The organism is Allobosea sp. P4_E12 (assembly GCF_056401655.1).
Map to the genome: position 1 here is coordinate 1 of NZ_JBFUIY010000043.1, position 46699 is coordinate 46699.

Here is a 46699-nt window from a genome sequence, read left to right on the forward strand (position 1 = left end):
CGACAGAGCCCATGGCACGGTGCTGTCGGGCCGGGAGGCGCTGGGCAGGCTCGCGGGAGACCATCTGCAGGCCCTGCTGAGGGCAGCGCAGGAGCTCGGCCCTCGCGAGGCACCCGGCCTTCTCAAGGCCAGCGCGAATCTCCTCGCAGCCTGCCTTGCGCCTTCGTTGATGCGCGACCAGGACGCTCCATCCACGCTGACGGCCACGCTGGCGACGATGTGCCGCTTCATCGACCGCCATATCGCTGACCCGGCGCTCGATGCGGCCATGCTTTGCTGCGCCTTCGGGCTGTCACGCTCGGCGCTGTACCGCCTGTTCGCGCCACTGGGCGGGGTTTCGGACTATATCCGCCGGCGCAGGCTGGAGCGCGCGCGTCTCGCGCTGAACGGAGCGTCGCTCGAACGAGGCGGCATCGGCAAACTCGCGCGCAGGTTCGGCTTTTCCAGCGACGATGCTTTTTCGCGCGCCTTCAAGGCCCGGTTCGGGGTCGCGCACCGCGAGGCCGCCCAGATCCGTGTCCTCGCACCGGCCGAGCCCGGCGACGACAGTCTGGAGGCCTGGCTACGACGCCTGGACTGGTAGTCACTGACGGTATTTGCGGCCCCGCCAGTGGTCGGTGCGAACGAGCTGATCTGCATCCGGAAGTCCTGAGCCGTCGCGAGGCGTGAGACCTTCGCAGGCGAGGTTGAGCCGCATTCGCCGGCTGAGCCACGAAACGATCTAGGGTCGCTCGCCCTCGACAATCCACAAAGCGGCCCGAAGGCCAATTGCCTGCCCTGAGCCCAAAGAAAATCTATCAGCTCGGCAGAGATTTGACCGTTTGTGAAGCGTCAGACGACGGCAGATGAAGAGGCGGTGAACCCTGAGATTTCGCAACCGATGAGGACACGATGCGCCGATCGCTCAATCTTGCCGCGACGCTGCTTGCGGCATTCACCATAGCCGGATCCGGGGCTCTAGGCGGCGAAATCAGGGAAGATCGGCGCATCTCCCAGCCATCGCCGGCGCAGTTGGCCGCGGTCGAGTCCCTCGTCAAAATGCCAATTGATCTATTCCAGCCGAGCGTCTTCGCCGCTCCCAACGGGCATAGCATTCCCTATCGTCTGCTTTCGCCGGCCGCTCAAAGCCAAGCGAAATTGCCGCTTGTCATCGCGCTGCATGCATCGGGCGGGGTGGGCACCGACAATGTCAGCCAGGTCGGGCCCTTCATCCGGAGCTGGGCCGCTCCCGCGATTGCCCGTGAATTTCCGGCATATGTCGTCGTGCCGCAATTTCCGACGCTCAGCGCGAACTATGCTGGCGACGGCAGTAATCGGGTTGCAAAACCGAGCGATCAGCTTGCTGACGTTCTGGCGTTGGTCGAGGATTTGAAACGGCGCCTGCCGGTTGATCCGCAGCGGGTCTACCTGGTCGGGTTCTCGATGGGGGCGTCGGCGGCGATCATTGCCGCGGCAACGAAGCCCAAGACGTTCGCGGGCGTTGTCGCATTCTCGGGAGTTCCGCCGCAGCGCAGCGTGGCGCAACAAGCGGCGAAGGTCCCGTTCCTGATCGTCCATGGAACGGCCGACCGCGAGAATCCGTATGCCGCATCGAGATCATGGGCCGATGCGTTGGCCAGGGCCGGCGGTTCGCCCATGTTCGTGACCTATGACGGGATGGACCATAAAGTCAGCCCGGACCAGTTCTTGGCGCCGGAATGGCGCACTTGGCTCTTCAGCCAGCGCGCGCCACGATAGCGTCGCGCCGCAAGTTGCTCCGGTGGAGCCTAGGGCAACTATGGGGCGGCATCCGGAAAGCCGACAGGGCCCGGCTTTATCCGTTGGCCTGCAGATAGCGCTCGACGAGACGGGCCCACAGCGCGGCGCCGACGGTCAGGCTGTCATCGGCAAAATCATACTGCGCACTGTGGAGGATCGGTGAGTTGAGGCCATTGCCGAGGCGCAGGAAACTTCCTGGCCTGTGCTCGAGGAAATAGGCGAAGTCCTCGCTGCCTGGGATGAGATGGCAGGTCGCTACCTTGTCGGCGCCGACCAGCTCCTCGGCGACCATGCGCGCGAAGGCCGTCTCGGCTTCGGCGTTGACCACGACAGGATAGCCGCGCTCGTAGTCGATCTCGATCGACGCGCCGTGGCCTTCCGCGACCGAGCGGGCGAGCCTGACGACGCGCTCTTCCAGCAGGTCGCGGATCTTCGGCTCGAAGGAGCGTACGCTGAGCGCCAGCCTGGCCTCTTCAGGGATGACGTTGACGGCCTGGCCCGCATGGATAGTGCCGACCGTGACGACAGCCGTCTGTGTCGGGTCGATATTGCGTGAGACGACAGTCTGCAGCGCGACCACGAGATGGCAGGCGACCACGACCGGGTCGATGGTCAGATGCGGGCGCGAGGCATGGCCGCCCTTGCCCCTGATCGTGATGGTGACCGTGTCGGCGGCGGCCATCATCGGGCCGGATCGCAGCAGGATCGTGCCCTCCGGCGCGCCGGGATGATTGTGCAATCCGAAGATCGCATCGAAGGGGAAGCGCTCGAACAGCCCGTCGGCAATCATCGCCTGGGCGCCGCTGATCTTGCCTGCCTCCTCGGCCGGCTGGAAGATCAGCGTCACCGTGCCGTCGAAGCGGCGCGTGCGGGCAAGGTATTCGGCCGTGCCGAGCAGGACGGCGGTGTGCCCGTCATGGCCGCAGGCATGCATCTTGCCGGGCTGGAGGCTGGCATAGGGAAGGCCGGTCTCTTCGGTGATCGGCAGCGCGTCCATGTCGGCGCGGATCGCGATGCTGCCCGCCCCGGTGCCGCTGCTGAGGCGCGCCACGACACCATGGCCGCCGACGTTGCGGGTCACCTCGTAACCCCAGGCCGTGAGCTTGTCGGCGACATAGCGCGCGGTTTCGGCCTCCTCGTGGGAGAGTTCCGGGTTGGCGTGAAGGTAACGGCGGGTCGCCCTGAGATCGGCCTCCATGGCCTCGAAATCGGAGACGCGGGCGAAGCTGTTGTCGAGCGCGGACATGATCTATCTCGGTCTTTGCGGATGCGACCCGGCACTGGCCGGACTACTGCGGCTACTGCACCGGCCCGAACAGTGGATCGGCGTCTTCGGGAATGCCGATGCGAGCACGGAAGGTCAGAGGAAGCGCGACAGGAAGGCCTGGGTGCGCGGATGGCGCGGATTGTCCATCACCTCCTCCGGCCGGCCCATTTCGACGATCTTGCCGCCATCCATGAACACGACCCGGTCGGCGGCCTCGCGCGCGAAGCCGATTTCGTGGGTCACCACGATCATGGTGAGGCCCTGCCGGGCGAGATCGCGCATCGTCGTCAGGACTTCGCCCACCAGTTCGGGGTCGAGCGCCGATGTCGGCTCGTCGAACAGCATCAATTTTGGCTTGATCGCCAGGGCGCGGGCGATGGCGACGCGCTGCTGCTGGCCGCCGGAGAGCTGGCGCGGATAGCTTGCCGCCTTGTCGGAGAGGCCGACCCGATCAAGCAGGTCGAGCGCCCCCGTCGTCGCGTCCCTGCGGTTCATGCCATGGACGCCGATCGGCGCCTCGATGACATTCTCCAGCGCCGTCATATGCGGGTAGAGATTGAACTGCTGGAAGACCATGCCGATCTTGCGGCGCTGGCGCGCGATGCCGTTGCCCGTGAGCTTCTGCAGCCGGCCGTTGCGCATCCGGTAGCCGATCTGCTCGCCATCCACCTCGATGAAGCCCCGGTTGATGGCTTCGAGATGGTTGATGCAGCGCAGGAAGGTCGACTTGCCCGAACCCGAAGGCCCGAGGATGACGACGACCTCGCCCGGCATCACGTCGAGGTCGATGCCTTTGAGCACCTCGAGATGGTCGAAGGACTTGTGGATGTCGCGCGCCCTGACGAGCGGCGTGGTCGCTGCAGCGGCGGTCAATGGCTTGCCTCCTGCACGGCTGGCAGCGGAGCAGCCGCGCCGTCGCGGCGTTCGCCGCGGCTGTAATAGGCCTCGATATAGCTCTGGCCGACATTGAGGATCGAGGTGATCAGCAGGTACCAGAGGACCGCAACCAGCAGCATCGGGATGATCTCGAAGGTGCGGTTGTAGATCGACTGAACCGAGTAGAGCAGATCGGCCATGGCGATGACGCTGACGAGCGAGGTCGCCTTGATCATGCTGATGAGCTGGTTTCCGGTCGGCGGTACGATCGAGCGCATGGCTTGGGGAATGATGATCCGCCGCAATGCCCGGCCCTTGGTCATGCCGAAGGCCTCGGCGGTCTCGGCCTGGCCGCGATCGACCGAAAGCAGGCCGCCACGGATGATCTCCGCCATATAGGCCGCTTCGTTCAGCGCGAGGCCGACGATGGCGGCGGTGACCGGGGTGATGACCGAGTTGGTTTCCCAACTCGCCAGGTTCGGCCCGAACGGGATTGCGAGCGAGATCTGGGGGAACAGCGTCGAGAGATTGTACCAGAAGATCAACTGCACGAGCAGCGGCGTGCCACGGAAGAACCAGATGAACAGCGACGCGGAGGAGCTCGCGAGAGTGTCCTTCGACAACCGCGCGATTGCGAGCACGAGCCCGAGCGCGGTGCCGATTACCATAGCGACGACCGTCAATCCGAGGCTGACCGAGAGGCCATTGAGCACGGTGCGGTCGAAGAAATAGGCGGCGACGACCGGCCAGCCGAAATTTTCGTTCCTCGCGACGATCAGGCCGAAATCGACGACGATTATGGCCGTGACCGCCCAGAGGATCAGGCGTGCGATCGGGAAGGGGGCGTGCGCATTGACCACGTCCCTCGGGTCGGCGCCGCCCGAGGGTGGCGCTGTCATCGCGGGCTCGCCGCTCATTTCGGCAGGGCCCCGCCCAGATTGAGGCCGGGCTCCTTGAGCATGTTATTCTCGAGCCCCCATTTCTTCATGATCGCGGCATAGGTGCCGTTATCGATCAGGATCTTGACGGCATCGCGCAGAACCGGGCCGAGCGGCGAGCCCTTGGGGACCACAGCGCCCTGATAGAGATCCTCAAACCCGTTGCGTGCACCGACGCCGGTGAGTTCAAGCTGGCCGTTGGCCTGCGCGACGAAATAGGTGAGGGGCGCCTGCGACGAGAAGAAGGCATCGGCGCGCTTGGAGCGGACCGACAGGATAGAGCTCGGCTGATCGGAATAGGACTGCACCTCGATGGGGCTCTTGCCGTCCGCCTTGCACTTCTCTGCCTGGACCTGGATGACGCGCTCGGCCGAGCCGCCGGCCATGACGGCGATGCGGTTGCCGCAGGCGGTGTCGAGCGAGGTGATGCCCTTGGGATTGCCCTTCTGCACCGCGAAGACGACGAATTCCTGGACCCAGTCGACGAAGTCGTTGGCTTCCTGCCGGCTCTTGAAATCACCGACCGGGCCAAAGGCGAACTGGTAGCGCCCGGCATTCACGCCGGCGAGCAGGGCAGGCAGGCCTCCCACCGTCGCATGCTCGATCGTGACGCCCAGGACCTGACCGATGGCATCGGTGAGGTCGGAGCTGGCGCCGCTCATCTCGGTGCCGGTGACGATCTCGTAGGGCGGGAAGGAGCCGTTATTGACCGAAATCATCTTGCCCTTGCTGCGCAGCGTCTCAGGCAGGCGCGCCCGCAGCTCCTCGTTGACCGTCTGCTTCGCGATCGTGCCCTGCTGGGCCAGCGCGGATCCGGCCAGCGTCAATCCGGCGAAGGCGACGGAGGCAATCAATCTGAAATACATGGTGCTACTCCCCATTCTTGTCTGAACTTGCAGGCCGGGCGGTGGCGCCGGCCTGTCGCAACGCTTCTCGGGCGTGTCAGCGGGTGCGCGCTTGCCGCGGGAAAAGCTCGGCCGGTGTCAGCAGGCGCGGCAGGATCTTCTGCTCATGGAGCTCGGTCGCGAAATCGGCGATCATGACTTCGTTCTCGGCGAAACCGCTCGCGCTCCACGAAGAGGGCAGATCGCGGGCGCAACGGCGCAGCTCGTCGAACATCCAGGGTGTCGTATCGGCATATTTCTCGCGCTTCTCGAGCCAGAGCCGCTGCGACTCGTCGATCAACGCACTGAGCTCGTCCATGATCCAGGGGTGGTCGCGGACGAATTCGGCTTTGAAGCCGATCAGGTGCATGCCCGGGATGTAGCCGACCTCGTGGAAATAGGTGGTCTCCGCCGCCCGGAAATCCTCGAGCACCTGACGGAACGGCGAGGCCGGATCGAAGAAGCCCTTGGGCATGAAGGGAGTGAAGACGGCATCGAGCCCGCCATCCCGCAGGAGATCCACCATCGGGCGCTCACCCGGAGCAGCCTCGATCCGACCGGGACGACCGAAGCCGTCGAGGCGGTCGGTGATCGGGTGAGCCTCGGTCAGGCGCCCGGCATACCACATAGCGTCCTCGACGCCGACGCCTTCGCGGCGCACGGCGGCGCGGGTCCAGGTGTTGCCGGAATCGCGCCAGCCTGTGACGCCGATCTTCTTGCCGGCAAGGTCGGCGAGCGTGCGGATCGAGCTGTCCTTGGTCGTCACGATGCAGCGATGACGAAAGCCGCGCATGATGAAGTTCGGCATGCCGACGATCGTGTCGTTGCCGTCATGGCGCAGCTGGGCATAGCGGCTGAATGACAGCTCTGCGGCATCGTAAGCTTCGTCGGTGGCCAGATCGCCGACCAGTGTGCCGACGCGATCGACCTGGATCTTCAGCCGGGGCGAGGAGACGTCGCCAAGAACGAGCGGGGTCATATAGTCCCAATCGCGGAGTGCAAGGCGCAGCGTCACAGCCATGTTGGCAACTCTGAAAAGCTCTCGACAGGCCAAGTGCTAAATGTTCAAAAATAACTGCGCAAATGTTATTATGTTATTGAACATTAAATGGCCGGCAGATGAACAGCTCGATCAGCGCCGACTGGCTCGCAAGAACGATCGTTGATCGCAGCATCCGGGGCATCGCCCTGGAGACCAGCGCGCTGATCAGGGCGGGGGCGCTGCCTGTCGGGGCGCGGCTGCCGGCGATCCGCGACATCGCCTACGAAATGAAGGTCAGTCCGGCGACGATCTCCGAGGCCTGGAGCGAATTGCGCCGCCAGAAGATCATTCGCGGCCGGGGGCGCAACGGCACCTGGGTCAGTGGGGACCGCTTCATCGCCCAGCCGGAACGGCTGGCGAGCTCCGGCGACTACGGTGCCGGCGTGCTGAACCTGTCGCTGGCAATTCCCGACACAGCCCTGCTGCCACCGCTCGCAGAGGCGCTGGCCCATGGCGCAACGGTCGACAAGCTCAACAGCTATGAACGGAGCCGGGTCGTACCGGAACTGCGCGAGGCGGCCGAAGCGCGCTGGCCCTATCGGCCGGAAGCATTCCTCGCCACCAATGGCGGCTACAATGCCGTCTACAATACCCTGCGGGCCCTTGTGGCGCCGGGCTCGGCCGTCGCGATCGAGCATCCGACGGCCATGCGGCTGCTCGACATCCTCGAGGATCTTGGCGTCAGGATCGTGCCTGTGGCCTGCGACGAGCACGGCCCCCTGCCGGCCTCGCTCCGCGCCGCGGCGCAGGAGCGGCTTGCTGCATTCGTGTTCCAGCCAAGACTGCACTCGGTTACGGGGCAGACGGTCAGTGCTGAACGGCTCGCGCTGATCGGCGACATCCTTGCTGAGAGCGATGCGCTGATCATCGAGGATGACGGCGTGGCCGACATCTCGGAGGCACCGCCCGCGTCACTCGGCGTGCGCTTTCCGGAGCGCACCATCCATATCGTCTCTTATTCGAAGACCCTCGGGCCCGATCTGCGGCTCGCGGTGCTGTCGAGTTCGGCTGCGATCGTCGAACAGGTCCAGTCCTATCGGGCCTTCAGCGCGGGCTGGACGAGCCGCCTGCTCCAGGGCGCAACCTCCTGGCTGCTGCGTGACGAGGCGAGTCGGGATATCGTGGCGAAGGCTCGCATCATCTACAAGCAGCGGCGCGACAGGCTCGCTGAAGCGCTAGCCGCGCGCGGCATCCACACCGCGCCCGGAAGCGGCCTTTGCCTGTGGGTTCCGATCATCTCGGAGCCCTTCGCCATGGTGACGCTCGCCGCGCGCAACATCGCGGTCAATCCCGGCAGCAAGTTCTCGGTCCTCCCCAGCGCCCATATCCGCGTCGCGACCGCGACCCTGACCGAGCGCTACGAGGAAGTGGCCGACGCGATCGCTCTCGCCCGGTCCCCCTGATCGCGGGAACGGGGCTGCGCGCCGGTACTGGCGGATGCCGGGGTTTGCGCTATAGCCGGAAGCATCGTCAGCCAGCCGGATTGCCGCCCATGCCTGCCCGCGCCCGTTCCCTTGGTTTGATCTGCGGCTCGCTGCCGCCCGGCCCGCTCAATGCGATTACCGATGTTGCCGGCGTCCGTGTCGGCCACAGGACCATTCGCGACGGGGATATCCAGACCGGGTTCACGGCCATCCTGCCCCATGGCGACGATCTGTTCCGCGAGAAGCTGCGCGCCGGTGTCGATGTCATCAACGGCTTTGGCAAGAGTGCCGGGCTGGTGCAGGTCTCCGAACTCGGCCAGATCGAAACCCCGCTTCTGCTGGGAAACACATTGTCGGTCGGAACTGGCTTCAATGCCCTCGTCACGCGCGCGCTCGCGGCCAATCCCGACATTGGCCGGACGACCGGAACGGTCAATCCGGTCGTGCTCGAGTGCAATGACGGTTTTCTCTCAGACATTCGGGCGCGCGTTCTGAGCGAGAGCGACGCCTTCGCGGCACTTGATGCTGCTATGGCAGGCCCGGTCGAGGAGGGCGCCGTCGGCGGCGGGACCGGCATGAGCGCCTTTGGTTTCAAGGGCGGCATCGGCACGGCCTCGCGCCTGCTCAGGCTGGACGGCAGGGATTATACGCTCGGCGTGCTGGTTCAGGCCAATTTTGGCAATGCGGGAGATCTGGTTCTGCCTGATGGCCGCCGGCCCGTTCCGCCCGCCATGCCGCACGCGGCCGCGCCCGAGCGTGGGTCCGTCATCATCGTGGTGGCGACCGATATCCCGATGGAATCGCGGCAGCTGACGCGCGTTGCCAGGCGGTGCGGTGCGGGGCTGGCGCGGCTCGGCGCATTCTGGGGCAATGGCAGCGGCGATATCGCGCTGGCCTTCAGCACGGCCGGCCGCATCAGCCATCATGAACGCGCCGATCTCGCGCCGATGGTCGTGCTCAACGAGAATCGAATCGATCTGCCGTTTCGCGCGGCCGCCGAGGCGACCCAGGAGGCCGTCCTCAACGCCATGCTCGCCGCGCCGGCGGTGGCGGGGCGAGACGGTCATGCGAGGCCTTCGCTCGCCGACGTTCTCGCCCGCTCCTGAGGGCTCGCTGTCGCCCGCCGCAATCAGGCCGGTTGGGGCGCGCCATCGGCTGGATCGCGGACGGCCTGAACCGTCAGACGCTTCACGTCGCCGCTGCGCGTCGTCCAGTTGATGGATTGGCCGACCGAGAGGCCGATCAGAGCGGTCCCGATCGGGGTCAGGATCGAGATCTTGCCCTGGGCGATGTCGGCCTCGGGCGGATAGACCAGGGTCACGGTGGTGGTCTTGCCCGTGACCTCGTCCTGGAACAGCACTTCGCTGCCCATGCGCACGGCGTCGGCGAGCTGGCGCCCCTTGGCGAGAACGCGGGCGCGCGCCACTTCGTCGGCGAGTTCCGCTGCGACATCGGGAAAGGTGTTGGTCGCGGCAATCGCGAGCTGGGTGAGCTTCTCGTGATCGATTGCGGTCAAGGTGATACGGGGCTTTGCCCCGCCGGAGGTCCGGTTGGTCATGTGAACGTCGTCCTGAATGATTGCGCCCCCGTGGGCAGCGCGTAGCAGTGGAAGATTGCGCGCAGGCGAGCTTGCACGATGCCGGACAATGGCGTCGGGGGGGCTCTCTGCCTTCGGCAGACGCTTTCGTCGCTTGCGCTGATGGTGGATGTGCGGGGCGTTGCCCGCGTCGACCTTAAGTCCGGAATGATGCCGATTCGGCGCCGGAAGGCCGACCGCCCCGAACCCGAGGCGCGCGGCGCGACGAATCCGGGGCTAGTTGCCCGCGATCAGGTTACCTGCCCGGTGCAGGCCGCGACGGAAATTGGAGAAGCGCGCCATCATGTCTCATGACTTAGGCTCGCTGCCCGAATTGTCAAATCACAAGCCTGCCGGAAGGCTGCGATCGCGGAGCGCAACGCTGGCCTGAAACGCGGGGCAAGGCTGGCGGTCCGACTTCCGTCCGGGCCCGATCATGACGCTCGATCATCAGACCGGATGGTATCCAGGCCGATGATCCAACGTGTTGTGTTTGCAGCGGCTTTCCCTAAAGCCGCGATCCACTGTTGGGACCGCTGCCTTAGGCCGCAGCGCTGTAGGGGCCGAGCTGCGCGGCGTGCCGCCGCACGAGTTCCAAACCGAATTCCGTCGGGCGCAGAGCGGGGGACCGGTCGTGAATGGCAAGACCGGCGCGCTCGCCGAAGAGGCGCTTGCCGTAGCAGAGCAGGCTCTCGATCGACTGCATGATGAAGACGATTGCAGGCGAGACGTCGCGATAGGCGGCCTCCGCGCTGGGCTCGTCTCCAGCCATGAAGTGGTTATAGGCGCGTAGCGCGTGATCGATCGTGTCGGGGGCCAGGATCATGCCCGCACAGCCGGCGCGCAGGTTGTCGACCAGTTCGAGGCCGCCGCGACCGTTGAAGACGGGAAGCCGCCCTTCCGTGGTCGTGATCAGCTGCCGAATGTCCACGGCTGGGCCTTCACCCTTGATCAGGCTGATATTCGGATGGCGCGACACCAGTTCGCGGATGTCTTCGGCCGAGAGGCCGCGCCCCATATAGGCTGGTGCATTCTGGATCGCGACGGGCAGGGAGGTCGCGTCAGCGACCCGGCCGAAGAAGCGGATATATTCAGCCGCTCCAAAACTGCCGACCATCGGCGGCTGCAGGATGACCCAGTCGGCCTTCGCAGTCTCGGCTGCCCTGACCTGCTCGATCTGTTCCGCGACGGACGAACCGTAGATCGTGAAGGCGAGCGGCACGCGTCCGGCAGTGTCCTCGGAAACCCATTCCATTAGCGCCAGGCGCTCGGACTGGGTCAGTTTGGACACTTCGGTGGCGAGGCCGAGCGCGGCAATGCCGTGCACGCCCAGCGCAAGGCAGAGCTCCGTCTGGCGGCGCATCGCTGCCCGGTCAAGCCTCTCCTGCTCGTCGAACAAGGCGTAGACCATGGCATGAATGCCGGCGAAAGGCGGCGCGAAGCCCATCTCATATCCTCACGGTAGCGTGTCGTTTCGAAGATCAGATGTTAAACATCAGATGAATGGTTGCAAGCGAAACCCGAGCGTGGCAATTTCATGAAAATGGAGGGTCGAATGTCCCAGGCTCATGGCATGCGGAAAGGCGCGAAGCCCGGAAAGATCGGCGCGATGGTCTCCGCGCTCGGCGCTGCGATCGTGCGCGGCGAGATCGCGCCGGGGGCGGTACTGCCTCCCGAGCACGAACTGGAGGCGCATTACCGGGTTGGCCGCAGCGTCGTCCGCGAGGCGATGAAGACGCTGACCGCGAAGGGGTTGGTGAGCGTCCGCCCGCGCCACGGCACGCATGTTCGTCCGGCCCAGGACTGGATGCTGCTCGACAGCGATGTCCTGGGATGGGTGCGGAACAGCGGGGGGCTCGACCGCAGCCTGTTGCTCGCATTGGAGGAAACCCGCGCGATCATCGAGCCGGCAGCGGCTGCCCTCGCGGCGCAGCGCGCAACGCCTGAGGATGTCTGGCGGATCAATGCCGCGCTTGCGGCGATGGACGACGGCCAGTTCGACCCGCAGGCAGCGATTGCGGCGGACAAGGCCTTTCACCTCGCGATTCTCGAGGCGACGCATAACCCGGTGCTGCGCAGCTTTCGCGGCGCAATCGATGCGATCCTGAGCGCCATCTTCGACATCACCGTGGGCGTCTTCACCGGCAACCTGCCGAACCATGCCGCCGTTGCGCGTGCGATCGAGGCCCGCGACGCAAAACAGGCGCGCGAAGCCATGGAAGTCCTGCTTGGTTACACCTACGGGCACCTGCTCTCGGACGGCGCAATAACGCCGCCGGATCTCAAGAAATCCACCCTTGGAGAAACGCCATGACATTCAAGAGCCTGATGCTCGCCGCAGCGATGACGGCGACGAGCCTTTCCGCGTCCGCCGCCTGGCCGGAGCGGCCAGTCACCCTGATCGTGCCCTGGGCCGCCGGCGGCGGCACCGATGCGGTTGCCCGCATCCTTGCGGCGGGGCTGGAGAAGGAGCTCGGCAAGCCGGTCAATGTCGTCAACCGCACCGGTGGCGGCGGCGTCGTCGGCCATACCGAGATCGTCAATGCCAAGCCGGACGGTTACACGATCGGTCTGGCCACCGCCGAGGTGACGACCTTCTACTGGTCGAACACCGCACCCTTCACCTATGAGAAGCTGACGCCGCTGGCGCTGGTGAACTTCGATTCCGCCGCGTTCAACGTCGCGTCCAACAGCCCCTGGGCCAATCTGCGCGCGGCGCTGGACGACATCCGCAAGCAGCCGGTCGGCCATTTCAAGATGTCGGGCATGGCGGCAGGAGCCGCCTATCACCTCGCTTTTGCCGGGCTGCTGCAGCTCGAGGGCATCGACCCGAAGAGCGTCGTCGTCGTGCCGAGCCAGGGTGCGGCGCCTGGTTTCCAGGAGCTGGCTTCCGGCGGCGTGCAGATCGTTCCGTCATCGCTGCCCGAGGGCAAGCCGATGATCGATGCCGGCCGCGTCAAGTCGCTGGCCGTGCTTTCGAAGGAGAAGATCTCGGCCTTCCCGTCGGTGCCGACGGTCAAGGACGCGATCGGCAAGGACTATGAGGGTGGTACCTGGCGCGGCCTTGCGGCTCCCGCCAATCTGCCGGCCGAAGTCACGGCACGTCTTGTCGAGGCGACCGACAAGGTGGCGAATTCCGACAGCTACAAGAGCTTCCTGGCCGAGCGCGGCTTTGGCTATGCCTTCGCCAAGGGGCCGGCCTTCGGCAGCTTCCTCGTCGAGCAGCACAAGCGCAATGGCGAGATCATGGGCGCGCTCGGCCTGCGCCTGCGCCAGTAGCGCCAGCCCAATCCAGCCCGGCCCCGCGCCGGAGCATGACGCGGCGCTGGCTTGCCCGCGCCGCGTCCACCCCATCGTGTCCTTCGCGCCGGGCAGGTCTCCATGAAATTCAACGATCTCTTCGCCGGGCTGGTGTTCCTCGGGCTGGCCGCGCTCGTCGCGACGGCGTCCTGGCATCTGCCGAACCCTTCGCAGCAACCGCTGGGCCCCTCGGCCTTCCCGCTGATCCTGTCCGGATTGCTGGCGCTTTGCGCTGCGATCCTCGGGGTCAATGGCGCTCGCGCGGTCGACCGCGGCCCGATGCTGGCCCTGGCCGACTGGGCACGCAGCCCTGCGGCGTTGATGAAGCTCGCGCTCGTGCCGGCTGTAGTGCTGTTCTACCTCTGGTTCTCGGAGGTATTGGGCTTCCTCATCACGGCACCGCTGATCCTCGTCGTGCTGTTCATGGCGGGTGGGGTCCGGCCGGGCCCGGCCCTCGCGCTCTCCCTGCTCGCGGCGCTTGCGATGCATTCGATCTTCTATCTCGGTCTCGGCGTGCAGCTGCCGTGGGGGCCCCTCGAACCGATCCGCTGGTGAGGCTGCCATGCTCGATGCCTATGTCACCGCGCTGGGGATGGTGCTCGATCCCTATGTGCTCGCTGTCATCACCGCCTCGGCCATTTACGGCCTCATTGTCGGATGCATTCCCGGCCTGTCCGCCACGATGGCGACAGCGCTTCTGGTGCCGCTGACCTTCTTCATGCCGCCCGTCCCGGCCATCGCCGCGATCGTCACGACCAGTACGATGGCAATCTTTTCCGGCGATATTCCGGGCTGCCTGCTGCGCATTCCCGGCACGCCGGCCTCGGCGGCCTATGTCGACGATTCCTACCAGATGACGCTGCGGGGCGAGCCTGAGCTGGCGCTCGGCATCGGGCTCTGGTTCTCGGTTCTCGGTGGCCTGTTCGGAACCGCGGTGATGATGGCGGCGTCCCCGGCCATCGCCGATTTCGCGCTTGGCTTCGGCTCGGTCGAGTTCTTCTGGATCGTCATGCTCGGTCTCGGCGGGGCAGTCTTCATTGGCTCTTCGACGCCGCTCAAGGCCTGCATCGCATTGCTGATCGGCCTGATGATCTCGCTTGTCGGCATGAACAATCCGGCCGGCCAGCCGCGCTTCACCTTCGACTCCACCGAGATGCTCGGCGGTGTCTCGCTGATCCCGATGATGGTCGGCATGTTCGCCTGCTCGGAGGTGATGCGCCACATGATCTCGGACGGAAGCGCGCCGCAGATCGTCATCAAGAAGATGGGGCCGATCTTCGCCAATATGTGGCGGCTGACCAAGCAGTACCCGTGGCAGCTTGTTCGCGGCAGTGCGCTCGGGACCGTCGTCGGCATCCAGCCCGGCAGCGGCGCCGACATGGCTGCCTGGATGTCCTATGCGATGAGCAAGCGCTTCTCGAAGACGCCCGAGAAATTCGGCACGGGTCACCCCGAAGGACTGATCGAGGCAGGAGCCTCCAATAACAGTTCGCTTGCCGGCGCCTGGATTCCGGCTCTCGTCTTCGGCATTCCCGGGGACTCGATCACCGCGATCGCCATCGGTGTCCTGATGATGAAGAACATGGCGCCGGGGCCGACGATCTTCGTCAACAATCCCGAGAACGTCTACGCGCTGTTCCTCGTCTTCGTCATCGCCAACCTCCTGATGCTGCCGCTCGGCTGGGCGATCATCAAGGTGGCCTCGCGGGTGCTGCAGGTGCCCCGCAAGATCCTGATGCCGATCATCCTGCTCTTCGCCATCGTCGGCTCCTATGCGATCAACAACTCGCTCTTCGATGTCGGGCTGATGCTGGCCTTCGGTGCGCTTGCCTTCGTGCTGGAGGAGAACGGCTTTCCGGTTGCGCCGGTCATTCTTGGCGTGGTGCTCGGCCCGCTGCTGGAGGAGTATTTCATCAACTCGATGATCAAGTCCGACGGCAGCCTGATCGGCCTGGTCAATCGACCGATCGCGGCGGTGCTTGCGGCGGTGACGGTCGGGATCATTGCCTGGACGATCGTCGCCTCGCTGCGGGCGCCGAAGCATCCCGCAAGGCCGATGCCGCAGGACCTGTGACGCCGCTTGAAGCCAAAAAGGAAGGCCGGCAGCGATGATTGCGCTGCCGGCCTTCTTTCCATTGTGCTCTTTCCCCTGAGCGGACTGTCGGCAAGGGGGTCATCGGCTACCTGTCCCGCTCGTCCTCCGATGAGGGGCTGCTCGCTGTGCAATGACCAGCGATGCAGACCAGTTCGATCACCTTGTGCTCGGTCCTGAGGCAGTTCGCCCGGTAGATGACGATCTTGCCCTGATCGGGCAGCCTGGTGACCTTGGCGTTGGCACAACCGGATTCGAGCAGGGCGCGTTGCAGGTCACCGTCGCTTGCGGCGCCAGGGGATGGAGCGGATATGACGAGGGCAGCGAGTGCCGCGAAGAACCGATCGCGCCCGCTGCCCGCCGAGTTGCGGGTCACCGCCGTGCTTACTTCGCCTTCTGCAGCGAGGTGACGGTGATCTGACCGTTGACGCGCTCGGCGGTGAACTTGACCTTTTCGCCGGCCTTCAACTCCTTGAGCATGGCCGGGTCGGCGGCCTTGAACACCATCGTCATGCCGTCCATGTCGAGGTTCTTGATCGGGCCGTGATCAAGCGTGATCTTGCCCTGAGCCATATCGACCTTCTTGACCGTCGCGCTCACCAGAGCTGCGTCCTGCGCCAGGGCCGCGCCAGCAAGGCTGCCGCTAACAAGCGCGATCGTGAGAAGTCTGCGCATCATGGTCTCCATCGTGATGTGAGGGTTGCCGCGGTCACTTGACGGTGATGGTGCCGGTCATTCCGGCTTCGCGGTGGCCGGGGATCAGGCACGAGAAATCGAACTGCCCGGCCTTGGTGAACTGCCAGACGATCTCCCCGGTCCTCTTGGGGGAGAGGCGCTTGGCGTTCGGATCGTCATGCTCCATGTCGGGGTTCTTCTGCATCTCGACGGCGTGCTTGAGGTTCTCCTCGAGCGTCGCCACGACCAGCTCGTGATCGAGCTCGCCATTGTTGCGCAGCTGGAAGCGGATCTGTTCACCGCGCCGGACCTCGATCCTGTCCGGGATGAACTGCATCTTGCCGTCACGCTCGGCCATGGCGATCTGGATCAGCCGGGCCGGCTTCTTGGGATCGCCCGGCTTGCCATAGGCGGTCTCGTCGCCATGGCCGTGCCCGGCTCCGCCAGGACCGGCCAGCGCTGCCGCGGCGGAGAACATGACGGCCACCGCCGCCAAGCCGAGTTTCGTGAACTGCTTTGACATGGTTCCTCTCCCGAAGGGGTGTCGATGGACGCTCAGTGGTTGGAATGGCCGCCGGCCTTGGCCGCGGGCAGCGGCTTGCCATCCGGGCCGAGTCGGGGTTTGCGCGGATCCTTCACGCGCCAGTCGGCTGATTGCCCGCCGCTGTCGGGCGCAGTCGCACGGGGTGCCTCGGTCAGCTTGGCGCCCTTGTATTCGTAGGCGACGGTACCTTCCGGGTGCTTGAACCAGCCGGGGTCCTTGTAGTCGTTCTTGGCGAGGCCCTCGCGGACCTTCACGACCGAGAACATGCCGCCCATTTCAACCGGGCCGAACTGCGCAAAACCCGTCATCATCGGCAGAGTGTTGTTCGGCAGGGGCATTTCCATCGCGCCCATCTCGCCCATGCCGTTGGAGCCCATCGGCATATAGCCCGGCGCGATCTTGGCGATCCGCTTGGCAATGTCCTTCTTGCCGACGCCGATATAGGTTTTCACCGAGTGGCCCATGGCATTCATGGTGTGGTGCGACTTGTGGCAATGGATCGCCCAGTCGCCGAGCTCGTCGGCGACGAAGTCGAAGGCGCGCATCTGGCCCACCGCGACATCGATCGAGACCTCGTCCCAGGCGGCCGCTGGATCGACCCAGCCGCCATCCGTGCAGGAGACCTTGAACTCGTAGCCGTGCATGTGGATCGGATGGTTCGTCATCGTCAGATTGCCGAAGCGGATGCGCACCTTGTCGTTCTTCGCCACGACGAAAGGATCGATCCCCGGGAAGACCCGGCTGTTCCAGCACCACAGGTTGAAGTCGAGCATCGTGTTGACCTTCGGCACATAGGAGCCGGCCTCGATGTCGAAGGCATTGAGCAGGAAGACGAAATCACGGGCGACGCGGCGGAAGGCCGGGTCCTTGGGATGAACGACGAAGAAGCCCATCATGCCCATCGCCATCTGGACCATTTCGTCCGAATGGGGGTGGTACATGTAGGTGCCGGAGCGCCGCAGCAGGAACTCGTAGACATAGGTCTTGCCGGGCGGGATATGCGGCTGGTTCAGCCCGCCGACGCCATCCATGCCGTTGGGCAGGCGCTGGCCATGCCAATGGATCGTCGTGTTCTCGGGCAGCTTGTTGGTGACGAAGATGCGGACCTTGTCGCCCTCCACCGCCTCGATGGTGGGGCCCGGCGACTGGCCGTTATAGCCCCAGAGATAGGCCTTCATGCCCGGCGCGAGCTCGCGCTCGACCGGTTCGGCGACGAGATGGAACTCCTTCCAGTCGCCGTTCATCCGCCAGGGCAGGGTCCAGCCGTTCAAAGTGGCGACCGGCTGGTAATCCGGCCCGCTGGTTGGAACCAGTGGTGCCTGGGTCGAGGCGTCCGTCATGGTCGGCGCCTCGGGGACCGAAGCGAAGGCGGTGCGGCCGGAGACGGCTGTCGCACCGGCAAGGACGAGGCCGGACGAGCCGATGAAGCCTCTGCGTGACATGGTCATGGTGTCGTTCCTTGCTCGCTAATGGCCTGCGCCGCCGCCGTCGCCACCGGTGCTCGCGGCGGCGGTCGCTCCACCGCCACCGGTGCCGCCACCGCCGATCACGACGTGCTTGAGGTCGGTATGGGCGATCCAGAAATCGCGGCGCGCATTGATCGCGGCGACATTCGACAGGATGCGCCCGCGCGCATCGGTGATGAGCTGCGTCACATCGACGAGCATGCCGTTATAGTGCAGCAGCGACTCGTCCTGGATGATCTTGCGCAGCGGCAGGACGTTGTTCTGGTATTGCCGGGCGATGTCATAGGTGGCGCGATAGCTGGTATAGGCTTCGCGCGCTTCCGAGCGGATATTGACGGCCTTCTCGGCAAGCTTGTTGGCGGCCTGCATATAGTTCTGCTCGGCCCGGACCACGCGCGACTGTCCGAAATCATAGATCGGGATCTCGATCTCGAGTTCGAGCGTGGTGCTGCGCTTCGACTCCCGCTCGACGTCACCATCGGCCAGGGCCCTGCGCCCACGGTCATAGGTGCGCCGGCCGAGCAGATCGACGTCGTTGACGAAGCGGGTTGCGTTGGTGAGGCCCAGCGACTTCGCCAGCGCGTCGAGATCGCCGCGGGCGATCTGCAGATCGATCCGCTTGCGCAAGGCCTCGGCTTCGATCGCCTTGGCACTCTGGATTTGCGGAAGGGGCGCAAGATTGGCGGGGATCTGGAACTTCAGCTCGTCGCCCCACAGGCCAAGCAGCCGCACGAGGCGTTCGCGCTCCTGGCGCTGCAGCAGGCGTGCCTGGCCGAGCTGGGCGCCGAGCTCGGCGTCGAAGGCGAATTCGCGGGCCTGATCGAGCTTGTTGATGCCGCCGGACTCGCCGAGCCGCTTGAACAGCTCGGAGGCGGCGTCGGTGGAGTTCTTGGCCTGCTCGAAGAAGCCGACCTGCGCATTGGCGGCGACGGCCCGGTAATACTGCCGGCGCGTTTCGGCTGCCAGCTTCAGCACGGATTCGGCGGCGCGCAACTGGGCGGTCTGGAATGTCTCGCGGGCGATTGCGGCGCGCGCCGGTAATGTCGCAAGCGCGAAGAGGCTGCCTGCGACCTGGCGCTCGATCTCCAGTTCAAATCGTCCTGAAAGCTTGGAGATGCCAAAGCGGGGATTGGGCGGCAGGCTCGCCGCGACCATCTGCGCCTCGGCAATGCCGAGATCATTGAAGGCGGCTTGCAGGCCGCGATTGTTAAGCAGCGCGATCTGCACCGCGGAATCGGCCGCCAGCGGTTTCCTCAGCAGCTGGTCGACGCGAGCCTTGGCGCTGATCGCCACCCCGGCATCATTGATCTTGACCACGTCCTTCTTCAGCTCGCTGAAGGCGAGATTCTGCGCCGGGCCGATGCCGCCATCGGCGGAGAAGGTCGCGCAACCGCCAAGGAGCGCGGCCATGCCGGCGACAAGGGCGAGGCGGGAAACAGACGGGAAGCGCATGATCGACCGGAAAGGGATGGACGCAGGCGTGGCCACAGTGATCGGTCCTTCGGTCATGGCTGCGGTCCAACGCGCCGATTGAGTTCACGCCAGTCCTTCGGCTCGGCCGGGCGCAGCACGGTGCTGCCGGCAGTGACGCTCTGATAGGCAGGGGCGGGGACGTTCACGTTCGGATCGGCCGGACGTGCGAGATAGTCAGGCAGCGGTTTGCCGGCGCAGGCGCCGAGCACGATCGCAAGGGTTGCGAGGAGGAGTGGTCTTGCAATCATTGCGATTCGGCGTCTCCAGCGGCGTGGTGACGTCTGACTAGCAACGGCGCTCCGGCCGCGTCCGTTACAAATTGTTGCGAAGCGATCCGCGCATTTGGCGCAAGCAGGCGTTATCTTGACCCTTGAGCCGCGTACCGATCACTCCTCGCCCGTCCAGTCGGAAGTCCGAAGTTGAACCCATTCCCTGCAAGCGTTCAGGCCGAGGATCACGGCCATGTGCTGGTGGTCGACGACGACCCGCAGATCCGCCTGCTGGTCGCGCGCTTCCTGCAGCGGCATAGCTATCAGGTCAGCGGCGCCGCCGATGGCGATGCGATGTTCGACATCCTCAAACGCAGCGAGATCGACCTCGTCATTCTCGACCTGATGCTGCCGGGCCGTTCGGGGATTGAACTCTGCCGCGATATCCGCGCGATCTCGCCGGTGCCGATCGTGATGCTGACGGCCCGCAGCGAGGAGAGCGACCGCATACAGGGGCTCGAGGTCGGCGCAGATGACTATGTGACCAAGCCGTTCAGTCCACGCGAGCTGCTGGCGCGGGTTCGGGCCGTGCTGCGGCGCACGCGCATCCGCCGGGGCGAGCCGAGTGATCGCGCCAGCGAGCAGATAGGCTTCGATGGCTGGACGATGGATCTGCGCCGCCGGGAATTGCTGTCGCCGTCGGGAACGCTGGTCGATCTTTCGACTGGCGAGTTCGACCTGCTGCTTGCCTTTGCCGAACACGCCAACAGGGTGCTCTCGCGAGAGGCGCTGATGCAGTTTGCCAAGACGCGCAGCAGTGACGACCCTTTCGACAGGACGATCGATGTCCAGATCAGCCGCCTGCGCCGCAAGCTCGAGGCGGATACGAATGGCAGCCAGCTGATCAAGACCATCCGAGGCTCGGGCTACATGTTCACGCCGACCGTGCAGGCGCGCGAGGGTGAGCCGGCATGAGCAGGTCCCTCCGTCCGCGCTGGCCCGACACGGTTGCGGGCCGCGCCATCCTGATCCTCGTCGCGGCGCTGCTCGCTTTCCATTTCGCCGGCTACTGGGCCTATCGCGTCAGTGTCGACAGCATGGCCAATGTGCAGCGCGACAAGGCGCTGGCGGAGCGCATTGTCACGATCAAGCGCGCGATCGCCGGCAACGTGCACGATGCAGAGCGCGATCGCGTCGCCCATGATCTGTCGAGCGCGAGCCTGGAGGTGCACTGGAGCAATGTCAGCCTCGTCCTCGGTACTGCGCCGAAAACCGAACGCACGCAGGCGATGGCGGCACGGCTGATGGAACTCGCGCCTGAGCTCGCATCGGAATCGTTTCGCCTGGGCTATGCCGATGGCGGGGCCCCAGGCGCCGGAGAGGGAGATGCCGATCGCCATATGATGCTGGTCTCGGTCAGGCTGGACGACGGCTCCTGGGTCAATTTCTCCTCGACGACGCTCGGGGCCGCGCAGCATGCCGACTGGAACGTGCTGGCGATCATGATCTGTTTCGGCGTGGCGATCATCGTCATCGGCGTGCTGCTGCTGCGCTGGGCGACGCGGCCGCTGCGCGACCTGGCGCTGGCAGCCGAGCGCTTCAGCCTCGACCAGGCCCCGACACCGCTCAGCGAGGTCGGCCCCGCTGAGGTGCGCCGGGCGGCGCGCGCCTTCAACACCATGGGCGAGCGCATCCAGCGCCTCGTCGCCGAGCGCATGCAGGCGCTGGCGGCGGTCTCGCATGACCTGCGCACGCCGATCACGCGTCTGCGGCTGCGCTCGGAGCTGATGGAGGACGATGCGACGCGCGATCTGGTCGATGCCGACCTCTCCGAAATGGAGGCGATGATCGATTCGACGCTCGAATTCCTGCGCGGCGGCGTCTCCAGCGAGGCGATCCGTCCACTCGATATCGTCTCGGTGATCGAAACCATCGTCGACGACCATATCGATCAGGGGCGAACGATCACGCTCAGCGGACTCGGTCATGGCCGCGTACTCGGGCGACTGCTCGCCTTGAAGCGCGCCTTCTGGAACCTGATCGGTAACGCGGTGAAATATGGCGATCAGGTCTCGATCGCCATATCGGAGACACCGACCGGCCTGAGCTTCATCATCGAGGATGACGGGCCGGGCATTCCCGAGCAGGAGGTCGAGCGTGCTTTCCAGCCATTCGTCCGGCTCGAGGAATCGCGCAGCCGGGAAACCGGCGGTACCGGACTCGGGCTGACGATCGCGCGCGCGGTCATTCATGCCCATGGCGGCGAGATCTTGCTCGCCAACCGGGCGGAAGGAGGCCTCCGGGTCACGGTGACGTTGCCGACGCTGGCTGCCAGCGAACAGCAATTCGCGGATGCGCTGAGGACGGGGCGCTTTCCCTTGCCGGCCGCGAACCCGGCCCGCTCATGATGTCTATCTGGAGAGAACGATGAAAACCCTTGCTACCGCGCTGACGCTCGCGCTCTTCGCTGCTCCGGCGGCGGCCCAGTCCATCCAGGTCCATCTCAGCCCGAGCTGCGGCTGCTGCAAGTCCTGGGTCAAGCATCTCGAACAGGCGGGGTTCTCGCCCAAGGTCGTCGAGAGCAAGGACATGGCAGCAAGCAAGCGCCTGGTCGGCGTGCCCGATAAGGTCCAGTCCTGCCATACCGCGATCATCGAGGGGTATTTCATCGAAGGCCATGTGCCGGCCCCGGACATCCGCAAGCTGCTGCAGGACAAGCCGGCTGCAATCGGCCTGGCTGTGCCCGACATGCCGGTCGGATCTCCCGGCATGGAGGTCGAGGGCGTGACGCCGGACCGGTATGAGACGCTTCTGGTCGGGGCAGATGGCGAGACGACGGTCTTCGCGAAGCACTGACCTAACCACCTGTGTTTGCAGCGGCCCGAGTAGCGCAATCCACCCTTCCGGCCGCTGCTTCAGCGCTGCAGCGAACCGTCGTTCCAGAGGAGCGCTGCCTGCAATCCCGGGCCGTCTGTGCGGTTGCTCAGGACGAGCAGCGCTCCGACGCGCCTGGCGGCGATGTCGACGATGGTCAGGCCGAGCCCTGTGCCTGTCGGGCTCTTGTGGCGACCGCGGTAGAAGCGTTGCTTGACCAGGCCGAGTTCCTCCTGGGGGATGCCGGGGCCCTGGTCGAATACCGCGACGCCGCGACCATCGGCCGTCGGACGCCAGGACACGACACCACCGCCCGGCATATGCTGGATCGCGTTTTCGTGCAGGTTGCGCAGCGCCAGGGCGAGGCTCTCGCGGTCGCCTGGCACATCCAGGGCTGCGAGCCCAGGGTCGATTTCGACGTCGATGCCGGCCGCCGGAGCCGCATTGTCGATGATCTCGGCGAGGAGCCCGCTGACCCGGACACGGCCCGAGGCCGGACCTTGCTGTTCCGTTTCGAGCTTGGCGAGCGTTAGCAGCTGCCGAACGAGGCGGGCCGTCCGGTCCACTGAGATCAGGATCTGGCGTAGCGCGCCTTCCCTGATCGATGCGTCGGTTGTGGCCAGTGCGATCTGCGCCTGCGTCTTCAAACCAGCCAGCGGGGTTCGCAATTCATGGGCGGCGAAGGCCGTGATCTCGCGCTCATGGCGGCGGGCGGCCGCAACCTTGTCGAACAGACCGTTCAGCGCCTGCGCGAGCGGCCTGACCTCGATGGGGGCTTCGGCCGCCGCGAGGGGACGCATGTCCTCGGCGTCACGGGACTTGAGTTCCGCAGCCATGGTCGCGAGCGGGCGCAAGCCCCGGCCGAGGCTGAGCCAGATCAGCAGGCCGAGCAACGGGGCGATCAGCAGCGCGGGCGCGAGAAGCCCGGTGATCAGGTCGTTGACCAGCCCATGACGCAAGCCGATGCGATCGCCGACCATGACGCGGATGCCCTTCTGGGCATCTTCGACCGCGTAGACCCGCCAGCGTTCGCCATCGACCGTTCGATCGGAGAAGCCGGCGGCCTGATCGGTCAGCTGGGAGCCCGGCGCGCCGCTGGAACGGGCAACCAGCCGGCCGTCGAGAGACCAGATCTGGCAGGATAGCTGGCGCTCGTAGAATGCCGGCTCGACCGTCGCGCCGGGTAGTCCGGCGATAGCGGTGTCCGGCATCCGGCCGGCGTCGACCAGCGAATGCACCATCTTCGCCGCCTCCTGCAGGCGGGTGTCGAGCACATGCTCCAGCTTGGACCTACTGTCGAGATAGATCCAGGCGACCGCGCTGAGCCAGATCAGCCCGGTGGCGGCAATCAGGATGACGAAGAGGCGCGTGCGCAGGGAGGTCATGGCCCAGGCCTCATTTCGTCACCTGTCTCATCCGGTAGCCGAGGCCGCGCACGGTCTCGATCGCGTCGCGGCCGATCTTGGCACGCAGATTGTGGATATGGACCTCGACGGCGTTGCTCTCGATATCCTCCTGCCAGCCATAGAGCCGGTCTTCGATTTCGCCCTTCGAGCGGACCGCGCCAGGACGCTCCATGAGTGCCGACAGCACTGCGAATTCGCGCCGGGAGAGCGTGACGGGCGTGCCGGCAACGCTGGCAGCAAGCGTTGCGGGGTCGAGCATGATGGCGCCCGCAGCCATGACGGGCGCGGCTCGACCGGCATTTCGGCGCGCCACGGAGCGCACCCTGGCCGCCAGCTCGTCGAGATCGAAGGGTTTGCCGAGATAGTCGTCAGCGCCGGCATCGAGGCCGCGGATCCGGTCTGCGACCTCGTCGAGCGCGGTCAGGAGGAGTACGGGCGTGCGGTCGGACTTGCCCCGCATCTCCTTCAGCACGTCGAGCCCGGACCCATCCGGCAACATCAGGTCGAGCACCACGGCGTCAAAACAGGAGGTCGCGAGCGCGGCCAGCGCCTCGGCGCAGGTCTCGACGCGGTCCACCGTCGCGCCGGCAAGCCCGAGCCCGACCTTCAGCCCGTCCGACAGAACAGGATCATCCTCCACGACGAGGATACGCATTTCGGTTCTCTCCATTGGCCACGCCCTCCCTCGCTGGCGCGGCTTAAGGCTGGCTTAAGGTGGATTTCCGACCCCGGGGCATCCTTTGCGCAGCGCATGGCCATGCCGTCCGGCGTGCCGTGCGGTGCCAGACCTCATTCGTCCATCCGGACCCGGAAGCCTGAGCGGAACCCAGCATGAATCGCAGAAACCTCATTCGTATTGCGGCCGCGCTGGCCGCTGCGCCCTTCATCTCGCCCATGGCGATGGCCCAAACCATCGATGTCGAAGCCATCCTCAATGATCCGGAAGCGCCGGCTGGCGGGAACCCGAAGGGCGATGTCACGATCGTCGCCTTCCTCGACTACAACTGCCCCTACTGCAAGAAATCCGCCCCCGACCTCGCGCGCGTCGTCAGGGAGGATGGCAAGATCCGCCTTGTCTACAAGGAATGGCCGATCCTGGGCGAATCCTCCGTCCTTGCGTCGCAGATCGCGCTCGGTGCCGGCTATCAGGGGCGCTACGAGGCCGTTCACAAGGCTCTGATGGGGCTTCCCGGCCGGCTGAGCTCGAAGGACACCATCCTGACGGCGGTCAAGGGCGCAGGCGTCGACATGAACCGCCTGCAGGCCGATCTCGATGCGAATGCAGAGAAGATCACGGCACAGCTGCGGCGCAATCTGGCGCAAGCGGATTCGCTGGGCCTGCAGGGCACGCCAACCTATCTGGTCGGACCGTTCCGGACCTCGACGCTCGACTACAAGGGCTTCAAGCAGGTCGTCGCCGATGCACGCGGAAAGCAGGCGGCACGATGAGGTTGCAGACTCGCTCGGCGATGCTGCCATCGCGCCGCAAGGCGGTCAGGATGGTCCTCTCCGCCGTCGGCTTTCCGCTTCTGGCCGGCGCCTGCACGACGACATCGCTGCCGCCGCCGCAGATCGCGAATACCATCCCGACCGTCGACCCGCTGGCGGCTGAGCGCTATGCGGCGCTCGACAATGAACGCTTCTCCGTTCCTGCCGTTTCGCTTGAGGATCTGAAGCCGGCCTATATGCGCCAGCTCGTCGATTACCGGACCCGCGAGCAGCCCGGAACGATCGTCGTCGATCCCGAGGCACGCTTCCTCTATCTCGTGCAGGAGGGCGGCAAGGCGCTGCGCTATGGCGTCGGGGTCGGCAAGGAGGGGCTTGAATTCACCGGGACGGCGCGCGTCGAGCGCAAGGCGCAATGGCCGCGCTGGACGCCGACGCCGGACATGATCCGGCGAGAGCCCGGCCGTTATGCGAAATGGGCCGGCGGCATGGCAGGTGGCGCGAGCAATCCGCTCGGCGCCCGGGCGCTCTATCTGTTCAAGAACGGCAAGGACACGCTCTACCGCATCCACGGCACCAACGAGCCCTGGACGATCGGCGAGGCCGTCTCGTCAGGCTGCATTCGAATGATGAACCAGGACGTGATCGACCTGTATAATCGCGTTGCCGGCGGCTCCAGGGTGGTGGTGCTCTGACCGCGTGACGTGCCTCTTGCGGGTCTTCAATATACATTATATGATATTGTATATTGAAGACCCGCAAGAGGAGCGACGCCATGCCGACCGTCAGGATCAGCGACAGGCTCACCATTGGTGGCCAGCCATCGCTTGCCGAGTTTGCGCAGCTCGCAGGCGAAGGCTTCGCGACGGTCGTCAACAACCGGCCCGATGGCGAGGAGGCCGGGCAGCCCGGCACCGAGGCCGAGGCGTCCGCCGCAGCTGAAGCCGGGATTGCCTATGCGCACATACCCGTCACCGGGCCGACCATCACCGAGGCCAATGTGCGGGCATTCCAGAGAGCGGTCGCCTCGGCATCCGGACCGGTCTTCGCCCATTGCAAATCCGGAACGCGCGCGTTGACCCTGCACGCGCTGGGCGAGGTTATCGACGGGCGCCTCGAGGCGGCGGATGTCCGGGCATTCGGCGAGCGGCTCGGCTTCGATCTCAAGGGCGCGCAGGCCTGGCTCGCTGCCCGAGCGCTGCCGGCCCGGCCCGAGGTCAAGGGGTTCTACGAGCCGCGCAGCGGCAGCATCCAGTATGTCGTCTCGGATCCTGCGACGAAGAGCTGTGCGATCATCGACCCGGTGCTCGACTATGACGAGAAATCCGGGGCGACCAGCACGGCGAGCGCCGATGCGCTCCTGTCGCATGTCGCGGCGCAGGGGCTGACMGTCGCGTGGATTCTCGACACCCATCCGCATGCCGACCATTTCTCAGCCGCGCATTATCTGAAGCAGAGGACCGGGGCGCCGACCGGCATCGGTGCGCATGTGGTCGAGGTGCAGAAGCTTTGGAAGAAGCTCTATAACTGCCCGGCGCTGCTGACCGATGGTTCGCAATGGGACCGGCTGTTTTCTCATGGCGACCATTTCAGGCTTGGCTCGATCGATGCGCATGTCCTGTTTTCGCCCGGCCATACGCTGGCCTCGATCACCTATGTGATCGGCGATGCCGCCTTCATCCATGACACGCTCTTCATGCCGGATTCCGGCAGCGCCCGGGCCGATTTCCCCGGCGGCAGCGCCACAGCGCTCTGGGCCTCGATCCAGGATATTCTGGCGATGCCTGACGAGACCCGGCTCTTCACCGGTCACGACTATCGGCCGGGCGGACGCGAGCCGCGCTGGGAGAGTACGGTCGCAGAGCAGAGGCGAGCGAACCCGCATGTCGCGGGGATGGACGAGGTGGGCTACGTCGCGCTGCGCGAGGCACGCGACAAGACATTGCCGATGCCAAAGCTGATCCTGCATGCGCTGCAGGTGAATATTCGGGGCGGGCGCCTGCCGGAGCCGGAAGACAACGGCCGGCGCTATCTCAAGATCCCGCTCGATGCGCTCGAAGGTGCCGTCTGGTGACCCTGTCGAGCGAGGTGACGAAGCCAGTCGATATGGCGGCCCGCGCGGACGAGGTCGCGGGACTGCTCAAGACGATGGCCCACCCGGCGCGGCTGATGCTTGCCTGCATGCTTGCCGAGGGAGAATACGCCGTCGGCGAACTGGAAAGCCGGCTCGGCATTCACCAGCCGACGCTCTCGCAACAGCTCACGGTGCTGCGGGAGGCGGGAATTGTCGAGACGCGGCGGGAGGGCAAGCAGATCTTCTATCGCCTGACGGCGGACAAGGCGGCGCTGCTGATCCGCGCGCTCTATGACATCTTCTGCGAGCCGGAGGCCCCGCAACCATGAGTTACTGGCCCTCGCTCTTCGGCGGCATGCTGATCGGGCTCTCTGCGGCGCTGCTGCTGCTTCTCAACGGTCGCATCGCCGGCATCAGCGGCATCGTGGGCCGGCTGGCGCAGGGCGCTCAGGTGCCGGCCAACGCCGCTTTCCTGATCGGGCTCCTGGCCGGTCCGGTTCTCTTCGCCATCGCCTTCGGCCGCTGGCCGCAGGTGACGATCGCGGCCTCCTTGCCGATCATCCTGATTGCGGGGCTGCTGGTCGGCTTCGGCACGCGGATGGGCTCGGGCTGCACATCGGGCCACGGCATCCTCGGGTTTGCGCGATTCTCCCGCCGTTCGATTRCCGCGACCGTCACCTTCCTGGTAGCCGGAATCGCTGCGGCCACCCTCATGAGGCTCGTCGGATGACACAGCGCTTGCCACGCCTGTTCGTCGCGCTTGTCGCTGGCGCCATGTTCGGCTTCGGCCTTGCGCTGTCGGGCATGCTCGATCCGGCCCGCGTCATCGGCTTCCTGGATATCGGGAGCGATCATTGGGACCCGAGCCTCGCCTTCGTGCTCGGCGGCGCTCTTGCCGTTGCGCTCGCTGCGATGGCGCTGGTGCGGCGAATGAAGCGTCCCGTCCTCGACGATCATTTCCATATCCCTGTGTCCGGCCAGGTCGACCGGCGGCTCATCCTCGGATCTGCTCTGTTCGGGCTCGGCTGGGGCATGGCCGGCTTCTGCCCGGGTCCGGCGATTGCCGCGCTTTCCATGGGGTTTCTGCCGGTCGTACTGTTCGTTGCGGCCATGCTGGCCGGCATGACGATTCATGACCGCTTCGTCGCCGCCGGGACTGCAGGCGGTTGATTCGATCCGTGTCAGTCCGGATCTGAGCCCTCAACGCAGCTTCGGATTCTTTGGCGCATGGAGTTTGTCCTGCCGCTCAAAGGGGCTGAGTGGCAGGGTCCGATCGCGGCGACTTCCTTGAGTGGCGCAGGCCCCGCGCCTGCGATCAGCGGCTCCGTCCGAATATCGCCACGCTTGTTACTCCCACTGGCCGATCTGCGGTGCCAAACTGCCTGACGATCAATGGCGATCAATGAGCGCCAAATGGAAGCGTGTTGCGTCCTGAAGGTGCGGGAGATCGCCTAAACCAGGAGGTTTCAGAGGCCATGACACAATCAGCCGAGAGCGGACGGAAAGGCGGACAACCGGTCATGCGGACACCAGCGGTCGTACCGTCGCTGGCATGGGAGGAAGCCCGCAAGCAACTGCTCGTGAAGGAAAAAGCCCAGACCCTGGCCCGTGACGCCCTGGCCGCTGAGCGGCGGCGCATGCCGTGGACGGCCGTGACGAGTGCGTATGCGTTCGAGGGGCCTGCGGGCAAAGCCAGCCTGCTCGACCTGTTCGACGGTCGGCGGCAGCTGATCGTCTACCGCGCCTTCTTCGAGCCGGGCGTTTTTGGCTGGCCGGACCATGCCTGCCGGGGCTGCTCCATGGTGGCCGACCAGGTTGCGCATCTCGCCCACCTGAACGCCCGCGACACCACCCTCGTCTTCGTCTCGCGTGCGCCGCAGGCGGATATCGCACGGCTCAAGGAGCGGATGGGCTGGACGATGCCCTGGTTCACCCTCATGGACGGTTTCGATGCCGATTTCGGCGTGGACGAATGGCACGGCACGAACGTGTTCTACCGTGACGGTGGTCGGGTGTTTCGCACCTATTTCATCAATAACCGCGGCGACGAGCAGATGGGGAACACCTGGAACTATCTCGACATCACGCCGCTGGGCCGGCAGGAGGTCTGGGAGGACTCTCCCGCAGGCTATCCGCAGACGCTAACCTATAAGTGGTGGAACTGGCACGACAGCTACGTTGCCGACGCGGCGCCCGACAAAAAATGGGTCGAGGTGTCGGATGCCGGAGAGGCTGCCTTCCGGGACCGAAAGGCAGATCCAACGGCGTGAGCCGTGCCTCACGCCGTTTCCGAGTTCTGCCGGGAGAATTTTACGCCTGCGCTGCCATTGAGCGTTCAGGCGCCTGAAACGGTGTCCTGAACGTTGCAACGCGGTTCTGGCCGACGCGAGCCCTGCGGGTCTGGCCGGTCATGACATGGAGGTCGATGGCGCATCAGCGACGCAGATCGGCGAGGTCCGCCTCGATCACTGCGACCAAACCGGTGGGCAGCCAAAGGTACTGCATCTTGGCGCCAAGCTGAGATTGCGCCGCCCTATCGACGAGAACGCTGCCGAAGCCCGGCTGTCCGGAAGGCGTGACCACGTCGGGGCCGCCGATCTCTTGCCAGGTTATGAAAAGCTGCTCCTGCCGAACCTCGGTGGAAACCGACACGGACCCGCTTTCGCTGGACAGCGCACCATACTTGACCGCATTGGTCGCCAGCTCATGAAAGATCAGCGCCAGCGCGGTCGCTGCACTCGGGCCGACCGCAGCATCCTCTCCTTGAATGGTCACGCGATCTGCGTGGCCCTCGCGATAAGGGTCGAGCAGGCGTGACAGCAGCAGCGTCAATCCTCCGTCGCCGATCTCCTTGTCGACGACGAAGGCATGGGCGCGATGCAGGGCCTGGAACCGGCTCTGCAGTTTCTCGGCGAAGCCCTTGCTCGCCGGCTCGAAGCGGGCCGCCATCCGCACCAGACTGTTCACAACGGTGAAGATGTTGGCGATTCGATGCGAAAGCTCGCGGGCGATCAGCTCACGCTGCTCTTCGGCGCGGCGCCTTGCTGTAATGTCGATATGGGCCCCGACGAGGCGAACCGCGCCGCCATGCTCGTCTCTGGTGATTTCGGCCTTTGCGAGGATCCAGCGCGTCTGGCCGTCACTTGGCCTGATGATGCGATACTCGACTTCGTACTCGGTGGCAGGGCTTTTAACGGTGGCGAGGAAATGGCCCACGACACGCGCGCGGTCATCGGGATGAATCCGGGCAACCCAGGCCTCGTGGCTTTCATGGATCGCGTCCGGCGGTAATCCGTGGACGGCCAAATACTCTGGCGAGCGGACATTCTTGAATTCACCGTGGCGCAGGTCGACCTCCAGGCCGCCGATCTGCCCGATGCGTTGGATGCGTGCGAGCTCGGCTTCGCGGGCGCGAAGTTTGCTCTCGGCCGATTCACCTAGGTTGTTCAACATCTTGTCCCGGCTCAATCGGCGCAGGATCCTATATGTCGCCGTGCTTGACCACCCGCAATGTCATTGGACATGGCGTGGCAGCTTTCGCTGTGATCAGTTGGGAAAGCGGGGCTTCAGCGCGAGGGCCCGGCTCCTCCTCACAATCCCTGGCGGGCCTCGATCATGGTGCGAGCCGCCTCGCGCAAATTCGCGCGCGAGGCGTCACGCGAATAGAACATGTGCCCGCCGGGAAGGACCTGCAGCTTGACGCGGGCAGGATCGCCCAAGGCAGGCAGTTGATCGAGAAGCAGCTTGGTCTCGAAATAGGGCGTGACGAGATCGGTGAACCCGTGTGCGACGATGACCTCGAGGCGGGGATCGAGCGCGAGCACATTGCGGAGCTCGCGGATGGATTCGCGGTCGCCGCGACCCTGGCCATAACTCCAGCGGCGGTTGACCTCTTCGTTCAAAAGAAAGTAGCGCCCTTCGGGCCGCCAATTCAGATCGCTCGCATAATGACTGAGCATTGCGCTCGTCAGGGGGGCCGTGATCGCGCCCAGCACGGCGTCCGGCGCCCGGCCGCGCGCGGCTTCGGGATCGGGGTCGAGGGCCGCGACGTTTCCATCATAAGGACTGCCGACAAGCCCCTTGTTGCGGTCCAGCTCGCGCAGAAAGGTGGTTGCATCGACCTTGCCGCCCATGCGCTCCACGAGAGCCCGGTCGAGCCCTGTCAGCGCTGAGACCCTGTCGGCCAGTCGTTTGGTCGCGTCGCTGTCGCGTGGCCCCTTCAGGAGATCGGCGAGATAGTCGCCGGCAGCATAGTTTTCGGCCTCTGCGAGCGTCTGGTGGGAGAGTTTGCCTTCGCGCTCCAGCTTCACCGCGGCCATCGCCGGGAGCGACACCACCCAGCGAAGCGGCGAGCTGCCGGCGTCGCGCTGGTAGGTGAAGTCGAGTACCGGGGAGAGCATCACGATGCCGGAGACGCCGACACCGTCGCCGGTCTGCAACTCGCTGGCGATCTTGGGGGCGCGGAACCCGCCATAGCTCTCGCCGACGAGGAATTTCGGCGAAGCGAGGCGGTCGTTCAGCCGCAGCCAGTTGGTGACGAAGCGTGAGAGCGACTTGTAGTCTCCCTCGACCGACCAGAGCAGCCCGCGTGCCTCATCGGTGCCGGCGGCGAAACGGCTGAATCCCGTGCCCACCGGGTCGATGAAGACGAGATCGGTGAAGTCGAGCCAGGCATCGGCATTGTCGACGACGAGGGGCGGCATGGACGGGGCGTCGCCCTGCCGGCCGAAAGGCAGCCGCTTCGGCCCCATCAGGCCGAGATTGAGATAGGCAGAGGCGGCACCAGGTCCGCCGTTGAAGGCAAATGTGACCGGGCGCGACGAGGCGGGGACGCCCTGACCACGGTCGAGCACATAGGCGATATAGGCGATTTCGGCGAGCTTGCGGCCGGACTGATCACTGACCGGCAGCGCGCCGGCCGTGGCCGTATAGCGCAGCGTACGGCCGGGCAGGGTCAATTCGTGACGCGTGACGGAAGGCGGCGGCAGGGCTACGCCCTGGCCGGTGACAGGGCGAGACTCCTGCCGATTTGCCTGCGCATCTGCTGGGCCCTGATCCCGCCGCGCCGGCGCAGTCTCCTGCGCTCGCGCCTGGTCCAGGAAAGCCAGAGGCGCTGAAATGGACAGCCCGGCAACGGCAAGTGCGAAAAGCGCGCGAAATCTCATGGCATGCCCCGATGACGATCCCCAAGAACTTAAGCTGATCCAATGCGGAACATGCCAAACATCTCGTATCACGAAGCCGTTAGGTTCCCTGGGCGAGGTCGCTTCGGTAGCGCATCTGCGTGATGGTTGTCGGAGGTCTAATGGCTGTTGGATTGCCGACCATGCCGGCGTCCCAAGGGCGACTTGGCCACGCTGACTGGCTGAGCCGAACTGGTGCCCTGTCAAGATCTCGGGAACATGTTGGCGCTTCCGCCGTATAGGGTTTGACCTCATCGGAACCCCCGATCGATGAAGCTCACCGATCTGCACGTAATGGTCCTTATGGTGCTCGTACTCGGTGCGGCCCCTGTGTCGGCCTTGACGCCCGATCAGATCAACACGGCGACATTCGCGCGACCGATCCGTCAGGCGGCGAACGGGCCCGATCCCTTCATCGTGAAGGCCCAGGCCCTGCTCAGCCGGCGCAGCATCTCGCCCGGCGTGATCGATGGCGTCGATGGCGAGAACTTTCGCAAGGCGGTCGCGCAGTTCCGGCGCCAGGAGAACCTAGGCGAAAGCGACGAGCTGGACGAGGTCGCGTGGCTCGGTCTCGGCGGCGATACCGATCAGGATGTCGTGGTCGAATACAAGCTGTCCGAAAAGGACACGGAATACAAATTCGCCGACGCCATTCCCTGCGACTACGCCAAGCAGGCCAGGATGAAGCGGCTCTCCTACACGAGCCCGCAGGAGATGCTCAGCGAGCGCTTTCACATGAGCGAAGGGCTATTGATGGCGCTTAATCCCGAGCAGCGCTTCACCAGCGCTGGCCGCGGAATTTACGTCATCTCTTCCGAACGCTCTCTCCAGAAGGGCGCTGCCGCACGGGTCGATGTCGTTAAGAGTACGGGCATGGTCGTCGCTTATGGCGATGGGGACACCATCCTTTCCAGCTATCCGGCAACAATCGGAAGCACTGACACGCCCTCTTTGAGCGGGCAGTACAAGGTCACGCGCATCGCGAGGAACCCGAGATACACCTACAATCCCGAGAAAAACTTCCGGCAGGGCAAGAACGATGAAACCCTCGTCCTTCCGCCCGGACCCAATGGACCGGTTGGAACCGTCTGGATCGCTTTGTCGGAACCGACATACGGCATACACGGCACGCCGGAACCCTCGCGGGTCAGCAAGACGACGTCGCATGGATGCGTGAGATTGACGAACTGGGATGCGGAGGAGCTGGCCGACCTCGTGCGCCCGGGTGTGCCGGTGCGATTCCTGGATTGAGGGCGGTGTCAGGTCGCCAGAGACGGCGAGTTCTCGCAGGGATCGCGCTAGCCATTTCTCTGTTCATGTTCGGCTTCGGGGCGCTGGCGCGCGACAGCCAGGCAAAAGTGCAAGGCGTTTCGCAATCGGATCCAGCACGCGTGCTCGCGCCGCTGCCTCCGCCGCGGCCGAGCAGATTGGCCCCGCAGGCTGACTCCACTGCAAACGGGAATTCGTTGGAACAGCGTGTTCCGGCAGTTCCATCGACCTGTATCAGGGCCTTCGAGGAGAGCGGGGGTTTCGTATTGCCCTCGCAGAACGGCGCAAGCACGGGGGAATGTGCGATCGAGGATCCGGTGACGTTCCAGCGCTTGACCATGCCCGACGGTTCCAGGATCGAGTTGGACAGCGCGATCACCGTGCGGTGCTCTCTTGCGCTCGAGGTTCTCGCCTGGATCCGCGACGATCTCGCTGCGCTGGCGAGGCAGGAGAACGCCCGGCTTGCGAAGCTGACAGGGGTCGGCGGATATGCCTGCCGGTCACGAAACGCCGATACAGGTGCGCCGATCAGTGAGCATGCGAGCGGCAACGCTCTCGATGTCGGCGGGTTGCTGATGCAGGATGGCCGCGCCGTGGCATTCGCGGGTCAGGAGCCTCTGTCCCGCTCAATGCGCGACGCGGTGCAGAAGAGCGTCTGCCAACGGTTCGCCACCGTGCTCGGCCCGGGAGCCGACAGTTCCCACAAGGACCATCTTCATCTCGACATGCGCCAGCGCTCGCGAGGGTTTCGCATTTGCCAGTGGACGGTCGAATGAAGAGCAGTCCTGTTCTCCCCCCAGTCAGCATGCCAGACGCCGTCGGCGGAATGCCGATGGCGACGCGCTGGCGCCATGGCTGACGGTCAAGCCGGGTTCGCCTTCGCAGGCGGCGCGGGTGCCGCTTCACCGTCCGACCGCTCCCAGCCGAAGACGCTCCGGCCACCATACTCGGCGGAGCGCAGTCTCTCCTCCGTGACATACTCATCCAACGTCGGACCGGAGGCGACGCGCTCCAGGCGCCGGCTTTCCCGGTCCAGACGTGCGATGGCAGCGAGCCTGTCGTCCTGACCGAGTTTCGCCCGATCGATGGCGGATTTCAGCACCGCGATCGTCTGGTCGTAGACCTTGGTGGGCACGGCGAACGGCTGTCTGTCCTTGCCGCCATGGGCGAGAGAGAAGCGCGCAGGATCGGCGAACCGGCACGGCGCGCCATGGATCACTTCCGCGACCATCGCAAGCGAACGGACCGTGCGGGCGCCGACGCCGGGCACGAGCAGCAATTCCGAGAAATCGGCGGGGGCGCTGTCGGCGGCTGCGGCGAGCGCACCATGGAGCCGTCGCGCAATGACGTCCTTGGGCCTGACCTCGTGATGTGCCGGCATGACGAGATGAGGTAGGGAAAGCTGCGCCGGCGACAGGACCGGCGGCGCCCGGTCGCGCTCCAGCGCCGCAAATTCCCTCACGATCCCCGACGGTCCGATGTCGCGCAGCAGATCGATCTGGCCGTTGCGGGAGAGGGCGGCGCGCCTGTCGGTCAGATTGATGATGCTGCCCTGGTTCTTGCCATCGATGGCGGCATGTGGCGCCTCGACGAAACTGCCCAGCCCTTCAGACTGCCAGTGATAGCGCCGGGCGAGGCCGCCATCGCCATTCATGCCCTGCTGCACCACGACCCAATGGCCGTCATTCCCGACGAAGAAGCCATGGAGGTAAAGGTCGAAGCCGTCCTGCACGGCGGCACTGTCGACCTTGGCGACCAGCCGGCTCGCGGTGGCGAGCGCCTGTCCGTCGAACCCGACCCTCGCTCCAATCTGTTCGAGCTCGGCCGGTGTCTCGCGCGAATGGCGGCCCCGCCCGCCACAGACATGCAGGCCCAGCTCGCCCGACAGCGGAGCCAGCCCACGCTTGAGCGCGCCTATCACGCTGGTGGTGATACCCGACGAGTGCCAGTCCATTCCCATCACCGCCCCGAAGGACTGGAACCAGAATGGATGCGCCAACCGCCGCAGCAACTCGTCGCGGCCATAATGATGGATGATCGCCGCGCAGATGACCGCGCCGAGCTGCGTCATGCGCCGACCGAGCCAGGCGGGCACGCGGCCATGGTGGAGCGGAAGGTCGGCGCTGCCGGATCGCCGGGTCATGGCGAAGTCTCGCGAACGAAAGAGGAACGCCTGATATAGCCCGGCCTGTCCCCGCTTTCTACAGAAATTGATCCTCGTCGAGGCGGCTGGTCCTGTCGCTCCGTTGCGCCCGACCGCCGGTCGTCGCCGTGCACATCAAGATTCCGTTCAAATCCCGGCTATCTCGGCTGCAACCAACTTACCAATCCCCGGCAGGAAGCCGTCATCCTCTCCGATCGCTTCGCCCTGGGTGAAGACGGTCAGGATGAAGTCCTCGCCGCCAGGCAGGATGGCGCGCATCGCGTCGTGACGGCGAAATTCGGCGCGTACATCGCCCAGCCAGCGGGTCCGTCCGGCCTTGGACCAGATCCGCGAACCGTCCGGCAGGCCGCCGCCGAGATATCCGAGCAGTTGATAGGCGCCGCGGGCCCGGTCGGGACTTTCCTGGTCGCGAATGAGGTGGTCGCGCACCCGCTTCAGGCGAGCTTCCGGCAACAGCGAGGAGCCATAAAAGATCTCTGACATCAGACGCGCCATTGCGATCGGCGTCAGGCGGTTGTGGCCGATGGGAGAGAGATCGAGCCCGATTTTCTCGCGGCCGTAGCGCAAATCATCCATCAGCTTCTGGTCGAGATTGATGCCGACCAACTCGGACCAGCCCAAGCCGGCGAAGAAGCGGTTGATCTCCCGGCGGCGCTCGCACCAGTCGGCCAGGGCCTCCCCCTGCAGCAATGTGTCGCCGGTCGTGCCGGTGAGCAGGTCGATGATGTAGTTCGTTGCCGAATTGGACGACCAGAGGATCATGTCGCGCATCGCGCGGTCGAGTTCCTCATGCTCGGTCAACCGTCCCTCCGTGAGGGCCGCCTGCGCCGCGACGAGGTGAAAGACCTTGACCAAAGAGCATGGGTAGCTCCGCCAGTCGGCATGGCGGGCAGCTCCAACCGGTTTCTCACCAGCAGGCTGAGGGCGCAGCAGGACATAGGCGAACTGGTCCAGCGGGACACCACGTCCGGAATAGATCGAAGACGCATGGGCCTCGATGGCGCGGCCGATCCGCTGCAGTTCTGTATCGTCGCGAAAGAAGCTCATGATGTCCTCATGGCGCAGGCATCGGCCGCGCAGGAAAAGGTCAGCCCTTCGGGCGCAAGGCGGTGTCGAGCCCCTCGCCGATCAGGGCGAAGGTCACACCGGTATAGATGATGGCGAGACCCGGGCAGGTCGCGATCCACCAGGCGTCGAACAGGAACTCGCGGCCGTCCGAGATCATCAGCCCCCATTCCGGTGTCGGCGGCTGGATGCCGAGGCCGAGGAAGCTGAGCGAGGTCACGGCCAGGATCGTCAGGACGACATCCGCCATTGCATAGACGATTGCCGGGGTCACGGCGTTGGGCAGGACATGCCTGGCAACGATGTGCCGGTCGGTACCGCCGAAACTGCGTGCTGCCTGCACGAATTCGAGTTCGCGCAGCACCAGCACCTCGCCACGGACAATGCGGGCAAACGAGATCCAGTTCACCAGCAGGAAGGCGAGATAGAGGTTGAATTCCCCGGGACCCAGCACGCCGACGATGGCGATCACCAGGACATGGAAGGGGAAGGCCCAGAAGATGTCGGTGATACGCATGATCACGGTATCGACGCGGCCACCGACATAGCCGGAGAGCGCACCGATCGCCGCGCCCAACATGGCCGGCGCCGCGACACAGATCAGTGCCACCCTCAGATCGACGAGACCGCCCGCCATGACCCGCGAGGCGACATCGCGCCCGAGATCGTCCGTGCCGAACCAGTGGCCGAGTGAGGGCGGCTGCAACGTATTGCCGTAGTCGATGAGGAAGGGATCATGCGGTGTCCAGACTTGCCCCAGCCCGACGAACAGGCTCAGCAGGGCGAGCATCACGAGGCCGATTAGCAGCGTCGGATTGAGGCGGCGCAGTCGCGTCATGGTTCAATCCAGCCTGATGCGCGGGTCGGCCAGCGCGTAGGCGATATCCGTCGCCAGGTTGATCAGGACCACGAGCACGGCAAAGACGATGGTCAGCCCCTGGATCATCGGGTAGTCGCGGGCGAATATCGATTCAACGAAGAGCGAGCCGAGCCCGGGCAGGGCGAAGACCGTTTCGATCACGACCGTGCCACCGATGATCCAGCTCGTATGTGCGCCGAGCACCGAGATCGAGCTGATCAGGGCATTCGGCAGGACGTGCACGCGCATCGTGCGGTTGGTGCCATTACCCTTGGCCCGGGCCGTCGTGACATAATCCGAGCCGAGCACGTTCAGGATGCCGCTGCGCAGGCTGCGGATCGTCAGCGATGCCGTCGCGAGGGCAATCACCAGGGCGGGAAGCGTCAGATGATGCAGCCGCGAAAGAAAGCCGTCCCCGTACCCGGAGGTGGGGAACAGTGGCACCCAGATCGCCAGCATTACGACAAGGACCAGCCCCAGCCAGAATGAGGGGATGGCGAGCAGGATGGTGAAGACGAGTTTGATCAGGACATCCACCGGCTTGTCCCGCTCGACCGCCGAGAGCAGGGCAAGAGGAACGGTGAGGATGACGGCAATGATGGTTGAATAGGCGACGAGCCACAGCGTCGCCGGCAGGCGCTCGAGCACGAGTTCCGAGACCGCGCGGCCGTGCACCACCGAACGGCCGAGGGTCCCTGAACCGATATCGCCGAGGAACAGCCAATATTGCCGCCAGAGCGGCAGATCGAGCCCGAGGCGCTGTTTCAGCAGCGCAACCTCCTCAGGGCCGCCGCGCGCCCCGAGCAAGAGCGTTGCCGGATCCCCCGGCAGCGCGCGCAGCAGGAAGAAGCAGGCCAGCGTGATGCCAAGCAGCACCGGCACCAGCTGGAACAGCCGTTTGAAGATGTAACCGACCATGATGAGCTTCTGAAAGAAGAGGCGGCCCTGCGGGGCCGCCGGCGCTTCACTTCAGCTTGACGTCCTCCAGGCGGAAATTGGAGGTCGGAAGCACTTCGAAGCCTTCGACATTGCTGCGATAGGCGTAGGACGTGCCGGGATAGAACAGGAAGACCGACGGCGCGCCCTCATGCGCGAGCTTGATCATCTCCTTGAACATCCCACCGCGCTCCGGACCATCGGCCGTGACGCGCTCCTTTTCGTAGAGCTCGTTGACCCGCTCGCTCTTCCATTCCGTGTGGTAGGCATTGGCGCGCTCGGGATTGACGATCAGGAAGCCGGCGAGCTGATCGGGATCGATCGTGTCGCTAGATGCGTAGGAAACCGCCATCTCGTAGTCGCCCGCCTTGGTTGTCGACCAATGCGTGCCGCCTTCGACCAGCTTGATCTCGGCCGTCACCCCGACCTGCGCCAGAGCGCTTTGCATCGCCTGTCCGAGCTGGCGGTGCAGCGGACGTCCCGAGTGGATCAACAGCGAGGTCTTGAAGCCGTCCGCATAGCCGGCTTCCTTCAGCAGGGCTTTCGCCTTGGCGACATCGTGGGAATAGGGCTTCAGCGTCGAATCGGCATAGGCCATGGGCGGCATCGGCGAGTTCGCGACCTTGCCGGTTCCATAGAGCAGCGCCTTGACCAGGCCTTCCTTGTCGACGGCATAGTTCAGCGCTTGACGGACACGGACATCGTCGAAGGGCTTCTTCTTCGTGTTCATCATCACGAAGTCGCTGCGCAGGACATCGGCAACAGCAGTCTTGATCGCGCCCGAACGGCTGAGGCTCTGCAACTGGTTGAGCGGGATTTCCAAGGCGACGTCGATCTCACCAGCCTGCAGTTTCAGGACGCGGCTGTTGCCTTCGGGAATGACAAGGAGCTCGGCGCCGTCGAGGTCGGGCTTGCCGGCCTGCCAGTAGGATGCGTTCTTCTTCAGCGAAAGACCCTGGCCCTTATTCCATGCTGCAACCGTAAAGGGGCCCGAGCCGATCGGCTTTTCGAAGAAGCGGTCGGGCGCCGCCTCGAAAGCCCTTTGCGGCAGGATGGCGGAAGAGAACAAGGCCAGGTTGTTCAGAAGCGGCGTGAAGGTCTTCTTGAGCGTGAGGATCACCGTGCGCTGATCCGGCGTCTCGATCGTCTCGATGCCCGAAAAGAAGCGCTTCCAGTTGCTCGCATCGCTGCCGGCCCGCTTCAGTGAGAACGCCACATCTGCGGACGTGACCGGGGTACCGTCGGAGAATTTCGCTTCGCGCAGCTTGAATGTGTAGGTCGTGCCGTCGGCACTGACCTGCCAGCTCTCGGCAAGGCCAGGCTCGAGCTTGGTGGCATCCTTGCTCGGGCGGAGCAGTGTGTCGAAAATCAGCAGTTGCGCGAAGATCGAAGCGTTGTCGCTGGTGGCGATCGGATCGAGCGAGACGAGATCCTGCGTCTGCGCCAGTCTCAACACACCCTTGGCAAGGGCGGGGGAAGCAAGGCCGCCCATCACAGGCGTCATCACGGCGAGCGCAAGCGCGGCAGCCGAAACCATCGAACGAAATCTGGTCATCGCGATCCCCTGTGGTGCCGGTTCTATGCCGACAACGGCCGGCATCCTTTCATGGGCCTCCTAGTCTTGCTAATGAAAGATTTGGCAAGATCTTCAACCAGTTGGAATAGGGTGCGTCATGAAGCTCTCCTCACTGCAGGTCCTCGACGCCTTCGTCCGGCTCGGCGGGACCGGTGAGGCGGCGCAAGGGCTAGAGATGAGCCAGTCCGCCGTGATCAAGGCGTTGAGGCTTGCCGAGTTCGAACTCGGCTTGAACCTCGTCACGACCTTGCAGGGCCGCTTGATGCCGACGCCTGAGGCGCAGGCCCTGACCCAGCGGGCGCAGCCGGCTTTCGCGGCGCTCAGGCGGGCTCGCCATGAGGCCGACATGATGCGGGTCGGCATGGTCGACCGCCTCCGGATCGTGACGGTGCCGGGACTGGCCCACAGCATCCTGCCGCCCGCGATCACGGCAGCCCGACGCGCCATCGGCGATGCGGCACCTGTCGAGATCATGTTCGATCATGTCGCCGCCCATCTGGCGGCGGGAGATGCCGATCTCGCAATCACCTACGGGCCCCTGCCGAACGAAGGGCTGCGGAATATCACGCTGCAGGAAAGTCCGCTTGTCTGCGTGTTTTTTCAGACAGATCCATTGGCTGCGCGAGACGAAATCGGCCTCGAGGACCTCGCGGGGCGTCGACTGATCAGCTATGGGCCGGATGGTTTCAGCAGCGCCGACAGTTTCCAGCAGGCTCTGACCAAAGCGGGCCTTGCACCGCGGATCTCGATCACCGTCCGTCATACCGACTCGGCTTGCCATCTCGTGCGCGAGGGCTGCGGCGTCGCCATCGTTGATGGTTTCGTGATCAGCAGCGGATTGACCGAGGGGCTGGCCGTGCGGCCGCTGCGCGCGAGCCCGGCCGTCATCGCCTATGCGCATCATCGGGAAGGCTCCCACCTGCAGCACTCCGGGCAGGTCCTGCTCGCCTGCTTGATGGAGCGCGCCCCATGAGCGAACTCACGCCGACCCAGGCCGGCATCCTGCTTGCGGTGCATCGCTTGGGCACGACGATTGAGGCCGCACGTGCGTTCAACCTGACGCAATCGGCCATCAGCAAGATCGTGGCGAGGAGTGAAGCAAGCCTTGGAGTGCCGGTCTTCGAGCGGCGCGACGGCAGGTTGGTATTGCGCTCCGAAGCGCGGGAACTGATGGCGAGCCTCGACGCGGTCGAGAGCGAATGGTGCAATCTGCGAGAAACCGTCGCGGATTTGCGTGCCGGGCGCGCCTTGCCACTGCGCATCGCCGCGACGCCCAGCATCGGACAGGGACTGGTTGCGGGGGCCCTGCGCAAGCTGCTGGCGACGCATCCCGACGCACGTGCTGAGCTCATCATGGGCAATCCGGTCGCGGAGCTTTCGAACGGGACGGCCGATATCGGCTTCATGTTCTCGCCGCGCGTGAGCGACGACATTGCTTTGACGCCGCTAGCCGAAGGCTCGATCGTTGCCCTGGTCCGGAAGGATGATCCTCTGGCTGCGCAGGGCAGCGTCGATCTTGCCGAACTCGCGGGGCGCCGGTTGCTCTGCTTCGATCGGGAATCGTCGCCGCTCGGCTGGCTGATCGCCAAGGCGCACGAAGAGGCCGGGCTCGTCTACGCCCCTTTCATGACGGCGCCCTACAGCATCACCGTCGCGCATTTGCTGGCCCGGGATGGCGATGTCTCACTCGTCGACAGCATGCTGTTCGAGGCGCAACGTTTCGATGGCCTCGCCCAACTGCAGATCACGCCGCGCATCCCGATCACGATATGCATGATGACCGCCCGCAGCCGCCCGCTGTCTCACCTGGCAGCGCGCATGGTCGAGATCATCACAGGCGGATAATGTTCTGACCTCGCCCCGATCATTGTCCCCATCGCTGCTGCCAGGCATTGGCCGCCAGGGCGCCAACGCACTCGATCAGCGGCGTTGGCACGCCCGTCCTGCGACCGAGTTCCGCAACAGCGCTGACAATGGCGCCAAGCTCCAGCGGGCGCCCCGCCTCCATGTCCTGCAGCATCGAGGTTTTCACACCGATCAATGTCGGAGGGAGTTCGAGGCGTGCCTCAAGCTCTGGCAGATTCTCGACCCCGAGCGCGGCGGCAACCGCGACACACTCCGCCATGATCGACTTTGCGACGGCCCTGACCGCAGGATCTCCCACGATCTTGTCGACCGTCGCCCCGGTCACGGCCGAAAGCGGATTATAGGCTGCATTGCCGAGCAGCTTTTGCCAGACCTCAGTCCGGATATCTGCGCTCTGCTCGCTATCGACCCCGCCCGCTCTCAACAACGCGACGACGTCTGCCAGCCGGCTGTCATGCGGCTTCAATGGCTCGCCGACAACAAGACGCTTTCTGCCGTTCCAGGCGATGACGTTCGGCGCGGGCCGGTTTGCACCGATATAGACGACGCAGCCGAGAACCTGACCGGCTGGAATGGAGGCCTCGATCGCACCGCTCGCATCGACCGATGCCAGCCTCCGGTCGCCGAACTGCGTTCCCAGACCTTGCAGATACCACCAGGGAATGCCGTTCAGCATCGGCAGAACGATCGTCGATGGCCCGATCAGGGGCCGGATCGAATCGAGACCGCTCGCCCAGTCATGAGCCTTGAACCCGACCAGAACGAGATCCTGGACCCCTGCGGAGGCTGCATCGGCGGCGACCTGCACCGCCACGGTTTCGGTCCCTGAGGGAGACTGGAGCGTCAGGCCCTCCGTTGCGAGCAGAGCAGCGGTCTCAGCGCGCGCAATGATAACGGGCCGCTGACCCGCCTGGGTCATATGCCAGGCAACAACCCCGCCGATCGCTCCTGCTCCAACGATTGCAACGCGCATGGTTCCGCTCACTGATGGACGATCGCCACGACTATAGGGGAGAGTGCTCGGTGCGATAGCGTAGGCCTGTCTTAGCTCGAATGTCCGGCGGACATGGTCGCCAAGTTTCCTGACATTCCGATGTCGGGCACACTCAACTCTTTGGCGATGGAGGTGTCTGTGTTGCGCATCGCGTGCGTCAGGCAGGCATTGCTCATGCCGCGCAGGCTCGTTTCGACCTCGTCGGCGAGGACCGCCGTCTTGAGTTGGGCCGCCGAGCCCGCTGCTGGCGACAAACTGCCAAGGATGATGATCGCGGATGGTAGCCTGCGGCGCAGGCGCTTGATGGCGTATTTCATATGAGCGGAGCTCGTGCCGTCGAGATAGCACAGGCAGATCAGGGCGGGTTGATCCGCTGCCAGCGCGGCGAGGTTATTCGTCGAGAGCGTGTCTGTAGGCAGTACGCGGGCCGGGAGCCCATGCTTGCTGAGGATCTGCGCCAGCATTAGGGCAGCAGCCTCATCGAGCTCCGATTGGGCGGCGACGCAAACCACCCGGTCTTCACCGCGGAAGGCCTCCCCCAGGTTTTCCGATGCCAGAATCGGCAGGTCGGCTGAACTTTCGGCCTCGTCGGTTTCTGCGATTGCTGCTTCTGCCTCGGGGTCGCTGGTCGTTTCTCCGACTGTTGGATTGCGGTCATCATGGTCGGCGAGGTCATCGACGACTTCCCGCACCGTTTCCAGGATCCGTGCCTGTCGTGTCGCATCAAGGACGCCGCGCGCCGCGTCGCTGGCTGCCAGCCGCAGACCTTCCAGGGCGACTTCGTCATAGTAGACGGAGAGGGAGCGCTCCTTGAGAACCTCTTCGGCCTTGTCTGCTGCCTCAGCGGGATCCCCGGCGAGCACACGCTGATAGAAGATCTCGGGAGCGGACAGTGCTGGCCGATCTCCCAAGAGGACATCGAGAAACTCCAGCCGTTCGACATGACGGCCCAGAACCACGAGGCAAACTGTCAGCGGAGTCGCAAGGACCAGCCCGATCGGCCCCCACAACCACGTCCAGAACGTGGCAGCAACGACGATCGCGACAGGCGAAAGCCCCGTCGAGCGGCCATAGACCAGCGGTTCGACAACATGACCGGCGAGCGGCTCGGCAACCAGAAACAGCGCGGCGGTCCAGGCCAGCATGGTCCAGCCGGGATCGACGGATGCAGCGATCACCATTGGGAAAATCGCGGAGAGGATGGCGCCGAGATAGGGAATGAAGCGAAGGATCGCCGAGAGAATGCCCCAGAGCAGGGCGCTCGGGACGCCGATCATCCAGAGCCCGGTGCCGATGACGAGACCGAAGCCGGCATTGAGGACAAGCTGGGTCAGGAACAGCCGGCTGAGGCGGCGAGCGGCGTCGTCGAATGCGGCTGTGGTCTTCTGAAGATCATAGGTTCCTGTCAGCCGGATGAACCTGTTCCTCAGATCCTCACGCTGCAGAAGGATAAAAACGACGAAGATCAGGACGATACCCGTCGTCGTGAGCGGATGGATGAGGGGAGTGAGAAAGGCTCGCAGTGTCTCCAGCGCACCTGGCTCTGGCTGGTGAACCTCGACCGGGATCGGCCGCGCGTCCGGGGGGCGGACCGTCGGGTCCAACGGCGAAGCGTCCTTCTTTGGCCTATCGAGCTCCTTGCCCAGATCCTGCAGTACGTCCGCCGCGCGCGAGAGGACACCGCTGCCTGGGCCGGCCCCCCGCAGCGAAGCGATCTTCTCCCGCATCGTGCTCTGATAGACCGGGAGCTCTCCGGCGAGCTGGGTTGCCTGGTTGACCATTGCCACGGTCAAGGCGCCGAGCGCCGCGAAGGCGATGAGAACGACAGTGATGACGGCGAGCGAACGGGGAACCCGAAGTTTCTGGAGCCCTTTGACGAGTGGCGCGAGAACAAAACTGAACAGGATTGCGAGAGCAATCGGAACGAAGACATCGCGCCCGAGATAGAGCGCCGTCACGATCAAAGCGCCAATGGCAACATTGCCAAGGCCACCATCGATCGCCCGAGCGGGCGCCGCCCGAGAGGGGGCGAGAGGCGCGATCGGACGCATGAATTGGTTTTCCTCGGCCACGTTTCATCCACTCAGCAGTAGAAGGTGCGCGCTGTTGGTCACTGGTGGCTGAACGGGAGATCGACCCCGATGTTCCAATAGGTCTACCGATGCACCTGCCTCTCAGTGTCCGAGAACGATCTCAGACGTGCGCAGGCCCGTCCGGGCGCGAGAACGGCGGGTGACGGACGTCCTCAGTCGCATGGCCTAGCTTCGCTAACGAGCATCGGGAACTCTGTCCGTCGCGTGGCGGGATTTGGCTAGCCGCGTACGGTCCTTGCCGAGACCGGTTGCTTCGAGAAGCCCCTTCCGCTTGGCATCGTAATAGTACCCGTTGCGATAGTAGCGGTCGGCGCGGGTCTGGTCGCGATCGGCAACGAGCCAGGCTCCCCGGAGATATTTGAGCCCATAGGTGAGATTGAGTTCGGGATCGAGCAACCCGGCCGCCGGGCCGGCATAACCCATGGTTCGCGCCGTCGCGTGTTTGATCTGCATCAGGCCGAAATGGCCATTCTTCTGGGCGGTGGGGCGATAGTTGCTTTCGCGCTTGACGATTCGACGGACCCAATCCGCAGGGAGTTCGTAATGCGCGGAATGTCGTTCGATAAGTCGGTCGATTCCCGCGCGGTCCGAGCCCGGTTGCGAGTCAACGGGCTGTTCGCTGGAGTAAGCGAGCGGTTTCGCTGCCTCCGCGGAAGCGTCGTCCGTGGTGGTGCATCCCGCAATCCCGGCAGACAGCAGGATGATACCGGCTGCAACAAGACACCTTTGCCAAGACAATCTGGCCTCCATCAGCTGATGAACCTGCTCGCGGGGACGCCAACAACTCCTGATCCTAGGCTCAACTACCCCAGGCTCCAAAATACGCGGACTTGCGGCATCGCTGCGGCGGACGATCCGGACAGGTGACGGGCGGCGTCTCGCTCAACGACGCTCGATATTGGCTTCCGGGAGTTGGTGGGCGGGACCGGCTGGAGTATTCGGGGTGCGTTATCCGCCAGTGTCATCCCGCCAGCGGGGTAGCTCCATGACGCAATCCGCCCGCCAACCCATCGCGAGGAAAGGACAGCAAAAAAGCTCGGTGGTGAACTGCTGCGTCGCTGGGTATGCGCGGTGACGCGCGAATGCGCCAAGTCTTTGGTTTTCTAGCCAAATTCCACCAGGAAAAGCCTGGTGGAGCTGAGGGGATTCGAACCCCTGACCTCTGCAGTGCGATTGCAGCGCTCTCCCATCTGAGCTACAGCCCCAAGGCGCTGGCCTTCTAGGCCTTGCGTCGCGTGAATGTCAATCGCCTGCGCCGGGAGTTTTTCGGCGATGGCGAAATCTTTCCGCGTCACCAGCCTGAAGACGACAAGAGGAATGTCGATGCGTGCCGTTCTCGACGTGGTGATGCTCGCGCTGAACATCTACAC

At 64.9% G+C, this 46699-nt stretch carries 46 protein-coding genes, 1 tRNA gene and 1 pseudogene; 22 read left to right on the forward strand and 26 right to left on the reverse strand.

Annotated features, from left to right (window positions below; translation table 11 throughout):
* Together AC1DW9_RS31855 and AC1DW9_RS31860 are read left to right on the forward strand one after the other, a co-directional pair.
* Positions 1-583, forward strand: a 583-nt coding sequence (locus tag AC1DW9_RS31855) for a helix-turn-helix domain-containing protein (RefSeq protein ID WP_476855300.1), incomplete at its 5' end; no start/stop codon positions are given.
* Positions 584-891: 308 nt separating this feature from the next.
* Entirely contained in the window at positions 892-1737 is an 846-nt protein-coding gene (locus tag AC1DW9_RS31860; RefSeq protein WP_476775554.1) for a carboxylesterase family protein, read from the forward strand.
* A gap of 76 nt (positions 1738-1813) precedes the next feature.
* On the opposite strand, the gene AC1DW9_RS31865 is transcribed toward AC1DW9_RS31860, so the two are convergent.
* The 5 genes from AC1DW9_RS31865 to AC1DW9_RS31885 all read right to left on the reverse strand — a co-directional run bounded on the left by AC1DW9_RS31865 (position 1814) and on the right by AC1DW9_RS31885 (position 6744).
* Positions 1814-3004, reverse strand: coding sequence for a M20 aminoacylase family protein (locus AC1DW9_RS31865; RefSeq protein WP_441508164.1), 1191 nt, complete (start codon positions 3002-3004; stop codon positions 1814-1816).
* Positions 3005-3118: 114 nt separating this feature from the next.
* Positions 3119-3898 carry an amino acid ABC transporter ATP-binding protein gene (locus tag AC1DW9_RS31870; protein WP_441508165.1) on the reverse strand — a complete coding sequence of 260 codons (780 nt, stop codon included), beginning with the start codon at positions 3896-3898 and terminating at the stop codon, positions 3119-3121.
* Entirely contained in the window at positions 3895-4818 is a 924-nt protein-coding gene (locus AC1DW9_RS31875) for an amino acid ABC transporter permease (protein WP_476768744.1), read from the reverse strand. Before AC1DW9_RS31875 ends, AC1DW9_RS31870 begins: the two co-directional genes overlap by 4 nt.
* Positions 4815-5705, reverse strand: coding sequence for an ABC transporter substrate-binding protein (locus AC1DW9_RS31880; RefSeq protein WP_441508167.1), 891 nt, complete (start codon positions 5703-5705; stop codon positions 4815-4817). The genes AC1DW9_RS31875 and AC1DW9_RS31880 overlap by 4 nt, the downstream gene beginning before the upstream one ends.
* Positions 5706-5781: 76 nt before the next feature.
* Positions 5782-6744: a substrate-binding domain-containing protein gene (locus tag AC1DW9_RS31885; RefSeq protein WP_441508168.1), complete on the reverse strand. Its 963-nt coding sequence runs from the start codon at positions 6742-6744 to the stop codon at positions 5782-5784.
* Positions 6745-6842: 98 nt separating this feature from the next.
* Here AC1DW9_RS31885 and AC1DW9_RS31890 point away from each other — a divergent pair, with 98 nt between their 5' ends.
* Positions 6843-8168 carry an aminotransferase-like domain-containing protein gene (locus AC1DW9_RS31890; protein ID WP_441508169.1) on the forward strand — a complete coding sequence of 442 codons (1326 nt, stop codon included), beginning with the start codon at positions 6843-6845 and terminating at the stop codon, positions 8166-8168.
* Positions 8169-8257: 89 nt separating this feature from the next.
* A complete protein-coding gene (locus tag AC1DW9_RS31895; protein ID WP_441508170.1) occupies positions 8258-9295 on the forward strand; it encodes a DmpA family aminopeptidase in 1038 nt (345 codons plus the stop codon).
* A 23-nt stretch (positions 9296-9318) separates the two neighbouring features.
* On the opposite strand, the gene rnk is transcribed toward AC1DW9_RS31895, so the two are convergent.
* Both rnk and AC1DW9_RS31905 read right to left on the reverse strand, forming a co-directional pair.
* Entirely contained in the window at positions 9319-9747 is a 429-nt protein-coding gene (rnk, locus tag AC1DW9_RS31900; protein WP_441492382.1) for a nucleoside diphosphate kinase regulator, read from the reverse strand.
* A gap of 559 nt (positions 9748-10306) precedes the next feature.
* Positions 10307-11212, reverse strand: coding sequence for a dihydrodipicolinate synthase family protein (locus AC1DW9_RS31905; protein ID WP_441508171.1), 906 nt, complete (start codon positions 11210-11212; stop codon positions 10307-10309).
* A gap of 108 nt (positions 11213-11320) precedes the next feature.
* Here AC1DW9_RS31905 and AC1DW9_RS31910 point away from each other — a divergent pair, with 108 nt between their 5' ends.
* The 4 genes from AC1DW9_RS31910 to AC1DW9_RS31925 all read left to right on the forward strand — a co-directional run bounded on the left by AC1DW9_RS31910 (position 11321) and on the right by AC1DW9_RS31925 (position 15139).
* Entirely contained in the window at positions 11321-12079 is a 759-nt protein-coding gene (locus AC1DW9_RS31910) for a FadR/GntR family transcriptional regulator (protein WP_441508172.1), read from the forward strand.
* Positions 12076-13044: a Bug family tripartite tricarboxylate transporter substrate binding protein gene (locus AC1DW9_RS31915; RefSeq protein WP_441508173.1), complete on the forward strand. Its 969-nt coding sequence runs from the start codon at positions 12076-12078 to the stop codon at positions 13042-13044. The genes AC1DW9_RS31910 and AC1DW9_RS31915 overlap by 4 nt, the downstream gene beginning before the upstream one ends.
* A 102-nt stretch (positions 13045-13146) precedes the next feature.
* Complete coding sequence (locus AC1DW9_RS31920) at positions 13147-13620, forward strand: tripartite tricarboxylate transporter TctB family protein (protein WP_441508174.1); 474 nt, start codon at positions 13147-13149, stop codon at positions 13618-13620.
* 7 nt (positions 13621-13627) lie between these two features.
* Positions 13628-15139 (forward strand): tripartite tricarboxylate transporter permease, encoded by a 1512-nt coding sequence (locus tag AC1DW9_RS31925; RefSeq protein WP_441508175.1) that lies wholly within the window; start codon positions 13628-13630, stop codon positions 15137-15139.
* 106 nt (positions 15140-15245) lie between these two features.
* On the opposite strand, the gene AC1DW9_RS31930 is transcribed toward AC1DW9_RS31925, so the two are convergent.
* The 6 genes from AC1DW9_RS31930 to AC1DW9_RS31955 are packed head-to-tail and all read right to left on the reverse strand — an operon-like array spanning position 15246 to position 19563.
* On the reverse strand, positions 15246-15533 hold the full coding sequence (locus tag AC1DW9_RS31930; protein ID WP_441508176.1) for a hypothetical protein: 288 nt from the start codon (positions 15531-15533) through the stop codon (positions 15246-15248).
* A gap of 8 nt (positions 15534-15541) precedes the next feature.
* Entirely contained in the window at positions 15542-15835 is a 294-nt protein-coding gene (locus AC1DW9_RS31935; RefSeq protein WP_441492389.1) for a copper-binding protein, read from the reverse strand.
* 31 nt (positions 15836-15866) lie between these two features.
* Complete coding sequence (locus AC1DW9_RS31940; protein ID WP_441508177.1) at positions 15867-16355, reverse strand: cupredoxin domain-containing protein; 489 nt, start codon at positions 16353-16355, stop codon at positions 15867-15869.
* A gap of 32 nt (positions 16356-16387) precedes the next feature.
* Positions 16388-17824, reverse strand: coding sequence for a multicopper oxidase family protein (locus AC1DW9_RS31945; RefSeq protein ID WP_441508178.1), 1437 nt, complete (start codon positions 17822-17824; stop codon positions 16388-16390).
* Between the two features lie 18 nt (positions 17825-17842).
* On the reverse strand, positions 17843-19351 hold the full coding sequence (locus AC1DW9_RS31950) for a TolC family protein (protein ID WP_476855301.1): 1509 nt from the start codon (positions 19349-19351) through the stop codon (positions 17843-17845).
* Complete coding sequence (locus tag AC1DW9_RS31955; protein WP_441492393.1) at positions 19348-19563, reverse strand: hypothetical protein; 216 nt, start codon at positions 19561-19563, stop codon at positions 19348-19350. The genes AC1DW9_RS31950 and AC1DW9_RS31955 overlap by 4 nt, the downstream gene beginning before the upstream one ends.
* 171 nt (positions 19564-19734) lie before the next feature.
* On the opposite strand from AC1DW9_RS31955, the gene AC1DW9_RS31960 reads away from it, so the two are divergent.
* From AC1DW9_RS31960 to AC1DW9_RS31970, 3 genes are read left to right on the forward strand one after another with little or no spacing between them, the layout of a single operon-like run.
* On the forward strand, positions 19735-20499 hold the full coding sequence (locus AC1DW9_RS31960; protein WP_441508180.1) for a response regulator: 765 nt from the start codon (positions 19735-19737) through the stop codon (positions 20497-20499).
* Positions 20496-21932 (forward strand): ATP-binding protein, encoded by a 1437-nt coding sequence (locus AC1DW9_RS31965; RefSeq protein WP_441508181.1) that lies wholly within the window; start codon positions 20496-20498, stop codon positions 21930-21932. Before AC1DW9_RS31960 ends, AC1DW9_RS31965 begins: the two co-directional genes overlap by 4 nt.
* Before the next feature lie 19 nt (positions 21933-21951).
* Positions 21952-22380, forward strand: coding sequence for a DUF411 domain-containing protein (locus AC1DW9_RS31970; RefSeq protein WP_441508182.1), 429 nt, complete (start codon positions 21952-21954; stop codon positions 22378-22380).
* A 59-nt stretch (positions 22381-22439) separates the two neighbouring features.
* Here AC1DW9_RS31970 and AC1DW9_RS31975 read toward each other — a convergent pair whose 3' ends face one another.
* Both AC1DW9_RS31975 and AC1DW9_RS31980 read right to left on the reverse strand, forming a co-directional pair.
* Positions 22440-23783 (reverse strand): ATP-binding protein, encoded by a 1344-nt coding sequence (locus tag AC1DW9_RS31975; RefSeq protein ID WP_441508183.1) that lies wholly within the window; start codon positions 23781-23783, stop codon positions 22440-22442.
* A 10-nt stretch (positions 23784-23793) separates the two neighbouring features.
* On the reverse strand, positions 23794-24459 hold the full coding sequence (locus AC1DW9_RS31980) for a response regulator (RefSeq protein ID WP_441508184.1): 666 nt from the start codon (positions 24457-24459) through the stop codon (positions 23794-23796).
* A 176-nt stretch (positions 24460-24635) separates the two neighbouring features.
* On the opposite strand from AC1DW9_RS31980, the gene AC1DW9_RS31985 reads away from it, so the two are divergent.
* The 7 genes from AC1DW9_RS31985 (at position 24636) to AC1DW9_RS32015 (ending at position 29594) form a co-directional block, all read left to right on the forward strand.
* The gene (locus tag AC1DW9_RS31985; RefSeq protein ID WP_441508185.1) at positions 24636-25253 is read left to right on the forward strand and encodes a DsbA family protein; all 618 of its coding nucleotides are present in this window, start codon (positions 24636-24638) and stop codon (positions 25251-25253) included.
* Positions 25254-25303: 50 nt separating this feature from the next.
* On the forward strand, positions 25304-25945 hold the full coding sequence (locus AC1DW9_RS31990; protein ID WP_441508203.1) for a L,D-transpeptidase: 642 nt from the start codon (positions 25304-25306) through the stop codon (positions 25943-25945).
* An 80-nt stretch (positions 25946-26025) separates the two neighbouring features.
* Positions 26026-27324, forward strand: a complete 1299-nt coding sequence (blh, locus tag AC1DW9_RS31995) for a bifunctional sulfur transferase/dioxygenase Blh (RefSeq protein ID WP_441492400.1) — start codon at positions 26026-26028, stop codon at positions 27322-27324.
* 32 nt (positions 27325-27356) lie between these two features.
* Complete coding sequence (gene bigR / locus AC1DW9_RS32000; protein ID WP_441492529.1) at positions 27357-27653, forward strand: sulfite-sensing transcriptional repressor BigR; 297 nt, start codon at positions 27357-27359, stop codon at positions 27651-27653.
* Positions 27650-28054, forward strand: coding sequence for a YeeE/YedE family protein (locus tag AC1DW9_RS32005; protein ID WP_476855302.1), 405 nt, complete (start codon positions 27650-27652; stop codon positions 28052-28054). Before bigR ends, AC1DW9_RS32005 begins: the two co-directional genes overlap by 4 nt.
* Complete coding sequence (locus tag AC1DW9_RS32010) at positions 28051-28494, forward strand: DUF6691 family protein (protein ID WP_476775549.1); 444 nt, start codon at positions 28051-28053, stop codon at positions 28492-28494. The genes AC1DW9_RS32005 and AC1DW9_RS32010 overlap by 4 nt, the downstream gene beginning before the upstream one ends.
* 305 nt (positions 28495-28799) lie before the next feature.
* Positions 28800-29594, forward strand: coding sequence for a DUF899 domain-containing protein (locus AC1DW9_RS32015; RefSeq protein WP_476775548.1), 795 nt, complete (start codon positions 28800-28802; stop codon positions 29592-29594).
* Between the two features lie 163 nt (positions 29595-29757).
* On the opposite strand, the gene AC1DW9_RS32020 is transcribed toward AC1DW9_RS32015, so the two are convergent.
* Together AC1DW9_RS32020 and AC1DW9_RS32025 are read right to left on the reverse strand one after the other, a co-directional pair.
* Positions 29758-30777, reverse strand: a complete 1020-nt coding sequence (locus AC1DW9_RS32020; RefSeq protein ID WP_441492403.1) for a PAS domain-containing protein — start codon at positions 30775-30777, stop codon at positions 29758-29760.
* Between the two features lie 986 nt (positions 30778-31763).
* A pseudogene (locus AC1DW9_RS32025) lies at positions 31764-32762 on the reverse strand (S10 family serine carboxypeptidase-like protein); the annotation flags it as partial.
* A 15-nt stretch (positions 32763-32777) separates the two neighbouring features.
* Here AC1DW9_RS32025 and AC1DW9_RS32030 point away from each other — a divergent pair.
* Both AC1DW9_RS32030 and AC1DW9_RS32035 read left to right on the forward strand, forming a co-directional pair.
* Positions 32778-33758 carry a L,D-transpeptidase family protein gene (locus AC1DW9_RS32030; RefSeq protein WP_476775547.1) on the forward strand — a complete coding sequence of 327 codons (981 nt, stop codon included), beginning with the start codon at positions 32778-32780 and terminating at the stop codon, positions 33756-33758.
* Positions 33759-33823: 65 nt separating this feature from the next.
* On the forward strand, positions 33824-34552 hold the full coding sequence (locus tag AC1DW9_RS32035; protein ID WP_441492531.1) for an extensin-like domain-containing protein: 729 nt from the start codon (positions 33824-33826) through the stop codon (positions 34550-34552).
* Between the two features lie 86 nt (positions 34553-34638).
* Here AC1DW9_RS32035 and AC1DW9_RS32040 read toward each other — a convergent pair whose 3' ends face one another.
* From AC1DW9_RS32040 to AC1DW9_RS32060, 5 genes are all read right to left on the reverse strand, one after another.
* The gene (locus AC1DW9_RS32040) at positions 34639-35919 is read right to left on the reverse strand and encodes a DUF763 domain-containing protein (RefSeq protein ID WP_476775545.1); all 1281 of its coding nucleotides are present in this window, start codon (positions 35917-35919) and stop codon (positions 34639-34641) included.
* A 147-nt stretch (positions 35920-36066) separates the two neighbouring features.
* Positions 36067-36987 (reverse strand): serine hydrolase, encoded by a 921-nt coding sequence (locus AC1DW9_RS32045; RefSeq protein WP_441492406.1) that lies wholly within the window; start codon positions 36985-36987, stop codon positions 36067-36069.
* Between the two features lie 40 nt (positions 36988-37027).
* A complete protein-coding gene (locus tag AC1DW9_RS32050) occupies positions 37028-37843 on the reverse strand; it encodes an ABC transporter permease (protein ID WP_441492407.1) in 816 nt (271 codons plus the stop codon).
* 3 nt (positions 37844-37846) lie between these two features.
* Entirely contained in the window at positions 37847-38782 is a 936-nt protein-coding gene (locus tag AC1DW9_RS32055; protein ID WP_441492408.1) for an ABC transporter permease, read from the reverse strand.
* 46 nt (positions 38783-38828) lie between these two features.
* Positions 38829-40355, reverse strand: coding sequence for an ABC transporter substrate-binding protein (locus AC1DW9_RS32060; protein ID WP_476775544.1), 1527 nt, complete (start codon positions 40353-40355; stop codon positions 38829-38831).
* 118 nt (positions 40356-40473) lie between these two features.
* Between AC1DW9_RS32060 and AC1DW9_RS32065 the strand changes: the two genes are divergently transcribed.
* Positions 40474-41349, forward strand: a complete 876-nt coding sequence (locus AC1DW9_RS32065) for a LysR family transcriptional regulator (protein WP_441492410.1) — start codon at positions 40474-40476, stop codon at positions 41347-41349.
* Positions 41346-42221, forward strand: a complete 876-nt coding sequence (locus tag AC1DW9_RS32070; protein WP_441508195.1) for a LysR family transcriptional regulator — start codon at positions 41346-41348, stop codon at positions 42219-42221. The genes AC1DW9_RS32065 and AC1DW9_RS32070 overlap by 4 nt, the downstream gene beginning before the upstream one ends.
* Positions 42222-42240: 19 nt before the next feature.
* Here the strand turns inward: AC1DW9_RS32070 and AC1DW9_RS32075 are convergent, their stop codons facing one another.
* The 4 genes from AC1DW9_RS32075 to AC1DW9_RS32090 form a co-directional block, all read right to left on the reverse strand.
* Positions 42241-43215, reverse strand: a complete 975-nt coding sequence (locus AC1DW9_RS32075; RefSeq protein WP_441492412.1) for a ketopantoate reductase family protein — start codon at positions 43213-43215, stop codon at positions 42241-42243.
* A 71-nt stretch (positions 43216-43286) separates the two neighbouring features.
* Positions 43287-45287 (reverse strand): AI-2E family transporter, encoded by a 2001-nt coding sequence (locus AC1DW9_RS32080; protein ID WP_476775543.1) that lies wholly within the window; start codon positions 45285-45287, stop codon positions 43287-43289.
* A gap of 216 nt (positions 45288-45503) precedes the next feature.
* Positions 45504-46079, reverse strand: a complete 576-nt coding sequence (locus AC1DW9_RS32085) for a transglycosylase SLT domain-containing protein (protein WP_476855303.1) — start codon at positions 46077-46079, stop codon at positions 45504-45506.
* A gap of 379 nt (positions 46080-46458) precedes the next feature.
* Positions 46459-46534: transfer RNA gene (locus AC1DW9_RS32090), tRNA-Ala, on the reverse strand.
* Positions 46535-46699: the final 165 nt, after the last annotated feature.

Excerpts from the sequence above, each read along its gene's own strand:
- AC1DW9_RS32020 (WP_441492403.1), bottom strand. The coding sequence starts at position 30,777 with ATGTTGAACAACCTAGGTGAATCGGCCGAGAGCAAACTTCGCGCCCGC.
- AC1DW9_RS32085 (WP_476855303.1), bottom strand. The coding sequence starts at position 46,079 with ATGGAGGCCAGATTGTCTTGGCAAAGGTGTCTTGTTGCAGCCGGTATC.
- AC1DW9_RS31980 (WP_441508184.1), bottom strand. The coding sequence starts at position 24,459 with ATGCGTATCCTCGTCGTGGAGGATGATCCTGTTCTGTCGGACGGGCTG.
- AC1DW9_RS31910 (WP_441508172.1), top strand. The coding sequence starts at position 11,321 with ATGTCCCAGGCTCATGGCATGCGGAAAGGCGCGAAGCCCGGAAAGATC.
- rnk (WP_441492382.1), bottom strand. The coding sequence starts at position 9,747 with ATGACCAACCGGACCTCCGGCGGGGCAAAGCCCCGTATCACCTTGACC.
- AC1DW9_RS32075 (WP_441492412.1), bottom strand. The coding sequence starts at position 43,215 with ATGCGCGTTGCAATCGTTGGAGCAGGAGCGATCGGCGGGGTTGTTGCC.
- AC1DW9_RS31965 (WP_441508181.1), top strand. The coding sequence starts at position 20,496 with ATGAGCAGGTCCCTCCGTCCGCGCTGGCCCGACACGGTTGCGGGCCGC.
- AC1DW9_RS32040 (WP_476775545.1), bottom strand. The coding sequence starts at position 35,919 with ATGACCCGGCGATCCGGCAGCGCCGACCTTCCGCTCCACCATGGCCGC.
- AC1DW9_RS31920 (WP_441508174.1), top strand. The coding sequence starts at position 13,147 with ATGAAATTCAACGATCTCTTCGCCGGGCTGGTGTTCCTCGGGCTGGCC.
- AC1DW9_RS31875 (WP_476768744.1), bottom strand. The coding sequence starts at position 4,818 with ATGAGCGGCGAGCCCGCGATGACAGCGCCACCCTCGGGCGGCGCCGAC.
- AC1DW9_RS31940 (WP_441508177.1), bottom strand. The coding sequence starts at position 16,355 with ATGTCAAAGCAGTTCACGAAACTCGGCTTGGCGGCGGTGGCCGTCATG.
- AC1DW9_RS31955 (WP_441492393.1), bottom strand. The coding sequence starts at position 19,563 with ATGATTGCAAGACCACTCCTCCTCGCAACCCTTGCGATCGTGCTCGGC.
- AC1DW9_RS31970 (WP_441508182.1), top strand. The coding sequence starts at position 21,952 with ATGAAAACCCTTGCTACCGCGCTGACGCTCGCGCTCTTCGCTGCTCCG.
- AC1DW9_RS32045 (WP_441492406.1), bottom strand. The coding sequence starts at position 36,987 with ATGAGCTTCTTTCGCGACGATACAGAACTGCAGCGGATCGGCCGCGCC.
- AC1DW9_RS31925 (WP_441508175.1), top strand. The coding sequence starts at position 13,628 with ATGCTCGATGCCTATGTCACCGCGCTGGGGATGGTGCTCGATCCCTAT.
- AC1DW9_RS32070 (WP_441508195.1), top strand. The coding sequence starts at position 41,346 with ATGAGCGAACTCACGCCGACCCAGGCCGGCATCCTGCTTGCGGTGCAT.
- AC1DW9_RS31865 (WP_441508164.1), bottom strand. The coding sequence starts at position 3,004 with ATGTCCGCGCTCGACAACAGCTTCGCCCGCGTCTCCGATTTCGAGGCC.
- AC1DW9_RS32055 (WP_441492408.1), bottom strand. The coding sequence starts at position 38,782 with ATGGTCGGTTACATCTTCAAACGGCTGTTCCAGCTGGTGCCGGTGCTG.
- AC1DW9_RS32060 (WP_476775544.1), bottom strand. The coding sequence starts at position 40,355 with ATGACCAGATTTCGTTCGATGGTTTCGGCTGCCGCGCTTGCGCTCGCC.
- AC1DW9_RS32015 (WP_476775548.1), top strand. The coding sequence starts at position 28,800 with ATGACACAATCAGCCGAGAGCGGACGGAAAGGCGGACAACCGGTCATG.
- AC1DW9_RS31890 (WP_441508169.1), top strand. The coding sequence starts at position 6,843 with ATGAACAGCTCGATCAGCGCCGACTGGCTCGCAAGAACGATCGTTGAT.
- AC1DW9_RS31945 (WP_441508178.1), bottom strand. The coding sequence starts at position 17,824 with ATGACCATGTCACGCAGAGGCTTCATCGGCTCGTCCGGCCTCGTCCTT.
- AC1DW9_RS31880 (WP_441508167.1), bottom strand. The coding sequence starts at position 5,705 with ATGTATTTCAGATTGATTGCCTCCGTCGCCTTCGCCGGATTGACGCTG.
- AC1DW9_RS31895 (WP_441508170.1), top strand. The coding sequence starts at position 8,258 with ATGCCTGCCCGCGCCCGTTCCCTTGGTTTGATCTGCGGCTCGCTGCCG.
- AC1DW9_RS31860 (WP_476775554.1), top strand. The coding sequence starts at position 892 with ATGCGCCGATCGCTCAATCTTGCCGCGACGCTGCTTGCGGCATTCACC.
- bigR (WP_441492529.1), top strand. The coding sequence starts at position 27,357 with ATGGCGGCCCGCGCGGACGAGGTCGCGGGACTGCTCAAGACGATGGCC.
- AC1DW9_RS32035 (WP_441492531.1), top strand. The coding sequence starts at position 33,824 with ATGTTCGGCTTCGGGGCGCTGGCGCGCGACAGCCAGGCAAAAGTGCAA.
- AC1DW9_RS31950 (WP_476855301.1), bottom strand. The coding sequence starts at position 19,351 with ATGACCGAAGGACCGATCACTGTGGCCACGCCTGCGTCCATCCCTTTC.
- AC1DW9_RS31885 (WP_441508168.1), bottom strand. The coding sequence starts at position 6,744 with ATGGCTGTGACGCTGCGCCTTGCACTCCGCGATTGGGACTATATGACC.
- AC1DW9_RS32080 (WP_476775543.1), bottom strand. The coding sequence starts at position 45,287 with ATGCGTCCGATCGCGCCTCTCGCCCCCTCTCGGGCGGCGCCCGCTCGG.
- AC1DW9_RS31990 (WP_441508203.1), top strand. The coding sequence starts at position 25,304 with ATGGTCCTCTCCGCCGTCGGCTTTCCGCTTCTGGCCGGCGCCTGCACG.
- AC1DW9_RS31915 (WP_441508173.1), top strand. The coding sequence starts at position 12,076 with ATGACATTCAAGAGCCTGATGCTCGCCGCAGCGATGACGGCGACGAGC.
- AC1DW9_RS31935 (WP_441492389.1), bottom strand. The coding sequence starts at position 15,835 with ATGATGCGCAGACTTCTCACGATCGCGCTTGTTAGCGGCAGCCTTGCT.
- AC1DW9_RS32030 (WP_476775547.1), top strand. The coding sequence starts at position 32,778 with ATGAAGCTCACCGATCTGCACGTAATGGTCCTTATGGTGCTCGTACTC.
- AC1DW9_RS31985 (WP_441508185.1), top strand. The coding sequence starts at position 24,636 with ATGAATCGCAGAAACCTCATTCGTATTGCGGCCGCGCTGGCCGCTGCG.
- AC1DW9_RS31905 (WP_441508171.1), bottom strand. The coding sequence starts at position 11,212 with ATGGGCTTCGCGCCGCCTTTCGCCGGCATTCATGCCATGGTCTACGCC.
- AC1DW9_RS32050 (WP_441492407.1), bottom strand. The coding sequence starts at position 37,843 with ATGACGCGACTGCGCCGCCTCAATCCGACGCTGCTAATCGGCCTCGTG.
- AC1DW9_RS32065 (WP_441492410.1), top strand. The coding sequence starts at position 40,474 with ATGAAGCTCTCCTCACTGCAGGTCCTCGACGCCTTCGTCCGGCTCGGC.
- AC1DW9_RS32010 (WP_476775549.1), top strand. The coding sequence starts at position 28,051 with ATGACACAGCGCTTGCCACGCCTGTTCGTCGCGCTTGTCGCTGGCGCC.
- AC1DW9_RS31975 (WP_441508183.1), bottom strand. The coding sequence starts at position 23,783 with ATGACCTCCCTGCGCACGCGCCTCTTCGTCATCCTGATTGCCGCCACC.